General features: G+C 28.6%; 72 protein-coding genes (2 of these 72 only partly in view). 47 read left to right on the top strand and 25 right to left on the bottom strand.

What is annotated here, in order from left to right; genetic code table 11:
- The 21 genes from CXF68_RS18010 to CXF68_RS17915 form a co-directional block, all read right to left on the bottom strand.
- A protein-coding gene (locus tag CXF68_RS18010; RefSeq protein WP_198553853.1) for a SulP family inorganic anion transporter crosses the window boundary here: on the bottom strand, positions 1-1,297 show its 5' portion. Its footprint begins 416 nt before the window's first position; the window shows 1,297 of its 1,713 coding nt (coding positions 1-1,297); it begins with the start codon at positions 1,295-1,297; the stop codon falls past the left edge of the window.
- 145 nt (positions 1,298-1,442) lie between these two features.
- Entirely contained in the window at positions 1,443-1,772 is a 330-nt protein-coding gene (locus CXF68_RS18005) for a hypothetical protein (protein WP_101046484.1), read from the bottom strand.
- 206 nt (positions 1,773-1,978) lie between these two features.
- On the bottom strand, positions 1,979-2,959 hold the full coding sequence (locus CXF68_RS18000) for a Gfo/Idh/MocA family protein (RefSeq protein WP_101046483.1): 981 nt from the start codon (positions 2,957-2,959) through the stop codon (positions 1,979-1,981).
- A 71-nt stretch (positions 2,960-3,030) separates the two neighbouring features.
- On the bottom strand, positions 3,031-3,822 hold the full coding sequence (locus CXF68_RS17995; protein ID WP_101046482.1) for an AraC family transcriptional regulator: 792 nt from the start codon (positions 3,820-3,822) through the stop codon (positions 3,031-3,033).
- A 269-nt stretch (positions 3,823-4,091) separates the two neighbouring features.
- On the bottom strand, positions 4,092-4,388 hold the full coding sequence (locus CXF68_RS17990; protein WP_101046481.1) for a putative quinol monooxygenase: 297 nt from the start codon (positions 4,386-4,388) through the stop codon (positions 4,092-4,094).
- A gap of 75 nt (positions 4,389-4,463) precedes the next feature.
- Positions 4,464-5,039, bottom strand: coding sequence for a Crp/Fnr family transcriptional regulator (locus tag CXF68_RS17985; protein ID WP_101046480.1), 576 nt, complete (start codon positions 5,037-5,039; stop codon positions 4,464-4,466).
- A gap of 378 nt (positions 5,040-5,417) precedes the next feature.
- On the bottom strand, positions 5,418-5,921 hold the full coding sequence (locus CXF68_RS17980) for a retropepsin-like aspartic protease (protein WP_101046479.1): 504 nt from the start codon (positions 5,919-5,921) through the stop codon (positions 5,418-5,420).
- 32 nt (positions 5,922-5,953) lie between these two features.
- Positions 5,954-6,901, bottom strand: coding sequence for a ketopantoate reductase family protein (locus tag CXF68_RS17975; protein ID WP_101046478.1), 948 nt, complete (start codon positions 6,899-6,901; stop codon positions 5,954-5,956).
- Positions 6,902-6,963: 62 nt separating this feature from the next.
- The gene (locus tag CXF68_RS17970; protein WP_101046477.1) at positions 6,964-7,545 is read right to left on the bottom strand and encodes a Crp/Fnr family transcriptional regulator; all 582 of its coding nucleotides are present in this window, start codon (positions 7,543-7,545) and stop codon (positions 6,964-6,966) included.
- Positions 7,546-7,629: 84 nt separating this feature from the next.
- Complete coding sequence (locus tag CXF68_RS17965; protein WP_101046476.1) at positions 7,630-7,998, bottom strand: DUF2200 domain-containing protein; 369 nt, start codon at positions 7,996-7,998, stop codon at positions 7,630-7,632.
- A gap of 324 nt (positions 7,999-8,322) precedes the next feature.
- Positions 8,323-8,844 (bottom strand): hypothetical protein, encoded by a 522-nt coding sequence (locus tag CXF68_RS17960; protein WP_101046475.1) that lies wholly within the window; start codon positions 8,842-8,844, stop codon positions 8,323-8,325.
- Between the two features lie 5 nt (positions 8,845-8,849).
- Positions 8,850-8,990 carry a hypothetical protein gene (locus tag CXF68_RS20720; RefSeq protein WP_157821999.1) on the bottom strand — a complete coding sequence of 47 codons (141 nt, stop codon included), beginning with the start codon at positions 8,988-8,990 and terminating at the stop codon, positions 8,850-8,852.
- Positions 8,991-9,205: 215 nt separating this feature from the next.
- A complete protein-coding gene (locus CXF68_RS17955; RefSeq protein WP_101046474.1) occupies positions 9,206-9,673 on the bottom strand; it encodes a hypothetical protein in 468 nt (155 codons plus the stop codon).
- Between the two features lie 160 nt (positions 9,674-9,833).
- On the bottom strand, positions 9,834-10,814 hold the full coding sequence (locus CXF68_RS17950) for a hypothetical protein (RefSeq protein ID WP_101046473.1): 981 nt from the start codon (positions 10,812-10,814) through the stop codon (positions 9,834-9,836).
- A 193-nt stretch (positions 10,815-11,007) separates the two neighbouring features.
- Positions 11,008-11,406: a zinc ribbon domain-containing protein gene (locus tag CXF68_RS17945; RefSeq protein WP_101046472.1), complete on the bottom strand. Its 399-nt coding sequence runs from the start codon at positions 11,404-11,406 to the stop codon at positions 11,008-11,010.
- 279 nt (positions 11,407-11,685) lie between these two features.
- Positions 11,686-14,451, bottom strand: coding sequence for a DEAD/DEAH box helicase family protein (locus tag CXF68_RS17940; protein WP_198553852.1), 2,766 nt, complete (start codon positions 14,449-14,451; stop codon positions 11,686-11,688).
- A 31-nt stretch (positions 14,452-14,482) separates the two neighbouring features.
- Positions 14,483-16,126 carry a gliding motility-associated ABC transporter substrate-binding protein GldG gene (gene gldG, locus CXF68_RS17935; protein WP_101046471.1) on the bottom strand — a complete coding sequence of 548 codons (1,644 nt, stop codon included), beginning with the start codon at positions 16,124-16,126 and terminating at the stop codon, positions 14,483-14,485.
- Positions 16,119-16,829 carry a gliding motility-associated ABC transporter permease subunit GldF gene (gene gldF, locus CXF68_RS17930; RefSeq protein WP_101046470.1) on the bottom strand — a complete coding sequence of 237 codons (711 nt, stop codon included), beginning with the start codon at positions 16,827-16,829 and terminating at the stop codon, positions 16,119-16,121. The genes gldG and gldF overlap by 8 nt, the downstream gene beginning before the upstream one ends.
- Complete coding sequence (locus CXF68_RS17925; protein WP_101046469.1) at positions 16,829-17,353, bottom strand: GNAT family N-acetyltransferase; 525 nt, start codon at positions 17,351-17,353, stop codon at positions 16,829-16,831. The genes gldF and CXF68_RS17925 overlap by 1 nt, the downstream gene beginning before the upstream one ends.
- Complete coding sequence (locus CXF68_RS17920) at positions 17,353-17,649, bottom strand: putative quinol monooxygenase (protein WP_028888772.1); 297 nt, start codon at positions 17,647-17,649, stop codon at positions 17,353-17,355. Before CXF68_RS17920 ends, CXF68_RS17925 begins: the two co-directional genes overlap by 1 nt.
- Before the next feature lie 4 nt (positions 17,650-17,653).
- Positions 17,654-18,517 carry an S-adenosyl-l-methionine hydroxide adenosyltransferase family protein gene (locus tag CXF68_RS17915; RefSeq protein ID WP_101046468.1) on the bottom strand — a complete coding sequence of 288 codons (864 nt, stop codon included), beginning with the start codon at positions 18,515-18,517 and terminating at the stop codon, positions 17,654-17,656.
- Between the two features lie 119 nt (positions 18,518-18,636).
- Between CXF68_RS17915 and CXF68_RS17910 the strand changes: the two genes are divergently transcribed.
- The 13 genes from CXF68_RS17910 to CXF68_RS17855 all read left to right on the top strand — a co-directional run bounded on the left by CXF68_RS17910 (position 18,637) and on the right by CXF68_RS17855 (position 28,491).
- The gene (locus CXF68_RS17910) at positions 18,637-19,590 is read left to right on the top strand and encodes a PhoH family protein (protein WP_101046467.1); all 954 of its coding nucleotides are present in this window, start codon (positions 18,637-18,639) and stop codon (positions 19,588-19,590) included.
- A 79-nt stretch (positions 19,591-19,669) separates the two neighbouring features.
- Positions 19,670-20,872, top strand: a complete 1,203-nt coding sequence (locus CXF68_RS17905) for a site-specific integrase (RefSeq protein ID WP_101046466.1) — start codon at positions 19,670-19,672, stop codon at positions 20,870-20,872.
- A 162-nt stretch (positions 20,873-21,034) separates the two neighbouring features.
- Entirely contained in the window at positions 21,035-21,670 is a 636-nt protein-coding gene (locus CXF68_RS17900; RefSeq protein WP_101046465.1) for a WG repeat-containing protein, read from the top strand.
- Positions 21,671-21,875: 205 nt separating this feature from the next.
- Positions 21,876-22,271, top strand: a complete 396-nt coding sequence (locus CXF68_RS17895) for a DUF6678 family protein (RefSeq protein WP_101046464.1) — start codon at positions 21,876-21,878, stop codon at positions 22,269-22,271.
- Between the two features lie 486 nt (positions 22,272-22,757).
- Complete coding sequence (locus tag CXF68_RS17890; RefSeq protein ID WP_101046463.1) at positions 22,758-23,279, top strand: hypothetical protein; 522 nt, start codon at positions 22,758-22,760, stop codon at positions 23,277-23,279.
- 380 nt (positions 23,280-23,659) lie between these two features.
- Complete coding sequence (locus tag CXF68_RS17885) at positions 23,660-24,103, top strand: hypothetical protein (RefSeq protein ID WP_101046462.1); 444 nt, start codon at positions 23,660-23,662, stop codon at positions 24,101-24,103.
- Positions 24,104-24,327: 224 nt separating this feature from the next.
- Positions 24,328-24,819, top strand: coding sequence for a hypothetical protein (locus tag CXF68_RS17880; RefSeq protein WP_101046461.1), 492 nt, complete (start codon positions 24,328-24,330; stop codon positions 24,817-24,819).
- Positions 24,820-25,103: 284 nt separating this feature from the next.
- Entirely contained in the window at positions 25,104-25,538 is a 435-nt protein-coding gene (locus CXF68_RS17875) for a hypothetical protein (protein WP_101046460.1), read from the top strand.
- Between the two features lie 216 nt (positions 25,539-25,754).
- Positions 25,755-26,267: a hypothetical protein gene (locus CXF68_RS17870; RefSeq protein WP_101046459.1), complete on the top strand. Its 513-nt coding sequence runs from the start codon at positions 25,755-25,757 to the stop codon at positions 26,265-26,267.
- Between the two features lie 147 nt (positions 26,268-26,414).
- Entirely contained in the window at positions 26,415-27,167 is a 753-nt protein-coding gene (locus CXF68_RS17865) for a hypothetical protein (protein WP_101046458.1), read from the top strand.
- 399 nt (positions 27,168-27,566) lie between these two features.
- On the top strand, positions 27,567-27,716 hold the full coding sequence (locus CXF68_RS20715; RefSeq protein ID WP_157821998.1) for a hypothetical protein: 150 nt from the start codon (positions 27,567-27,569) through the stop codon (positions 27,714-27,716).
- 31 nt (positions 27,717-27,747) lie between these two features.
- Positions 27,748-28,206: a hypothetical protein gene (locus CXF68_RS17860; RefSeq protein ID WP_101046457.1), complete on the top strand. Its 459-nt coding sequence runs from the start codon at positions 27,748-27,750 to the stop codon at positions 28,204-28,206.
- 6 nt (positions 28,207-28,212) lie between these two features.
- A complete protein-coding gene (locus CXF68_RS17855) occupies positions 28,213-28,491 on the top strand; it encodes a hypothetical protein (protein WP_101046456.1) in 279 nt (92 codons plus the stop codon).
- Here the strand turns inward: CXF68_RS17855 and CXF68_RS17850 are convergent.
- Positions 28,477-28,899, bottom strand: coding sequence for a hypothetical protein (locus CXF68_RS17850; RefSeq protein WP_101046455.1), 423 nt, complete (start codon positions 28,897-28,899; stop codon positions 28,477-28,479). The genes CXF68_RS17855 and CXF68_RS17850 overlap by 15 nt on opposite strands.
- 295 nt (positions 28,900-29,194) lie before the next feature.
- Here CXF68_RS17850 and CXF68_RS17845 point away from each other — a divergent pair, with 295 nt between their 5' ends.
- The 13 genes from CXF68_RS17845 to CXF68_RS17775 all read left to right on the top strand — a co-directional run bounded on the left by CXF68_RS17845 (position 29,195) and on the right by CXF68_RS17775 (position 40,180).
- A complete protein-coding gene (locus CXF68_RS17845; RefSeq protein ID WP_157821997.1) occupies positions 29,195-29,443 on the top strand; it encodes a hypothetical protein in 249 nt (82 codons plus the stop codon).
- A 257-nt stretch (positions 29,444-29,700) separates the two neighbouring features.
- Complete coding sequence (locus CXF68_RS17840; protein ID WP_101046453.1) at positions 29,701-30,006, top strand: hypothetical protein; 306 nt, start codon at positions 29,701-29,703, stop codon at positions 30,004-30,006.
- A 109-nt stretch (positions 30,007-30,115) separates the two neighbouring features.
- Positions 30,116-32,008, top strand: a complete 1,893-nt coding sequence (locus tag CXF68_RS17835; RefSeq protein WP_101046452.1) for a hypothetical protein — start codon at positions 30,116-30,118, stop codon at positions 32,006-32,008.
- A 12-nt stretch (positions 32,009-32,020) separates the two neighbouring features.
- Positions 32,021-32,332, top strand: coding sequence for a hypothetical protein (locus CXF68_RS17830; protein WP_101046451.1), 312 nt, complete (start codon positions 32,021-32,023; stop codon positions 32,330-32,332).
- Between the two features lie 2 nt (positions 32,333-32,334).
- On the top strand, positions 32,335-32,673 hold the full coding sequence (locus CXF68_RS17825; RefSeq protein WP_101046450.1) for a hypothetical protein: 339 nt from the start codon (positions 32,335-32,337) through the stop codon (positions 32,671-32,673).
- A gap of 51 nt (positions 32,674-32,724) precedes the next feature.
- A complete protein-coding gene (locus CXF68_RS17820; protein ID WP_101046449.1) occupies positions 32,725-33,321 on the top strand; it encodes a hypothetical protein in 597 nt (198 codons plus the stop codon).
- A 606-nt stretch (positions 33,322-33,927) separates the two neighbouring features.
- Positions 33,928-34,329, top strand: coding sequence for a hypothetical protein (locus tag CXF68_RS17815; protein WP_198553850.1), 402 nt, complete (start codon positions 33,928-33,930; stop codon positions 34,327-34,329).
- Between the two features lie 572 nt (positions 34,330-34,901).
- On the top strand, positions 34,902-35,732 hold the full coding sequence (locus tag CXF68_RS17800; RefSeq protein WP_101046446.1) for a hypothetical protein: 831 nt from the start codon (positions 34,902-34,904) through the stop codon (positions 35,730-35,732).
- 245 nt (positions 35,733-35,977) lie between these two features.
- Positions 35,978-36,373 carry a hypothetical protein gene (locus tag CXF68_RS17795; protein WP_101046445.1) on the top strand — a complete coding sequence of 132 codons (396 nt, stop codon included), beginning with the start codon at positions 35,978-35,980 and terminating at the stop codon, positions 36,371-36,373.
- Positions 36,374-36,574: 201 nt separating this feature from the next.
- Positions 36,575-37,237 (top strand): DUF4145 domain-containing protein, encoded by a 663-nt coding sequence (locus CXF68_RS17790; RefSeq protein ID WP_101046444.1) that lies wholly within the window; start codon positions 36,575-36,577, stop codon positions 37,235-37,237.
- 162 nt (positions 37,238-37,399) lie between these two features.
- Positions 37,400-38,287: a hypothetical protein gene (locus CXF68_RS17785; protein ID WP_101046443.1), complete on the top strand. Its 888-nt coding sequence runs from the start codon at positions 37,400-37,402 to the stop codon at positions 38,285-38,287.
- 86 nt (positions 38,288-38,373) lie between these two features.
- Entirely contained in the window at positions 38,374-39,153 is a 780-nt protein-coding gene (locus tag CXF68_RS17780; protein ID WP_157821996.1) for a hypothetical protein, read from the top strand.
- A 439-nt stretch (positions 39,154-39,592) separates the two neighbouring features.
- Positions 39,593-40,180 (top strand): hypothetical protein, encoded by a 588-nt coding sequence (locus CXF68_RS17775; protein ID WP_101046441.1) that lies wholly within the window; start codon positions 39,593-39,595, stop codon positions 40,178-40,180.
- 223 nt (positions 40,181-40,403) lie between these two features.
- Here the strand turns inward: CXF68_RS17775 and CXF68_RS17770 are convergent, their stop codons facing one another.
- Positions 40,404-40,601 (bottom strand): hypothetical protein, encoded by a 198-nt coding sequence (locus CXF68_RS17770; RefSeq protein ID WP_157821995.1) that lies wholly within the window; start codon positions 40,599-40,601, stop codon positions 40,404-40,406.
- A gap of 62 nt (positions 40,602-40,663) precedes the next feature.
- Between CXF68_RS17770 and CXF68_RS17765 the strand changes: the two genes are divergently transcribed.
- Positions 40,664-41,065, top strand: coding sequence for a hypothetical protein (locus tag CXF68_RS17765; protein WP_198553782.1), 402 nt, complete (start codon positions 40,664-40,666; stop codon positions 41,063-41,065).
- A gap of 15 nt (positions 41,066-41,080) precedes the next feature.
- Positions 41,081-41,371: a DUF483 domain-containing protein gene (locus tag CXF68_RS17760; RefSeq protein ID WP_101046439.1), complete on the top strand. Its 291-nt coding sequence runs from the start codon at positions 41,081-41,083 to the stop codon at positions 41,369-41,371.
- A gap of 67 nt (positions 41,372-41,438) precedes the next feature.
- Here CXF68_RS17760 and CXF68_RS20710 read toward each other — a convergent pair whose 3' ends face one another.
- Positions 41,439-41,600, bottom strand: coding sequence for a hypothetical protein (locus CXF68_RS20710; protein WP_157821994.1), 162 nt, complete (start codon positions 41,598-41,600; stop codon positions 41,439-41,441).
- A gap of 557 nt (positions 41,601-42,157) precedes the next feature.
- Here CXF68_RS20710 and CXF68_RS20705 point away from each other — a divergent pair.
- The 5 genes from CXF68_RS20705 (at position 42,158) to CXF68_RS17740 (ending at position 44,665) form a co-directional block, all read left to right on the top strand.
- Complete coding sequence (locus CXF68_RS20705; protein WP_157821993.1) at positions 42,158-42,331, top strand: hypothetical protein; 174 nt, start codon at positions 42,158-42,160, stop codon at positions 42,329-42,331.
- A gap of 150 nt (positions 42,332-42,481) precedes the next feature.
- Positions 42,482-42,775 (top strand): hypothetical protein, encoded by a 294-nt coding sequence (locus CXF68_RS17755; protein ID WP_101046438.1) that lies wholly within the window; start codon positions 42,482-42,484, stop codon positions 42,773-42,775.
- Between the two features lie 19 nt (positions 42,776-42,794).
- Positions 42,795-43,337, top strand: a complete 543-nt coding sequence (locus CXF68_RS17750; protein ID WP_101046437.1) for a hypothetical protein — start codon at positions 42,795-42,797, stop codon at positions 43,335-43,337.
- A 162-nt stretch (positions 43,338-43,499) separates the two neighbouring features.
- Positions 43,500-43,910 carry a hypothetical protein gene (locus CXF68_RS17745; protein WP_101046436.1) on the top strand — a complete coding sequence of 137 codons (411 nt, stop codon included), beginning with the start codon at positions 43,500-43,502 and terminating at the stop codon, positions 43,908-43,910.
- A gap of 194 nt (positions 43,911-44,104) precedes the next feature.
- Entirely contained in the window at positions 44,105-44,665 is a 561-nt protein-coding gene (locus CXF68_RS17740; RefSeq protein ID WP_101046435.1) for a hypothetical protein, read from the top strand.
- Positions 44,666-44,942: 277 nt separating this feature from the next.
- On the opposite strand, the gene CXF68_RS21130 is transcribed toward CXF68_RS17740, so the two are convergent.
- Positions 44,943-45,077, bottom strand: a complete 135-nt coding sequence (locus CXF68_RS21130; RefSeq protein ID WP_255398698.1) for a hypothetical protein — start codon at positions 45,075-45,077, stop codon at positions 44,943-44,945.
- Positions 45,078-45,350: 273 nt separating this feature from the next.
- Here CXF68_RS21130 and CXF68_RS17735 point away from each other — a divergent pair, with 273 nt between their 5' ends.
- The 14 genes from CXF68_RS17735 to CXF68_RS17670 all read left to right on the top strand — a co-directional run.
- The gene (locus CXF68_RS17735; RefSeq protein WP_198553849.1) at positions 45,351-45,884 is read left to right on the top strand and encodes a hypothetical protein; all 534 of its coding nucleotides are present in this window, start codon (positions 45,351-45,353) and stop codon (positions 45,882-45,884) included.
- Between the two features lie 42 nt (positions 45,885-45,926).
- Entirely contained in the window at positions 45,927-46,547 is a 621-nt protein-coding gene (locus tag CXF68_RS17730) for a hypothetical protein (RefSeq protein WP_101046433.1), read from the top strand.
- Between the two features lie 168 nt (positions 46,548-46,715).
- Positions 46,716-46,919: a hypothetical protein gene (locus CXF68_RS17725; protein WP_101046432.1), complete on the top strand. Its 204-nt coding sequence runs from the start codon at positions 46,716-46,718 to the stop codon at positions 46,917-46,919.
- Between the two features lie 75 nt (positions 46,920-46,994).
- Complete coding sequence (locus CXF68_RS17720; RefSeq protein WP_232771681.1) at positions 46,995-47,300, top strand: hypothetical protein; 306 nt, start codon at positions 46,995-46,997, stop codon at positions 47,298-47,300.
- Positions 47,301-47,588: 288 nt separating this feature from the next.
- Positions 47,589-47,798: a hypothetical protein gene (locus CXF68_RS17715; RefSeq protein WP_101046430.1), complete on the top strand. Its 210-nt coding sequence runs from the start codon at positions 47,589-47,591 to the stop codon at positions 47,796-47,798.
- Positions 47,799-47,848: 50 nt separating this feature from the next.
- Positions 47,849-49,426: a zincin-like metallopeptidase domain-containing protein gene (locus CXF68_RS17710; RefSeq protein ID WP_101046429.1), complete on the top strand. Its 1,578-nt coding sequence runs from the start codon at positions 47,849-47,851 to the stop codon at positions 49,424-49,426.
- Positions 49,427-50,043: 617 nt separating this feature from the next.
- Positions 50,044-50,991, top strand: a complete 948-nt coding sequence (locus tag CXF68_RS17705; protein ID WP_101046428.1) for a phosphoribosylaminoimidazolesuccinocarboxamide synthase — start codon at positions 50,044-50,046, stop codon at positions 50,989-50,991.
- Positions 50,984-51,376 carry a glyoxalase gene (locus CXF68_RS17700; protein WP_101046427.1) on the top strand — a complete coding sequence of 131 codons (393 nt, stop codon included), beginning with the start codon at positions 50,984-50,986 and terminating at the stop codon, positions 51,374-51,376. Before CXF68_RS17705 ends, CXF68_RS17700 begins: the two co-directional genes overlap by 8 nt.
- A complete protein-coding gene (gene fabV, locus CXF68_RS17695) occupies positions 51,373-52,560 on the top strand; it encodes an enoyl-ACP reductase FabV (protein ID WP_101046426.1) in 1,188 nt (395 codons plus the stop codon). Before CXF68_RS17700 ends, fabV begins: the two co-directional genes overlap by 4 nt.
- Positions 52,561-52,639: 79 nt before the next feature.
- Positions 52,640-53,113 (top strand): hypothetical protein, encoded by a 474-nt coding sequence (locus CXF68_RS17690; protein WP_101046425.1) that lies wholly within the window; start codon positions 52,640-52,642, stop codon positions 53,111-53,113.
- A gap of 77 nt (positions 53,114-53,190) precedes the next feature.
- On the top strand, positions 53,191-53,652 hold the full coding sequence (locus CXF68_RS17685) for a (2Fe-2S)-binding protein (RefSeq protein ID WP_101046424.1): 462 nt from the start codon (positions 53,191-53,193) through the stop codon (positions 53,650-53,652).
- An 11-nt stretch (positions 53,653-53,663) separates the two neighbouring features.
- Complete coding sequence (locus CXF68_RS17680) at positions 53,664-55,868, top strand: xanthine dehydrogenase family protein molybdopterin-binding subunit (protein WP_101046423.1); 2,205 nt, start codon at positions 53,664-53,666, stop codon at positions 55,866-55,868.
- Positions 55,869-56,019: 151 nt separating this feature from the next.
- The gene (locus CXF68_RS17675) at positions 56,020-57,273 is read left to right on the top strand and encodes an aminotransferase class I/II-fold pyridoxal phosphate-dependent enzyme (RefSeq protein WP_101046422.1); all 1,254 of its coding nucleotides are present in this window, start codon (positions 56,020-56,022) and stop codon (positions 57,271-57,273) included.
- 98 nt (positions 57,274-57,371) lie between these two features.
- A protein-coding gene (locus CXF68_RS17670) for a DUF4294 domain-containing protein (RefSeq protein WP_101047587.1) crosses the window boundary here: on the top strand, positions 57,372-57,671 show its beginning. 438 nt of this gene lie beyond the right edge of the window; only the first 300 of its 738 coding nucleotides appear in the window; it begins with the start codon at positions 57,372-57,374; its stop codon lies beyond the right edge, outside the window.

Raw genomic sequence — 57,671 nt, 5'->3', positions numbered from 1 at the left:
CAAGAGCATCTTCATTATCTAGTTTAAAAATGGTCTTTTCGGTAAAAGAACTTTTAAACTGGTTCCAAACTTCTTGATTTGATTTACCTAATCTTCTCATAAAAATGAACTGAATAATAGCATGTGCAGTTAATACAATGAGTAAACCTTCGAAAATTCCTAGTTTAAAAACTAATAAACCGCAAACAGCTGCAAGAATCAAGGCGTATCTACCTTCTGCTCTTACGTGTGAAATATTAGCGACCATTTTCCAACCAGAGTAAACCATAATAATTCCTAATGCATATTCGGGTAAAGTTGTTATTACTATTGGAAAAAGAACTACTAAAAATAAAAAAGCTGCTGTAAATAAATTAGAGAGCTTTGTTACTGCCCCAGCTACTGTATTAGTTGTACTTTTTGCTAGACCATCTAAATTTGTCATTCCACCAAACAAAGTAGCTCCAAGATTCGCAATCCATATAGCCAATAAACTATTATTAGTGTCACATTTTCTCTCTAGAGGATCCATTTTTTCTATGGCTACGTTGCTCATTACTTGCTCTATAACATCTATTGTACCTAACATCATGGCAAAACCGATCATTTTAAGAAGCATTAAACTGCTTTCTGAACCGCTCATATCCATAAAATGGGGTAGTGGAAGTGATAATTGAAAAGGTATCGATTCTATAGATATTTTAGGTAAATCAATAAAAAATGAGATTCCTATACTTGTAGCCATAATAATGAAATAAGGCAATGCAGGCATTTTTTTCTTGTAGTATTTGTAAAGTAAGATAAATATAGCAAATGAAATAATAGATAGAATAGCTACTTTATCTCTGTTAAAATTTAACCAATCTATGTGTATCCAATCACTAAAATTGTGTAACTCTCCAGATTGTAACTCGAATAAAAAAGGCACAAATTTCAGTGCTATTTTAAGGCCAACACCAGCCAATAAGCCTTCTACCAAATAATGCGGAACAATTCGTAAAATGTATTTTTCTAATCTAAATTTCCAAACGATTATTTGAAAAACAGAAGTAAGTAATATTACAAAAGGCATATTCTCCATTCCGAAACTCATTACTCCTAAAGCCATTGCAGGAGCTAAACCTGCGGCAACTCCAGGCATTCCTGTATAGTTACCAGGTTTTATTAGGTAGGTGATAAAACTTACTATTCCTGCAAAAATTGCAGTATAAAGCCCTATCATAACAGGGTAGTCAGACATTAAACAAATTCCGACTGTTAATGGAACTGCCATAACTCCTGTTACAGTTCCTGCTAATGCATCTCTTTTGAGATACATAAAAATATTTTTTGTATTCATTTTTTGTTGACTCTAAATTGACTGTGTTAATGCACACTGAACAAACTATCAGTTTGCACTTATTAAAATGTTAATTTTTTAAAATGAGATTATCTTGTATTTTAGATAAATCGTTTATTAAAAATTAACAATCAATTTTAAGGCAACAATAAAGGATAAAAAGAGGGTGTTTTTGAGAGCGTTTTTTTGAGTTTAAAACTAACGAAGAAGTGTTATCAAAATATTGAGGATAAGGTGTTAGAAAAGCTAAAGTAGCAATTCTATTATTCCCTCCATCATCAGAATTAGAAACATCTACATCAGACGATAATTCATCAATCTCAGAAATAGATTCTTCAAGCTCAGTTTCAACAAAAGATTGATTAAAAATAGAAGAATCATTTACGCTAATAGTTAAGGAAATAATTCCTAGAACTAGTAATGAAAAAATAATATGCTTCTTGATGAATTTCATAAACGAATGCAAATGTAAAAATTGTTTTTTGAATTTTTCTTGTTTTTTAATTCAAGTTAACGTTAAATAGTAATTTTATGAAAAAATATAAGCTCAAAATACTGAAAGATATTACTTTTATCTTAGTATAGTATTGTATAAAATTAATGAAGAATTTGTTTAGTTTTTACCTCAGTTCTTTGTTGGTAATTGGCTTTTATAAGTCATTAATATTCTTGCAATTTTATCCAATTACCAGTGTCTTTTGAAGCTTCTGTAGCCAAACCAATAGTTTGTAATTTTGCAACTAAATCTGAATTAAAAAAACTGGGAATAAAATTTTCAATAGCATCTAAAAAATGTGTTATAGACTCTCGCATTCCGGGCCAATCTGCATAGGGTTGTTTTGCTGGAAAAAAGTTAATCATCTCTTCATTCATTAACCTTACCTTTAATTCTCCAGTTAAAATATCTATTAAAATTTCTCCTTCACTGCCAATTGCTTCAATGTTTATAACCAATTTATCTACACTATTAATATTAATTTTTAATTCACCCCAAATACCATCATAATCAAAAATACAACTACTTTGATTTTGTCTTCTTCCAATAACTCCATAACCATCTAAAAGTAGTACACGTTTTGGTGAAGCGTCCAATAAAATATTGATTATATGTACATACCAAAGCGATAAACGATTAATAACATTAGTGTCTTGGTTTGGTTCTGGTCCCCAATTAGATCGAAGCGATACTTTAATAGATTGAATATCGCCAATACGCTTTGCTTTTATCATTTCTGCTGCTCTAGAAATTACAGGTATCAGCCCTAATTCTAAATTGGCATGTGTAATTTGAGGTGCACTATGTAATTTTTTTAAAACTTCAGCAATTAAACTTCTAGTATGCCCTATAGGAGGTTCATAAAATAAAGGCTTACCAGATTGTATGGCCTCCATTATAATTTCTCCATGCATAGCATCTGGAACTGCTATCATAACTGCGTCAACATTATCAGAATATAATAAATCATTATAATTGCTATATACAGTTACCGAACAACCATATTCTTTTTTAATTGTTGCAATGGTGTCATCACTTTTTGCTGAAATAGCAACTATTTTGGCTCTACCATCATATTTTATTGCTGGTATATAGGAATCTTTAACCCAATTACCATAACCTATAATTCCTAATTTAGTTTTCATCTTATACTTAATTAAATGTAGGAGTAAATATAGAGACGATGAGAATTAGTAAATTGTATATTTTAAGCAGATTAAAATAATTTAAAATTATAATTGATTATTTTATCATTATCCTGTTTTATAAGAGATTGATAATTTGAAGGTGTAAGATTAGAGAACTTTTTAAATTCTCGAATAAAATGTGCTTGATCGAAATATCCAGAATTTAAGGCTATTGATGTCAGGTTCTCATTTGTGCCAATTAAGGAGCAAAGTGATTTTCGAAATTTTATAAGTCGTTCAAATTTTTTTGGAGAAACTCCAATTATTTTAACGAAATTACGATTAAGCGTTGAGTAATTCGTTTTCGTTTTTTTACAGTATTCTTTAATAGAAATGGAGTTATCATTCCATCTAAATTGTTTATAAAATGTTTTAATTTGTAGAATTTCTTTGCAAGATGTTTTAGAAAACAAATCATTTAGTAATTCATGAGTTTTATCAATTAGATTGATATTTGAATCAGTGTTTAAATATTGAATGTTTTTATTCGTTTTCTCTAATTCAAATGAAGTGTTAATAATATTTTTTCCTTGCACTTTTAAAAACGGAAACATCCCAAAAGCAAAAAACCTTACTCCAAGTAGTTTCGTTCCGACAGGATATGTTAAAACAGTATTCGTAGAAGAAATTCCTTCAATTTGTGGTGTCGTTATCCAAGTTTGATTCCGTTGGTATTTAGAATCGTTTAGAGGAATTATTAAGTTGACATATTGATTAGGAGGGATTATTATTTCTACTTCTTTTTCAATATTTTCAGCAATCCATATTCTCTCGATTAAATCGGTAAACGGTGACGTTTTATATTCATTTATATTTAGCAAAGTTTATTTTTTATTGATAATAATACTTAATCGTCTTCATCATTTATTCAAACTATTATACTGTAACATTCATTTATTCGATTTAATTTTAGTTTGTTGGAGCCCTATACTATACGAAAAGTTAACTATTTCTTCCGTTAAAAGATAAATATACAAAAAAGCACAAGCCTTAATGACTTGTACTTGTTCTTATGTTTTTTTGTAGACTTTGTTACCAACAGTATTTGTTGTTTTAAAATCATACAAACAGTAAGTGAAAAAATGAGATTTTATAGGTTTAGAGTATTCCAGTATCGAATGTTTGGGGGTGAGCTAAAAGTATTTCCTAAAGCATCCATTACGCCTGTATCTGTGCGCCATTTTAAATATGCTTCATAGTCTTGTGTAGTTTCCCATTCTTCATAAAAAACAAAAGTGTTATCAGCTAAGTTTTTATGAATTTTAATATCAATAAACCCTTTGTATTTTCTTGTCTCAGGTAAGTATTCTGACAATAAGTTTTGTAGTTCATTAATTTTTTCTTCTTTCACTTTCACTTCTAAAATTATTATAGTACTATTTTTCATTGTTTGTAGTTTAAAATTGAAGTTCAAAAGTACAATGAGAAATAAATTTCCTTCTTGACAAAAGGCAAGAAAAGATTAACTTGTTAAGATTTTACGCCTAACTCTACTTAAGGTACTATCTGTTATACCTAGAAATGAAGCTATATACTTTAAAGGTGTTTTTTGGATTAATTTTGGACGAGTTTTGAGTAATTGCTCATATCTTTCTTCAGCAGATAAGTGAATGTTAGATAAAATATATTTTTTCACATCTATTAATAAGTCTTCATTAATTAATTTGGTGTAAATATGCATTTCAGGTATTTTTTTATAAACCTCTTGAAAGTCTTGATATGATATATAACTAAATGTAGTTTCTTCAATACACTGTATATGTTCTAATGATGGTTCTTGACTTATAAAACTGAAGATTTCGGTTAATAATTCATTATCATTTGCTAACCAATTTGTTGTTTCAACACCTAAAGGGTTAATATTAAATACTCGTACTAAACCTTTATCAATATATCCAATCATTGAACAGGTTTGAGTCGGTTTTATAAAAAAATCGTTTTTTAAATATATTTTTGTTTTTATAACTGATGATAAATATTTTTCTTGACTTTTAGTTAAATCTATTTTTTCTTTTATCTTTTTTATAAATATGTTCACTTGATTTTATAGAATTGATTTGTATTGTTTGTTATTAACGGTTTTTTTCGTGTGAGAATTTTCCGTAGTGAAATCAAATATACCAAAACAGCAATAGACTTTGATTAAGTACTGGTTTAACAAATTCTTGTTCCTCTTTTACTTTCCTTAAATGGATTTATAAAGCTCTTCATTTAGGTCAATCCAAATAGTATTAATTTCAGTTTTCACAATTTTGTTTTTTTGCTTTCACATAACGCTTCAGCTAACAAATAGTTACATTATTTTTCCTTTTAGTTTATAAATATACCTAAACTTTTAATTTTTGAGTACTTATCTCAAATAGAAAATTCACAAGCAATTTTTTTAGATTTTGTTACAGATAGTTTAATTACTTCTTCATTTTATGAAAATATTTAAGTCATTATAGTCAATTATGGCATTAATTTCAGTTAAAATATCTGAACCTATAATTCCGTCAACGCTTTGGCCATTATAATCCATTATTGCTAAATTTACATGGTCAAGATTCATTACAATAAATTCTTTATTATCTAATAATAAAGAATTTATTTCTAATTTAACGTTTTTAGCTATCGCTATTGGTATATCTGTTCTTCCTGCTCCAGTTGCTACTATATCAGAAATAGCAGCGTTAATATTCAGTCTTTCTTTTTGATTTTCATCAATAACCGAATTAGAAGCTCCGGTATCAAAAACAAACCTTGCTTTTTTCTCATTAATTTTTACTGATAAAATAATATGACCTGTTGTTTCTTTTTCAATTGAAGTTTTTATAAAGCCAGTTTTGATTAATTCTTTTTCAAGTTTAAAAGGATACTTCGTGTTTTTTACACAACTAGTTATTATAAGAGCTAATAGAAAATAAATTGTTATTTTCATTAATTTTTCAGGTATTGTTGATTGTTATGCTTTTACATATTGCTTATTAAAGCCTTTATTTCTAGATATATCGTATCAGTAAAAGGTGTATCTACGTTTATTTCTTTTCCATAATTAATTATAGCACCCGCGAATAGTTCCAGTTCGTTATATTCTTTTCCTGAATTGACATCAAGTTGTAAGGATGTTGGTGTTTTTGATGGAAAAGTTGCGGCTTTTTCAAATGTTTTTTGAATAATATTATCTTCTAGGTAGATTCCTTTTCTATTTGCAATTAATTTTATTTCAATCATAATTTTTGTAGCCTCTTCTTTTTGTAATTTAACTGAGCAAACTTCACTAATAGATGAATTGTATTTAGCACTTACTAAACCAAAACTTGCAATAAAAATAAATTTTGTCCAAATATCAATTTGAGAATTCTCTTTAAAATTAAAATTGATGTTACTTTCTTTTATTAAGTTTATAACCCAATCAATGTTTCTAGAAATATGTTCTGGATCTTTACCAAAAATTAATTGACCTGCTTTTCCTTTGTGTTCAACGATTCCTTTTTCTTTTATATGAGATGCTACATAAACACAAGAAGGTAAGATTATATTATTCGATATTATTTTACGAATTCTATCATAAATATCAGCTCCATTCATCATTGGTAGTAAAACTGTATTTTTAGTAATTACTTTAGATAGTTGATTGCAAACATTCTCTAAATCATATTCTTTAACACAGATAAGTACCAAATCAGGGTTTTTAATTTCTGAAATATTCTGATAAATAGCATCAGGGTTTGTTGTGTTGTTTTTGTGTTCAGAAGAAAGTAATGTAAGTCCATCTTTCTTAACTACTTTATATGTATCAGTTCTAGCTATAAATGATATTTGATGTTGTTTATCTGTTTCGTTACTTTGACATATTTTAAACCCAAAATAACCACCAACACCTCCAAGACCTATAATAACAATATGTTTTTTATTCATTTTTTGTTTTTTACAAATATGAAAACTCTCGAATGAATAAGCACTTGATAAATGACAAGAAATTATGTTTTACTAATTTCTTTTCTAATTCTACTTAATGAACTGTCAGTGATACCTAAATAAGAAGCAATAATTTTTAGAGGAATATTTTGAAAAACGTGCGGTTGTTTTTCTATAAGGTTTAAATATCTTGTTTCTGCTTTTTTACTTGCCATTTCAATAACTCGGTCATTTAATTTAGAGTAATTTATAACAAATAATAGTCTGCTAAACTCTCTGAATTCAGAAATGTTATGAAAATTATCCTGCACATTTTCTAAGCTTGTTTCCCAGAATGAACAGTCGGTTATCGTTTGATATGTTTCTTTTGTCGGTTGTTTCTTGAAAAAAGATAAAAAATCATTTACAAAACAAGGAGCCGAATAAATGTTCGTAGTAATTTCTTCATTATCTTCATTTAGAATATATGAACGCATATATCCTTTCTCTAGAAAAAATGTTTTCGTACTAATAGAATCTTTATCAAGTAGTTTTACATTTTTATCTAATGTGAAATCAGAAAATGTTTCTGTGATTTTTTCAATAACTTCTTTTTGTATTGGAAATAAAGAATTGAAATAATTATTAAGTATTGATTTATCCATCAGTCTATTTTCCGTTACAAAATGTTTTGGTTAAATTATATTTTAATAGAGTTTGTGTTTCTTGAGTTCTAATTTCTACTTTTTTTATTTCCGTAAAATTTTCTCCATTTTACGACCTCTTGCCAATTCATCAATTAGTTTTTCCATACGCCTACATTGTTTATACAATTCAAATTCATCTTCTATTTCTTCAATTCGATAACCACAAACAACTCCTTTAATTAAGTGTGCGTTTGTATTTATTTTAGCTTTTTCAAAAAATGTTCTAAAAGTTACTTTTTCATCAATAAGTGCTTGTAAAGTATTTTTATCAAAACCAGTAAACCATTTAATTACCTGATCTAGTTCTTCTTTTGTTCTACTATTTTTCTCTAATCTATTTAGATAAAGTGGATAAATGGATGCGAATATCATATTAGCAACCTTTTCATCTTTTTCGGCTGTAACTTTCATTTTTATTTGATGTGATATAGTTTGTTACGTGTTTTAAGCAGTGAATTACTTATATGCTAAGTTAACACTTTAATAAAAAAGTTAAATTTAATACCTCTAAATTAGAAAGAATAAAAGATAGAATTAACTAGTATTTCAATAATTGGAATTAAATCGATTCTATTTTAGGCTTATAATTATCGATGTATTTACAAAGTTTGAAAACTCAAAAAAAGCTGTAGTTATGTTGATGTAATTTTTAAAATAGGTGAGTTAGGTAATAGTGTAAGAGAAAAGAGAAGGATAAAAAAAAGTTCTCCTTCTTCTTTTTGGCTAACGTTTTTATTATAACATTATTAATTCAGTTTTAATTTTACGTATAAATACTTTTCTAATTATCCAACTTATAACATAATATAAAATTGCGAAGGTAATTTCAATAAAAACGAACCACCAAAAAATATTTCCTTCCATAATTTTTCCATAAAATAAATTAATTATAAAAACAAAACCAGAAAGGATCGGTATTACACCAAATATTGAGAATAAAAAAAAGTTTATTATAAATCTAGATTTGTTTTTTGACGTACTTTTCTCATTTATTCCAAATATTAAAAAGGTAACCATAGGAATAGCTAGTAACATATTTAAAAAAAATACTCCAGGTAAAAAAGGATAAAGTAACCATTCGAAAAGGTGTTTTTTAGGATTGTAATTACTTTCAAAATTATCAATTTCAATTTGTTCGTCTAATTTTACATTTTGATTTTTTCTTGTTTTTTCTTTTTTGTTTAAAATTCTTAATATAAGACCAAATTCTGTGTTTTTTAGAAGTTTATAGGCATCTTGTAGCTCTATAAAGTCCATATGGGCTAATAGTTTTTTCCTTGGTCAATTTGTTTGTCAGGATGAATTTTTAAAGCAATAAAATTATATCGTTTTTTTAAATATTCATTTGTTGGTTTTACTAATTTAGGTATTTGAAAAATATTTATAGCTTTATATAAATCCATACACTAAATTAGATTTTTTATTTTATAAATTAGAGATTTTTCAAATGTTTTATAGAATTATTTAAAATATCAAAAGTTATTTTTAAGAGTTTTATTGATAATGTTTGCCAACAAAGGTGTACAGTCGATTTTAACTAAATGTCTATTATAAACGTATTAATATAATAAAACTTTAAGCGCTGTAAAATAATTAGTTAACAGGAATTTGGTGTGTTTTATTTCCAAACATTTATACGTTCAATCTTTTTTTCAAATTCAGAAGCAAGCGAATGTATTTTCGATTTAAGAAGTAATTTTCTACCCTCAATAGTTCTGGTGTAAACGAGTTTGCAGGCACCCACTAAATTTTCCCATTGCATTTCAAAATATTCGGCAGACTGTTTTTTTCTTCCAATATTTTCAGGGAGTGAATGATAGTCTTTTTGTGAAAATAGGTTTAAGAAAAAACTTTTTCTTATAATAAGATACCTTGGGTTATCAACAGTACTTAAAACTTCTTGTAACGATTTAATAAATACCGATTTTTCATAAGTAGTTCCGCCTTCAAGATGGCAATAAATAGTCCCCTGATTATTAACTTCAGAAAGAACAAAAAGCTTTGAATGATGTGTGTGTATGATTTTATTTTTTATTAAAGAAGTCGATAAAGCAAAGTTTGGTAATTGCAAAGTCAGGATTAGCATATAATGAAACATATGTTTCTATATTGCCAAAATAAGTAGTAATTATATGAAGAATATAAGCTCAAAATACTGAAAACATTACTTTGAGCTTAGTTTAATATTGACTAATATTAATGAATAATTTGTTTGTCTTTTACCTCAGTTCTTTGTTGGAAAATGTTTAGTAATACTCAATTTCTCTAATGGATGTTCTCCAATGTGAGCCAAAGCGTTCAGTTGTACATTTTACCCAGTTACCATATTTGTCATATTCAAATACATTTTTTAAAGTTCCTTTGAATTCGGTTTGACCATCTGTTTTATGTAAAATAACAAGATTATATTCGTTGTAAACATAAGTGTCTGTTTCATATATTTCTTCTTCTTCCCAATGTTTCCAAACACTTGGATAGGATTTTACTGAATCATCTATTGTTAAAGTCTCAATTATTTCAATAGTTTCGATGTCCTCTTTCTTTTCATTTTTTTTTGTTTCCTCCTTTTTCTCTCTAAAAAATATTTTTTTAATTACTTGTCCATTATCATTGTATTTGTACAGGTATTTTGATATGGTTACATTATTGCTAATATGAATTTCTTCTATCTTTCGTTTTAAATCATTATATTTAAATAGTTCATTTTTCCAAACTTCATTTTTTTTATTTAAATATCTTATTTCAATTAATAATTCATTTTTATAGACATAAAGTGCTCTATTTGTTATTTCACCAGAATTTGAAATTGTTTTTTTAGCAATAAGGAGGCCTTTTGAACTAAGAATCTTTTTCTTTTTAAAATTTGAATATGTTCTTTTTTGAATAATTTTATCGGCTTTATCGTAAATAGTTTCTTCTTCACTTGAAGGTAAAGTGTCATCAGCAATATTATATTCTCCTTCAGATATTAAAAACCCATTATTATTATATTCATATGAACGTCTCATTATTTGAGTGCTATCTCCTTCTAACATCTTAAAAGTTGTAAGTTTTTTACCCACATCATAAGTCTCATAAATTATTCTACATAAATTATTGTTTTGATTATACCAAAGATCTTTAGTTGATTTGATATTAGGTATAGTAATGTCAATGTTTTTTTGCCCAAATGAAATTGTCCAGATAAAAAGTAAAAAAAAAGTACTGATAATTTTATTGTATCTCATTTTAATATTTGCTAACGGTTTGTGTAAGAATAGTAAGGGATTTCGAAGGATTGAACTTTCAATTTATCACTTAGCCAAATTTACAATTTTCCCTTATTCAATAGATATGCAAAATTGTGAATTTTGCGGACTTTATAAAGTGTACTGAACTTTGGTTTAAGTACTAAAACCCTTTTTTTACACTTTGTAGGCTTTAGTTTATAAATTCGTGTCTGCAAAATCTACATATTTTCGCTTTTTCTTTTACCATTTCAGCACATTCTGGACATTCTTTTTCTTTCAATTTTTTAGTTTTATTTTCAACAATTTCTTTGTTTTCTTTTTTCAATTCATAAGTTACAGATAGTGTTCCGTCTGGTTTCACAATTAACATATAAATAAATACTAAAATACCGATTAAAATAAAACAAAGTAAAAGTGCTAAAATAAAAGAACCACATCCGTAAGAACCTGGACTCCAGTTCTGAATTGTTGGGTAATATCCTTTTTCAACCATTTTCAAAGAATCTCTTTTGAAATATCTTGCTGCATCTGATTGTGTCCCTTTGTAGTTTTTTACAATAACTTTCTGTTTTTTCTTTTCCGTTTTCACAATTTTATTAATTTTTCTATTTGGTAATAGGCAATTTTCACAAACTCCATTTACAAGATTATAAAATGCTTTAGATTTATTACACCTTTTACATTTTGGTATAGTTTAATAATTAATCTTTAATATGTATTTCAGATAATTTTTGGATTTTCGTGTGTAATTAAAGCCAATATATATATATCGTTAATATTAACTAATTAACTATATATATATTATGTTCACTAAGAGAATAAAATTAAACGCTATAAAATAATTAGTTATCAGGAATCTGGAGGTATATTATTTCCAAACATTTATACGTTCAATTCTGTTTTCAAACTCAGAAGCAAGCGAATGTATTTTCGATTTAAGAAGTAATTTTCTACCCTCAATAGTTCTGGTGTAAACGAGTTTGCAGGCACCCACTAAATTTTCCCATTGCATTTCAAAATATTCGGCAGACTGTTTTTTTCTTCCAATATTTTCAGGGAGTGAATGATAGTCCTTTTGTGAAAACAGGTTTAAGAAAAAGCTTTTTCTTATAATAAGATACCTTGGATTATCAACAGCACTTAAAATTTCTTGTAACGATTTAATAAATACCGATTTTTCATAAGTAGTTCCGCCTTCAAGATGGCAATAAATAGTACCCTGATTATTAACTTCGGAAAGAACAAAAAGCTTTGAATGATGTGTGTGTATGATTTTATTTTTTATTAAGGAAGCTAATAAAGCTTTACCAATTTGCCGAACATCTTTAGAAATATCTCTGTATTTAAAATAGATTCTTAAAGTTTTAAAAGTAAGTCTACCATATAGTAAAACACCGAGCCCTCCCATAAAAAGTATTAAATACGTAAAATGTTTTTCACTAATATTTGTGTACTTTTTAGTTCTATTTAACGCATCAAAAGCATCATACGAAAAACCAAGTACTCCAGAGCTAACCATACCTGTTAAATACTTTATAGTTCTATTAAAATAAAGCGACTTAATACTTTTATAATCTTGTTTTTCGCTAAAGGGAATTTTTATTTCTTCAACTAAAACAACGCCACCATGTAACGCATTATGCCAGTTTTGTTTTAACTGTTCTCGCATACCCGCATTTTTAAGCATGCGGTTATTTACCTCTTTAATATGTAGCTTTGTATGAATGTTTTCAGGTAGGTTTAGGCGTCCAATTCCATTTTCAATAGTAGTTTCTTTATCAAAAGAAATTCCTACAAAAGATTTAAACCTTCTTTTTAACAGCTGCATATCATCGCCTCCATTATTTACTGTAGGATCAACACATACTAAATGCCATATATTACCCGTTTTATGTATGTTTTTTGGTTCAGTACGAATAGCGCGACCTCTCATTTGGTTCGAAAGAACATAAGAACCTACAAAACTTGCAAGAATTAATGCGTTAATAGCAGGAGCGTCCCAACCTTCACCTAACAATGATTTAGTACCAACAAGAACCTCTATTTCTCCTTTTTGAAAAACTTGAGTTATTATAGTAACAATGTTGTTTTTAAGATGTTGATTAACATTTATAATTAAATAATTATTATCAAATTCAAGTGGAGTAGTACTAATTGTATCAACATTATAGGTAGCGGCTATTTCTTTAAAAGCAACGTATGCAGATAAAGGAATCATTACTAAAGAACCTGTTAAAACGCCAGTCTTTATACTTTTGGTATTGGTTCTTCTTAATTTTTCAAAAATTGGTAAAACGCCAATTTTATTTAATTCGAGTTCGTTTGTTTTATCTTGAATAAGAAATTCTTTTCGAATATAATCCGTAAGAATAACCATTCTTAAATTTTGTTTTAAATGGCTATGCTCAAAATCTACAATTTCTTTAATACTATCAAGCTTAGTCGTACTAGCGCTTAAAAATTTATTAACTCTTCGGTTATGACTAAAGTTTACAGTACGCCTTTCCATTGCGCCACCTCTTTTTAGCTTATTAATTAGCTTTTCTTGATGAAGTTCAAATTCTTTAAAACTTTCAGGGTTTTTATAAAGGTAAAAAGTTAAAAGTATTTCAATCCATTCATAATTTAACTCAGGGATAATAAACTCTTTATCTCCAATTACTTCTAAATGATTTATGCTAATGTTTTTTCCTATAGCATTAAGAAAAATTAAGGTTGCTGAATAATATTCGAGATTTGTGTAAATCCAATCCAGTTGCTCGTTAGGGTTTTGAAATATAGGATGCTTTTCTAATGCTTCAATTAATGTTTCATCCCTTGTTATAGCATCAAACAAGGCATTAATATCTTGGCGGTATTTAATTATTTTATGATGTTCTTTATCGGTAGGCAACGAAAAGAAAACATAATCTTGATGTGGGCAAAGATTTCCTTCAATAATTAATTCAGGAACCGAAATTTCGGTGTCAACTGGGCCATTTAACTCAATATAACGCTGCCATTCGGTATAAGAAACATCGTAAGGTGGCGTAGCTGTTAGACCAACAATTGTAGGAGATAAGGCATTTTTTATTTCAGATAATGATTTCCACCAAGCATTTTTAAGATGATGGGCTTCATCAACAACAATAGTTCCAATATTTTGAGCTTTTAAAATTTTAACTAGTGCTGCTGTTTTTTCTTTGGTAGTTTTACTCTCTTTGTTTTTTTCAGACTCTTCTTCATTAAGTTCTTCCTCTTCTTCTTGGGTACCAGAACAAGCTGCGTGCAAGCCTTGATAAGTAGATACAGTTAAAAACTGTGGTTTTTTTATATCTATTGAAATCCAATTAGGCGTTTCGTTTGTTTGTAAAAAAAGTTCACAAAACCGTTGTATCCATTGATTTCGTATAGCTATTGTTGGGGCAAAAATTAAGGTAGGTTTATTAAGTCTTAAAGCAACTTCTAGACCTAGTATTGTTTTACCAGAACCAGGTGGTGCAATAATATGTAAATGATTGTCATTAAGATGATCTTTTAATTCTTCAAGTACACGTTTTTGATATTTTCGCCAATCATATTTAAATTTTATGGCAGTAGGAAAATGTAGTAATGCTTCTTTCTCTTCTTTAAAAGGTACTGTTATCTTTTTCAAAACTGTAATTTAAGTAAACTTACATTAAATATTACTTAGAATATTTTCTCCTTCTTAAAAAATTAAAAACGAAACCAAAGAGCGCAAGTAATGCTAATGGAACACCAATATTTATAAATTGCCAAAAACTTTTTTCGGCATACGCTTTTTGTTTATCTAATAAATTTATGTTTACCGTTTTGTTACGTAGCTTAATTAAGCCAGAGTCATCCAATAAATAGTCAATAGTATTAATTAAAAATTCTTTATTACCAAATTGTTCTCCAGTCCATTTATCAAGCGATAAATCGTGTGGTTTTCCTTTTAAAATTTGATTCTTAGCAATGTCTCCATCAGCAATAACAACCATTTTATTAGTCTTGCTTTCTTGTTTAAAAAGCGAAGTATTAAAAGGTTTCGTTCTGTTTTTATAAGCAGAATTAAAAGTACCTTCTAACAATACACCTAAAAGTTGAGGGCCATTATTATACTCTTTTTCTTGTGGTTGCTTTGCAATACTTTGTAATTCAACAAAATTAGGCGTACCTACTTTTTTTGTTAATACAGAAGTAACTAACAAAGGCGTTTTTTTTATGTTTCCTTTTAAAGTATCAATTTGCGTGGTAAAACGAAAACGAACAGGCGCAAGGTTCTTGCTAATAGCATGATTAGGATTTCCATTTACCAACGGGTGGTAATACCAGTTTAAATGTTGAAACTGTGCTTGGTTGCCTACATTACCTGTTGCTAATGGAATTTTAGCAGCATATAAATCTTGAATTAATTTATTATTTATACGAACTTGGTAACTAAATAATAAATCGGTTAAATTTAAATCGCGAGGAAAAGCTAGCATTTTTCCTTCGTTATATAAACTATCGGTATCAGCATAATTAGTATCAACCATCCATAAACTTTTACCGCCATTTGTAATAAACTGATCTAAAGTAAATTTTTCTTGCTCAGTAAAACGTTCAGTAGGTTTTGCAATAATAGCTAAATCGAAGTTTGTTAACTCTTTTAATGTCTTTTCTGGATTACTAGCTACACTATCTAACGTAAATTTTGCTAAGCGATATTTTTTTCCAATTTCACTTAATAAACTATATAAATGAATATCCTCTAATTCACCATTACCAGAAATTACAGCTATTTTTTGTTGCTTGTCGTTGGTAATATTATTTAAGGCATTAGCAAAAGAGTATTCTAATTTTTCAATAGCATTTTGTAATTGACTTTCTTGTGTTTTAGCAATTGAGTTAGGTAATAAAGAAACTAACTCGGTTTTTTTACCAACAACAATTTCTGCCCAAGGAAAAATAATAGCTTCCGATAATTTTCCATCCTCTTCAACAGTTAGTTGACTAGGAATCATCCCTCGTTTAATTAAACGTTTACGAATAACAGAAGGGTTTATAAAACGAAACTGAATAGTAGGCTTTATAGCTTTTAATTCTTCTAAAAACTGAAGCGTTTCTGTTTGTAAACGCTTAAACTCAGCAGGAAATTCACCTTCTAAATACACGTTAATAAAAACGTTATTATCTATTTTATCTAATATAGTAGCGCTAACATTAGAAATGGTATAGCGTTTATCTTGCGTTAAATCAAAACGTTTGTAAACAGCATTAGAAAGGTAATTTATAAATAATACTCCTATAAATGCGAAAGCAATATGTTGTAGTTTCTTATTCATTTTTTAATTGTTGTTTGGTGATGAATAAAAAGAAAAAAATAACACTACAAAAGTAAATGACATCGCGGGTGTCAACAACACCACGACTAATACTTTTAAAATGCTCGTTAATTCCTAATTGTTGTATCGTATTACCTAAAGTGCTACTTACCGCGTCAAAACCGTAGAATAATATAAAAGTGATAAAAACGCTTAAAATAAAAGCTACAATTTGATTCTTAGAAAGCGTAGATGTAAATAAACCAATACTTGTATAAGTAGCGGCTAAAAAAAGTAAGCCTAAATAGGAACCAACAGTACTACCAATATCTAAATTACCTATTGGGTTTCCGAGTACATAAACGGTGTATACATAAGTTAAAGTAGGTGTTAAAGCAATACATACCAAAAGTAAAGAAGCAAAGAATTTGGCTAATACGATTTGCCAATCTGTTACGGGTTTCGTTTTTAAGAGCTCTATAGTTCCACTATTTAGCTCATCAGCAAAACTTTTCATGGTAATTGCAGGAATTAAAAACAAAAACAACCAAGGTGTTAAATAAAAAAAAGAATTTAAATCTGCAAAACCAGCGTTTAAAACATTAAAGTTGTCTTTAAAAACCCATAAAAATAATCCGTTTACAAGTAAAAACACTCCAATAACCAAATAGGCTATTGGAGAAGAGAAAAATGAATTAACTTCTTTTTTTAGTATTGAATACATTATTCTTGGTTTATATTGAGACTAAAAACACGATTGTCTCCAAATAAATCATCATCGCCTAAAATAAACTGATGTTTTTCTAATAACGTAATAGAATCGTTATTGTCTTTATGTGTAAAAGCTTCAATAGTTTTTAAATTCAACGTGTTTTTTCCAAACGCTAAAACAGCTTCTGTTGCTTCAGTCATAAAACCTTCTTTTTGATAATCAGGATTTAGCTCGTAACCAATTTCGGCATAACTGCTTGCTACATTCATATTATGAAAAACAATTGTTCCAATCATTTGATAGGTTTCCTTTTGCTCTATTGCCCAAAAAATACGGTTTCCCTTTTCAAACTCATCTAAACAAGTCTGAATAAAAGCATCGGCATCATTTAGGTTTTTAGGAGTTTCTCTTGTAATTAATTTGTTAACCTCTTTGTTAGCACGTAATTTAAAAATGTCTCTTTTATCTTTAAAAGATAATTGACGCAATGTTAATCTTTCACTAGAAAGCTCTGGGAATGTAGTAGGATAATTCATTATTGTAAACTTATGGTTTTGTCAACACTCCAAGCTAATGGTTTGTCATTAAATAAAATTTTTGTTTGTGCCCAAACACCTTTAAATAAATCGGAGTTTCGGTAATTTTCTAAATCTTGTTCGGTTTCCCAGTAACTATAGGTAAAAAAGATATCAGAATTTGTTTTATCTCTATACAATTCTAATAAACGGCAACCAGGTGAGTTTCGTATAAACTCTTTTTTAGTATTAAAATTAGCTAAAAATTCTTCAATTTTTTCTGAATGAAAGCTCATTTTTACAATTCGTACAAACATATATTTAATTTATAGTGGTAAATTCAGGGGTTTCAGCGGTTTCAAATTCAATCGTAATGGTATCTCTATAGGCTAAACCTAATAAAGTAGAAGCGCCACCAACGGTATTTAAGTTGCTTCTATAAATAGCAATTTCTAAAAAACCAGCCGAATTAAAAATGGCTAATTTTCCACCGTCATAACTTCTTTTTTCTTTAGGAACCGAATAATCTACAATTTCGTTATAACGATTGTAAATTTTCTTAAAAGTATAGCGTCTTGCAACAATAGTAAAATCGCGCCCTTTACCAATAGTGTTAAAAAGCTTTCTGTTAATGTTTGTAATTACATTACCATAATTATCTATATAAATAATTCCGCCAATAATAACAGTCTGCAATTTGTTAACTTTCGGGCGTATTTCAATACTATCTTTATAGGATGTTATTTCTTTTCCAATAACATTTAAACTACCACCTCGAGCAATATGCGATGCTACTTGTACAAATACATCTAATACAGGAAAACTAGTTTCAATATGATTATGAATATTAATTTCAACAATTTTAGTAGGCTTTATTTCAGCAGCAATCATAGCTATTAATCCATTATCTGGACAAATAAAATAATGATTATCTAACTCAATAGCAATATGCTTGTTATCTACACTTAATTCAGAATCTACACCTACTATATGTATCGTTTTATCAGGAAAACTTTTATAAGTGTTTTTTAAAATATAAGCAGTTTCAGTAATGTTAAAAGGAGTTATGTGATGTGTAATGTCAACAATCTTAGCATCAGGTAGTTCACTGTAAATAGCTCCTTTTACAGCCCCTACAAAGTGGTCTTTTGTTCCAAAATCAGTAGTTAATGTAATAAAAGACATTACTTTAAAGGCTTGTTAGTTAATTGATATAAATTTAAGCTAAAATTTACTGCGAAATTACATAATTCAATAAAAATAATCATTATTTTTATTGTGAATAATATTAAAACATTTATCATTTGAACGAACGTATCATTGAAATAACAGAAATCGACCCAAATGATTTCTTTGGAGCACAGAATAGTACAATTACTCAGTTGAAAAAATATTTCCCAAAAGTTAAAATTGTAGCTAGAGGAAATCAACTTAAAATCTATGGAGAATCAGAAATTCTAGATGAGTTTGAGAAACGTATAGAAATGCTAATAAAATACTATAACAAGTATAATAAATTAGATGAAAATAGTATCGAACGTGTTTTAACATCAACCGGAAAAGAAGAAGAAATTCGTAAGTCAGGTAAGATTGAAGGGGTTTTGGTTCATGGAGTTAATGGTAAATTAATAAAACCACAAACAGCCAATCAGCGTAAAATGGTTGATTTAATGGGGAAAAATGATATGCTTTTTGCAGTAGGTCCAGCAGGAACAGGTAAAACCTATACCGCAGTTGCTTTAGCAGTTAAAGCATTAAAGGAAAAAGAGGTTCGAAGAATAATATTAACTCGACCCGCTGTTGAATCTGGAGAAAATTTAGGTTTTTTACCAGGAGATTTAAAAGAAAAATTAGATCCGTATATGCAACCTTTATATGATGCGTTAAGAGATATGATACCGCATGAAAAATTAGAGTCACATTTAGAAAAAGGAATCATACAAATAGCACCTTTAGCATTTATGCGTGGTCGTACCTTAGATAACGCTTTTGTTATTTTAGATGAAGCCCAGAATACAACGCATAATCAAATGAAAATGTTTTTAACCAGAATGGGAATGCACGCTAAGTTTATTATTACTGGAGACCCTGGTCAAATAGATTTACCGCGTAAACAAGTTTCTGGGTTAAAAGAATCATTACTAGCTTTAAAAGATATTAAAGGAATTGCAATGGTTTATTTAGATGATAAAGATGTAGTTCGTCACCGATTGATAAAAAGTATCATTAAAGCCTATAAGAGTATAGAGACAGAGTAGTAAAACCTATAGCTTCTTATTTTTCATATCTATTTGTAATTATATATATTTGTTCTAATAATGAACCAATAGTGAACCAATGAATTTTTCGTTACAATTAAGAAGTTATAAGAAGCTAAATAACACCCAAGCAATTCGGTTACGTCTTTCTACATCCTCTAAAGATTCGCAATACATAGATACTAAAATATCTGTTATGAAAAATCAATGGGATCATAAAAAGCAAAAAATAAAAAGACACCCTTTAGAAGATAAATTTAATGCAATATTAAATGCATTACAAATTGAAATTCAATCTATTTATTTTAAAAATAAAGGTGTTTCAGCTAAAAGACTTCTACAAGTTTACATTGGCTTGAAAGGAATTGACCAAGAATCTTTTTTAGATTTTTATCAAACAAAAATTGATGAAATGAAATTAAAGAATAAAATTAGATCGGCTAAAACTTATCAGAATTATTACAATCAGTTAAAAAAATACTCATCTTCTCTTTCTTTCTCTGATGTAGATCATAATTTTATGCATTCCTACGATATTCATATGTTAAAAAAAGGAAATAGTGTAAATACAGTATCAAACAATTTAAGGGCAATAATTACAGTAGGTAATAGAGCGAAAGAAGCAGGTTTAATTGAAGTGAATAAAGCTAGTGGGTATAAATTAAATTATAAAAATGTTGAAAAAGAAACGTTAACGTTAGAAGAGATTCAAAAAATTATTGATTTAGAGTTAGAGGATAGGTATAAATCACTGATTATATCTAAAGATTTATTTCTTTTTTGTTTTTATACAGCAGGGATGCGTTTTTCTGATATGAGTAAATTAAAATGGAATAATATTGTTGAGAATGAAATTGTTTATACAATGAGTAAATCTAAAGAGCGTGTTGGTGCAGTTCGTAGAATACCATTAAATCCTAAATCAATTGCAATTTTAGAAAAATATAAAAATAAAAACTCAACATTTGTTTTTCCTGTTTTATACGGTTTTGATAACAAAAAACCAGAAGAAATTGAAAATAGAATAATGACAAAAAATAACAATTATAATGTAGCAATAAAAAATGTAGCTAAACGGTGTGGTATTGATAAAAAGATATCTATGCATGTAGGGAAACATTCATTTGCTGATTATGCAGTAAAACAAGATGTTAATTTGTTAATTATTTCAAAGTTATTAGGGCATAGTAGATTAACAACTACTCAACATTATTTAAAAGATTTTTATCAAAAAGAAGAGGGTGATGCTATCAATAAATTGTTTGGAGGGTCTTTAACTTAGATAAAATAATTGTAGTTATTAGCACTACTAAAAAGTAAAAAAATTCATTGACATAGTTGTGGTAAGTAAAAAAAGATATAATTTTAAGCACCTTTAGTACGCATATACCTTCATTTGGTACTTATATAAACAAGTTGTAGTGCATTTAAACAAACGAATCGATTGAAAATTTACAAAGAGAATAAAAAATTCGGATTAAGACTAGACAACAACATCATTTTAGAACCCAAGTTTGACTATATTTATTATATAAATCATCTTAAACTTTATCTTGTCTTTATCGGAAAATACAAATGGGATTGGAGTGAGGAGTCTTATGATTTTTTTGATGACAACAAACCCTGGGTTGATAGATTTGGAGATGATGATTTCATAGGCGAATTAAAAAACGGAAAATTTGGTATTGTAGATAAAAATGGGAAAGAAGTTTTATCTCCAAATTTAACCTATATCAACTATCCAATACAAGAAATTGGAGAAAACCTATTTACAGTAAATAAAGGAGCAAGATTATTTAAATACGATGCTATTTCGATAAAAGAGAAACATCGTATTTGTATTGGTGGAAAATGGGGTGTATTAACTACCAAATCAAAAATAATTGTTCCCATAGAATATGATGAAATTACAATTCTTCGCGATGATCGAAAGTATATATTCGCTCAAAATAATAATAAAGGTGTATTTGATGCTAATCTTGAATATGATGTGTATAATTTTAATGGAAAACTATTATTAGAGGATAAACCAAATTACTTAGAACATTTAAAAACGCACTACAACAATGGCTATAATTAATACGAGTTTTGGTACTTAACCCAAAGTTTAGAGCTTTTAACTAAGTCCGCCAAATCTTTTGATTTCGCTTTAGAACAAAAAAGATAAAACAAAATAAAAAGTTTTGGCTAAGTGCTTAATCGGAAATTCAGTCATTTTAATTCCCGTACTAACCATAGCCGAGACGTTGTATGTCATTAAACAAGAACCATACTAAAAATTGATTTTGACGGAAAAAACTAAAATTGATAAGATAATTCAGGAAAATAATTTCTCTTCATTTATGAATGAATCTAAATGGGAAAAACTATTTGAAAATTTGATTGAGGAATTTGACTCTATTATAATTAGATATAAGTTAATTGGTCTTGATAAGATTACAGAAATGGAATATGATATTGTTGATTTCAGACCTTTTTTCATCGAACCTGTTTTTTATAAGGAAATCGAGTGGATTGAATTCCCTCAGAAGATGCAAATAATAATTAATAAACGTGTTTCAAGACAAATGGTTTCCGAACTCAAGCAGGATGTTATTAAAATTGAAAAGACTATTAACAAAATTGGAGTTTTTGATATGGAAAAAGAGAATGGAACATTGAGACTTTATGGTTATAAATAACGAACATACAACACCATATATAGCAAATAGGGCTGGTTATTGTTTAATCAAAAGGTTGCTGTCTATTTGCGAGGTCGCCAAATATTTTGATTTGGCTTTAGTAAGAAAAAGGTAAATCAAAATGCAAAAGTTTGGCTTAGTGCTTAACCGAAAATAACCGTTTATTTTCCGCCCTAAATGCCATATATTTAACGTTAGCAAAAAGAATATTATTTACCACAGAACAACACTCACAAGGTGTTGTTTTTTTATGTCTGAAATTTAAGTAACAAATATTAAAATAACAGTAGTTATTAGCACTACTAAAAAGCAAAAAAGTTCATTGACATAATTGTGGTAAGTAAAAAAAGATGTAATTTTAAGCACCTTTAGTACGCATATACCTCCATTTGGTTTGTATATAAGTACTAAAGGTGCTTATATAAACAAGTTAGCATACATTAAAAACCGAACATAAACGATAACCAAGATTGAAATAAGAATAAAGTGGAAAAAGATAAAATCAGAATTGCTTTTAATGATATTAAGGAGTTTCTTGAAAAACATTTTCCTGACAATTATAGCGAATCAGAAGAATATGAGGAATGTTATCATATTAGTGTATACTCTCAGGAAAGTGAAAGTTCAGTAGTTTGGTTTGAATTTGATATTGGAAACTCGGAATTAATTGTCGGATGTGGGTTTAGTCATATTCATTATGGAAAACAATATGGTGTAGAAATAAAAGAAGGAATAAATCGTCTTATCGACTTCTTTAGCGTAAAAATGAGAAGAACTGATTATTACAAAGGAGAAACTATTTTTAAGAATGTTTATGAAATTAAAAAAGAAAATCGAGAGTATGAATATTCCGGAACAAGTTCTATGTTTTTGCTTTATCCATTTTGGAAAAGAGCATTTTGGGGAGAAACGACTGAAAAAGTGACTGAATTTTCGGGATTAATAAAAGACAAAAATATTAAAGCGGAACTTGAAAAAATAAGAGAACAAATAAATAACGTATGCTAACACCGTGTATAATTAACTGCTTGCTTCTGTTCTACTTTGGAAATTCCTTCGGAATTTCCGATGGTCAGTTTATATTTATTAAATTAGGTACTTAAACCACGCAACTAATCATACACAAATACGTTAGCAAAAAGAATATTATTTACCACAGAACAACACTCACAAGGTGTTGTTTTTTTATGTCTGAAATTTAAGTAACAAATATTAAAATAACAGTAGTTATTAGCACTACTAAAAAGCAAAAAAGTTCATTAACATAATTGTGGTAAGTAAAAAAAGATGTAATTTTAAGCACCTTTAGTACGCATATACCTCCATTTGGTTTGTATATAAGTACTAAAGGTACTTATATAAACAAGTTGTAAAACATTTGACGAAAATTGGATTCCAAACTAAGAAACATAATAATTGAAAAATCTAAGGAATATGAATTTCCTCTTCTTGGCGCAAAGCTATACTCACAATTAACGGAATCTGAAAAAATAAAAGTAGATTCTATTACAGATAATATTGGAATTGAAAACGCTGAATTAATTTATAATCCAGAAAATGAATCTCAAGTTATAATTACTCAAAATCACCTTATTACAAAGGAGAATAAAACACTTCTTTCTCAAATAGAAAACATTAAAACTAATAAATCTGAACAAAAAAGTGTAAAAGAAAATTTTGACCGAATGGTTTATAAATTTGAACTGACTAAATGGGTAATTGGATTGCGAGATGGAACAAGTATTGAAATCGAATTAGAAAAAGGAAAGGCATACTATAGCCTTTATCATATTTTACAAAAATTACTACGAACAAAAGGTTATTGGAATTAAAACAGCATAAAAACGTTTTACAACAACGTGTATAATTCATTGCTTTGTTCTCGCCTACTTGGAAATTCCTACGGATTTTCCTCTGGTTCGTTCAATTTTACTAACTTAGTTATAGCCAACGCAACTAATCATACACGAATACGTTACCTGTAATTATGAAAAACATCCTCCTAGCCATAATATTATTACCACTTTTGACTTATTGCCAGTCATCTAAAACTTATTTGGAATTAGTTGACGACGTAAAAACGAAGAAAAGTGCGGAAAAAATTGAAAAGCTGATTATTGGAACGTGGGAATTTCAAAAATTGACCGATAAGAACGGAAAAACAATTGCAGAAGCAAAACATTTCGTGAATGACACAATTACAGCGACTGAATTTATTTCTCGACCGAATATGCGAATTGAAAAAGACAAAACGTATGAACTATTTCGTTGTGAAAATACGGAAAACTGTGAAAGCGGAATTTGGGAATATGACTCAAAAGCAAAGATTTTTAGAATGACTTTTGACAAACCAAAATATAATGTGCCGATTGACAAACTTGCACCTGGGCTTTTGGAACAATTAAAAAAATCTGGTTCTTTAATTGAGTTTACGAAAAACGAAATAGAAATAGCGGAAATCACTCAAACGGAATTGAAAGTATTTGAATTTTTAGAAAGTGATGGAACCGAATTTAAGTATAATTTAAAAGTGTATAGAAAAAAATAACTACAGGTAACACCGTATATAATTTATTGCTAGTCCTAGCCTACTTACGAAAATCCTCTCGGATTTTCTATTCAGTTTTTATTTGCTAACTTTAGTACTTAAACCACGCAACAAACCATATACAAACACGTTAGGGGTAACTAAACAATACGAACAAATAAAAGAAAATTATTTTGAAAACTACATTTTGTATCTTAACATTACTTTTATGTTTTTTAAGTAGTAACGCTAGAAGTATACACGATATTGAAAATAATACCATATATCCAATTCTTAAAAAAAGAATGATCCATGATCTACCAGTGGTTCAGGTAAACATTGAATTTAGGTATGCATCTTTTAAGAGCACTGATGAAATTTTGGTGAGAATCACTCTAACTAATAATAATACTCAAGAACAAAATATTCTATTTGACAAACCTAGAGTTTCTACTGGTGGACCTTGGGGTACAATAGCAAAAGTAGTTAGCTTGAAAACCAATGAGTCTGTTTTGAAACACGAAAATAAGGCAATATTGTCTTCCCAATTTTATAAAGAGGAAGAATTAAAACATTATTATTACAATTTAAAACCTAATGAATCAATTACTCGAGAATTTAAACTACGAGACATTGTTGTATTTGACACAAACGATTATAATCTACCTAAAGGGAGGTATGAAATTCAACTATCCTACTATACTAATACCTCAAATAGCTTGATATTAATTATTGAATAGTAAAAACTACCCCTAACAAAACCTATAAATATTACGGGTTTTGGGCTTTAATCTGAATAGTAATTTTATCTTTACTTTATCGCCAAATCTTTTAATTTGGCTTTTTTAAAACGACAAACTAAAAACAAAATCTAAAAGCTTATGGCTTGTGTCGACACGAAAATCCGCGGATTTTCTGCCCCATACTATTCATAGCTAAACGTTAGCTGTAATTAAATGATTGAACGAAATAAAATTTTATTAATATTATTAATTGCCTTTTTTACTTTTGTGAAAAGCTTTGGGCAACAAACTCCGAAACAATTTAGTGAGCAATTTTTGAAAATTATTAGTTCAAAAGATACTATTGAGATGAAGAGAATTGTGCCGAATATTGAAACTCTAACTGAATTTAGCAAAAGTATCGGTATTGAAAAAAATGAAAATGAAATTTCGGAGATTTCAAAAGAATATCATTCATTACTTGAAAGCTATTATAATGGAATTGCTTTATTGAGAGAAAATGGCAAGATGTTAGGAATTAATTGGAATTTTATAAAGCTAAAAAAAGTTGAAGTAAAATCAATTGAACAAAAAATAGAAAAAGATAATAAATCAATAACTTTAACTAAGTTCAATATAAAAATTATTTCGAAAAATAATTTTTATACAATTTATATTAATCACCTATTTGAATATAAAGGAAAATGGTATTATGCAGGAAATAACCCTCAAATAGAAAAACATTGAAAAACTACAGCTAACACCGTGTATAATTAATTGCTGATTTTAGCCAATTTACGAAAGTCCTCGCGGACTTTCTTGGTCGGTAATTATTTACTAAATTAAGTGCTTAAAACACGCAACAAACCATATACAACAACGTTGGCAATAATTATGAAAAAGAGAATCTTAGCAATTATTATTTTACCTTTTTTCTTCTCTTGTAAAAAGGAAAATATAAAATCTGATTTTATTGGAAATTGGAGTTCTACATCTGATATGAATATTGAAATTGATATTAAGTTTTTTAAAGACTCAATGGTTGTTGATAATTCTATTATGTATGATACATATTCAGATAATTGGAAAATTAGAGACTCAAAAATTGAACTAACACTTTTACGTGGTGACACATCTATATTTAACAATAAACACATCATTGATTATGAATTTAATCTAACGAAAGACACCCTATTAATAAAATCTGAAAATGATTCTATATTTAGGCTTAAATTAAAGAAAATAAAAAACAACTTTGAATATATTGAAAATAAAGTTGGTTTGGACTTAAAATTACCTGAAACATCTGAAAAACTAACTGAATTTAGAAATAAAGAATTTGCCTTTAATATTTACATTGGAAAAAAAAATGACTCTTTAATAGCGAGGACAGATAACTCACATAATTTAAATAGACTTAAATACGAAGTTTTTCCTTTTTATTATTCTAAAAAAGAGAAAAATATTGACAGTCTTAATTTTATTCTTTTTACTGACAATTCAGTTCATCAAAATGAATTAGATTCTATAAAAACAATTTTGAAAAAACTACCAATTAAAAGTTTTTTCAGAATTTATAATAGTGAGAAATATGTGAAAAATGACTGGAAAGCTGAAATTAAATTGTTAGGTAAATATGAAAATTAACTATTGCCAACACCGTGTATAATTAATTGCTGATTTTAGCCAATTTACGAAAGTCCTCGCGGACTTTCTTGGTCGGTAATTATTTACTAAATTAGTTGCTTAAAACACGCAACAAACCATATATAACAACGTTAACTCAGTATATTTACCTACCAAAAAACACCTCGTTAGAGGTGTTTTTTTATGTTTAACATTTATTAAGCGGCTCGCTAAATGTTAAAATAATGTTAAAGAAAATAGGGGTAACCCTATTTAACATAGGGTTGTTGGGTATTGTAAATTAAAGTAAAAGTATGTTTATTTGCTTAAAATTAAAATGAAAAATCTTCGACTGATGAATGCTTAATATAAAATACCATTATTTTTACTTTTTTAATATTAATTTTAAACAAAGCAAAAATGAAAAAAGTATTTATTGTATTAGTAATGTTTAGTGTAGTATTTTTATCTAGCTGTACAGATAACACTGAGGAAATTTTAGTAGAAAAAGAAAGACGAAATGAACTTATTGACAAAGATAAAGTGGAGACCCCTACTACAAAAGGGTAATAAATCATTCAAGTATTTAACTTTTGAAACATTGGGTAATGTTCTAATCTATATTAGTGGAATATTACCTTTTATTCATGTCCTTTTTCCTGACGATAAATTAGAAGAGAAATTTTTTGGATACTCCAGTATTCATAGATTTTTATATAGTGCAGGAACTCATGCTAGTTTACTTTTTTTAGTTTTTGGGCTTTTAATTTTAATACCAATATTATCAAAGGATAATATTGAATTTTATAAAATAAATTTAAAATACTCTTTATTATCTCCTTTTATATGTGGGGTGTTTTTTATGTCCTGGGTTTTTATTCCTGGTGTAGATTTTAATATCTTAGCATATCTTTTTATTGGATTATGTATTTCTGCTATATCTGTTTTTCTAATTTTAAAATTAATGAATTACATAAAATTAATTAAAATCTCTTTTCAGTACAAAGAAAGATTATTAGAAAAAGGTTTAGATTTTATTAATTCAGAAATAAAGAAATAGTACTGAATGAACAATAGAAAAAAAATAAAAGATTATAAAAAGAAATTACAAAACTTAGAAACACTTTCTTTTGAACACAAAGAAGGAACAATATTGTCTGGAGATTACAAAAAACATTTAACTGATCAAATAGAATTTGTAAAATCGAACAATATAAAAAATATTGAATATAATATTAATAAAGATTTAAAGGAAATAAAAATTCTTAAAGAAATAAAGTTTAAATTAAAGAACAATCTAAATTTAAATGATTTTGAAAAGAGCTATATTTTAGTCAATATCTGATTTTAACATTTTAATTGCGATTTCTGTAGCTCTCTTTTCAATAAAAACACTCAGTGCCTTATTCTTTAATAACCGTTCTTTATTATTTATAATATACAAAGACAGTTCATCATCTGATATATTTTCGAATTTAATTTCAGATGACTCTGGTAAATTAATATTATTCAACATTTCCCCTTTACCTAAAAGAAACCATGTTGGATTAATCTCTGGAATTTCACTTAAAACTTCAGTAATAATATCTTGAGAAATTGTAGGGTATTTTTTTGTTCTTGAATCTAAATTGAAAAGTCTATTCAATTTTTGTTGAGAAATCCCTTTTAATTTTTTAGAAAAATCACTCACATTACCATTACTACAAAAATCTATTATATCCTTTAGTCTATCATTAATCTCTGGTAAATTCATTCTACTTAAATGCTTGTTTTTGACGTGAATTAAATCATTTTTCAGTTAAAAATACTGAAATACTTGTATTTTACTGAAATGTTTGTATATTTGTATTCAATAAAAACAAATATAACAATTAACTTGTTATAACAGGGCTAATACAAATACAAGTGATTATACAAAACAAGATAATAAGAGAAAGAAAATACTTAGGTAAATTAAATACCGTACAAAGTATTTTGTTTTTATATGTTGTTACTATATGGCCATTTACGCAAAAAGCGCAAGGAAACGCAAATTATTAACGATAGAGATGGAAGCTATAAAACCTTTAAACATATCTGGTAAAATTTTCTGTAAAACAATAGGTATAACCTATAACGGGCAAATATTACAATCGTTAAGAGATTTAAATTTAGTAACCTTTTTTAAAGTAGGTAAAAAGTATATGTATTCTTTCGAAGAAACTATTATGATATCTAATAAGTTAAGAAAAGGTGAAATATCCATAAAAACAAACGGAGGTTATTATATAACCTTAAATGATAATAAAGCAATTTAATTTGCTTTTAACTAACTGATAAAAGGGCATTAATCAGTTTAAAAATACCAAAGGGATAAGTAATAAATCTTATCTAACAGTAACTCACAACACCGTTACTTAGTAACATTCTTAAAAGTTAGCCCTTTTTCTAAAAGTTGTGAGTTACTTTCTTTAAAAGATCATTAACATATTGGCAGATTAAGAGAGTTTTATATAGTCCGTAGTTTAGTTTTTAATAGTAAGTATTCTTAGTCTGCCATTTTAATATTAAAACAATGAAAAAAGGGCAAATTACCAAACAAAATTGCGCAATTAAACCGCAAAACATTATTCAAGTTTTTTTCTCAGAAAAGCTACAAGTTTTTTACGTAAAAGGAAAAGGCAACCACTTACCAAACAGTAATTTTAAATCATTAATTACTTGTGAAAACAGTGTTTTTAACGAGTTTTTAAAATTCTTAGAAAAATTTAAATCTTCAGAATGTTTAGCATCCTATAAACTCTTTGAGCTAAAAGATAAATTAAATGAGTTTTTAATTAATAGAGCAGGTAATTGTAAAATAATAAATAAAGTAGCATAATAAAAATAAAGAAAGTGGTTAGAAATTTCGACCCTCTACCACTTTCTACCAAAGGAATAAGTATGATAAAACCAATCTTAAAAAAGAAAGACATAACACGTTATTTCCTATGAACAAAAGTACAAATAATAACGCAAACAAAACGCAAAAACGCAAAGTATTATTTAGCACTATTGGTGTTTATAACCAAGAGGTTAAAGATTGTTTAAGCACTCGCAAACTTGATGCGATACTTCAGCACACTATTAAAAATTTTATTGATAATGCGTATCGAAATAAACTAACAAATACGCAGTATAATAAAGCTGTAGAAGAATTTAATACCGCACATGGTTTATTGCTCCTTAAAAGGGGAAATGAGCATGAAAATGAGCAAAAGCAGTATACGTATATAAATTATCCGTATTTAGATCGACAAGCTGTTAAAGGTACCATGGATAAATACAGACAGTATGTGTTTACCTACAACGAAAAAACGGATGTAGAGAATGACGAAATTAGAAAATACAACAATACTATTGTTAAGAATCATTTTCAGCTTTCAGAAACGCAAAAAAAGCGCAAGGCAGTATTTCAAAAGCAAAACAAAAAGGAGTTTTCTAGAAATTACAATGAACTAGTTATTGAAGAGAATAAAGAAAACGCAATAATTCAAAAGAAAGCTATCCAAAAAATAAAATATTCTAGTGAATTGGTTTTTCATGTTTTGGTAGGTTTTTACGTGTCGCAATTAAGAACACGTAATGCCTACCTATTAGAAATGAATAAAAGCACCAGTACCTTAAAAAATTCGCTACCAAAACTAAAAATAGATCACAGGAAATTAGCGACTCATACAATAGCCGATATACCAAGGCTTTCTATTTGTAAGAAGACCGCACAAAACCATATTAAAAGACTTCGTGAGGCTAATATTTTAATAAACTACCTACGAATAAATCAAAATAAACCAATTTCTGTAAATTTTAATTCTCAGATAATAGAAGTTTTAGAAGGGAATCCTCCAAAATCGCAACTCATTCAAAATAAATCGTTTAACTCATTAATCGAGAAGAGTTTGCACGATAATAATGATACTACTAGAACTAAAATATTAAAAGAAAAAGAAATAAAAGACTGTGCAAATAGCACAGCCTTGAATAAATGCGGTTCGATGCTGGTAAATGAAAACGAAAGCAACACCGAACGCCTTGCAGGCGGCTACAAGAACACCAAAGGGATAAGTAATGAAAAACAAAATTCTTTCGGCGGCGAAAAAAAAATAAAACTGCCCGATTTTTTAAATAAAACTCCAAAACCAATAAAAACAACGAATCAATTAACCAATAATTTTTTAAATAAGTTGAAAGATGATCAAACGTTGGCTAAAAAATTAGCTGCTGGCGAATATGACCATTACAAAGGCGAACGATATGATTATTTATTGAAAATTGTACAATACGGTTTGCTTTCTACAGAAGATTTTAAGCAAGTAATACTACAAGATTTTATTAAATCGTCTGCTAAAATTTGGAAGAAACACAATGTATACGTCGGAGATTGGAAAAACACCATTAACCGATTAAAGGACCAGATGTTTGTGAATATGGTAAATAAAGAGACGGTGATAAATAAGCTAAAAGAGTATCGTTGGAAATTGGAATTTGCAAGAAACTGGTTTCTAAAGAAAGAAGAGGTTAATGCATTATTTCCTTTTGCATACTTCGATAAAACAAGAACAAAGTCGAATGAACTCGGGTTTTACGGACTGCATTCTGTTTGGAAAAGTCATTTAAAATACAAGGAGCAGAAAAACACAGATAAAAAACAAGAGCAACAGGATTCTAATGCAAGAAAACGAAGATTATCAGCTCAAAAGAAACTTACCAGGGCAATTAGTAAATACGAATTAGGTACATATAACCAGGAACAATTATTCAATTATGTACAAGATAATTTACCGCATGAGTATTTGCTTTTATTACCCAATTTAATAAAAAACCAAAACACAAATTTAGCATAAAAACAAAAAAACATGAGCCAAGAAAACGAATTAAAAAAATGTACTTGTGGAGCAGAAAATAAAATTACTTGCCCAAACTGTAGCGAATTAAAAATGGTGATCCTTTTAAAACATGGAAATAATGATTTGAAAATTGCGGGAAATGGTGGGAGAAAATTTAACCCAGTTTGGTATAATCATTTAAGTAAAAATAGGAAAAACGCAAACATATTGGTAAACGCAATGTTTCGAAGATTTGAGCAATCAATATATGCAAACGTTGCCAATAAGGTTAATTTTTATAGTAATACAACAGGCGATTTAGTAACAAGTATAAAAGTTTAGTCATGAAAAAGAAATTGAATTTACAAATAAACGAATTAATCTCTCTTCACAAAATCACAAACAAGCTCTATGATTTAAACTTCTCTTTACTTGAGAAAGAAGAAAAAATAGCAGTTTCAATAGGTTTGATATTGGCAGACAAGTTTGATAAAAAATATAAAACCATTCAAAAGAAACTAGATCTATTTGAAGCAAAAAAAGCAATCAAATTTACTTTAGATTTTTATGAAGCATGGGCATTAAAGAAATTATGTATCGAATTATACGGTATTGGAGATACTGATTTTGAAAAGTTAGGTATTCAGAACGTAATAAATAAACTAGATCGTGATGGCTGTTAAACATCTTATAGAAAACAATATTCAAAAACTAAAAAACAAAACAGGGTTAAAATGAATTATACACTAGAAGACAAAATGACCAGTTTAAGAGCGGTTTCGATTGCTGTTTTATTTTACATTTTCGGTTATGCTTTAAAGCTTTCTGTTTTACTATTTGAAATACTAACACCAATAATTTCGAGTACTATATTTAGGTTAATCGCAGCGGGTGTTACAGGTACAGCATTATCAAGCGGATTATTAATTGTTTCATTGAGTGGCTCAAATAAACTGACTCCTTATGCTATTGCGTTTATGGATGGTTTAATGCTTTTAATGGTATTCGATGTTTTCAATTCTCAATTATTAAGCGATGCTATAAAATCAGGTTTCATTAGTTTTTTTATGGCTTTTATAGGCTACCAATTAATAACCGTTTTTGCAGCGAAGTACGAGCAAAGTAAAAGCGGAATTAAGCAAACGGTTAGCGAAATAAATATTGAGTATAGCGAGAAGCAGCAAATACTTAGCGACTTGAAGCAAGAACTTAGCGAAGTAAAACAAACTACTTGCGGATTTTGCGAAAAAGAGTATTCCAGTAAAAATGCTTTAAACGCTCACGTTAGTAGATGTAAAGAAAATCCTAAAAACAAAAAAGTAGCAGCATGATAAAAGATATATTAAATGAATGTTTATTGTTTAGAACAAAAGACAAAGTGATAAGAGTAATCGGAGCCATGATGTGGGTAAGTATTGGCTTAATCGTAATAGCATTAAATCTGTAGAATGAGGAACAAAAAAGCCATACTACACTACAAGCATGGCTAATTAAAAACTAATTCAAATCTCTTTTGATGATTATTAAATGCTTGACAAAATTAGAAATGAAAAAATGTTTTGGAGTAAAATAAAAGTTAAACAAACATTAATTAACCTGTAGATAATAGATTAGTGGATTTGCCATAGAACACCCAGTATTAATAAGATCGGTAAAATTAATGAAGCAATGATGCCAAATAAATTTAAGATTAAACCAAATGTGTAATTAGTTCTGTAAGATTTGATTGTATTTGTAAGTGAAATAATCAAAAAGATAACACAAAAAATCAATACTAAGAACTTATAGTGAAATATGTAAAGATTAAAATTTTCAAAACCTAAACTAAGGAAGGTTATAGTATTTAGGCATATTAAAAAAAGAGGGTAACAGATGAGGAATAACTTTTTCATATACCAAAATTAGTAAAAACAAAATAAAACAGTAATTAAAAGAATATGAAAAACAAAACATTACATCTTAATCTAAAAAAAGAATGGTTTTTTAAGATTCTAAACGGTATCAAGAAAGAAGAATACAGGACTTTAAAGCCTTATTATTTCAAAAGGTTATTCAATAATTTTGAAGAAAATGATTGTATTGAGCCTATAGATTATCAAGACTTTAAAGACTATGACACTATTACATTTTCTAACGGATTTTCTAAAACAAGACCTCAATTTGTTATTGAATTTGATAGCATTCATATAAGTCTTGGCTTGAAAGAATGGGGAGCTAGTGAAGAATATTGTTTTTGTATTGGACTTGGTGAAATATTATCAATTGGGAGGCAAGGTTTTCAATTCAAAAGAAACAGAGATCTTTCTAATGATGAAATTAGAAAAATATTAGAATATTAAAATAAGTGTAGATAATTATAAATAAGGAAAAAAATGAATTCCAAAACAATCGTAAGTATAATAATCATAAATATTATGGATATACTCAAAACTAGGAATAATTTCAACTAAGGAAGTGGAAGTAAAAGTTAATGCTAATAAAACAGAAATGAGCTTAACAAAAAGAGAAGCTTTTTTTGTTTCTAGAAATTCTGTATTAAGTTGATCATAACTTTTTATCATAAATCAAAAATAGTAAAAACAAAATAAACCTGTAGTTATGGCAATAATTGAAAACACAACCGTCAATATCAATTAGGGAAACATTAGAGCTATCTACTGATAAAATTAATGTTAGTGAGTGGTCTGAACATTTACATGCTGAAATCCATTTAAAAACCGATAAGAAAAAGTTAAAAATTAGGCTTGGTCATGATGATGTCCTGGACATATATAATCAAGCTAAAAAATATTAAAAAAGTAGTTATTAGCACTACTAAAAAGCAAAAAAGTTCATTGACATAATTGTGGTAAGTAAAAAAAGATGTAATTTTAAGCACCTTTAGTACTTATATAAACAAGTTCCCAGACATATGAAAAAAATCAAATTCCTATTAATTTTATTAATTTTAAGTAGTTGTTCAAACCTACGATATTTAGATGCTTTTGATGGATTTAAAAACTCTCCAAAAGAAATTAAGTTAACGACATTTAGAGTGAAATACATTGATAGCATGCCTCATGAAGAAATTAGTACAATAGATATTTATTATTATGACACTAAAGGACGTAAAATTAAAAATTTAGAATTTGATTCTAATGGATTGCCTATTTTTGGTGGAGCTAATTATTCTTATGATAGATATGGTAACCAAATACAATATATTTTTTACAATAATGACGGTACAATAGATGTCCAATATAATTACAAATACAATAAATTTGGGCAACTTATTGAAAAAGAACACATAAGCGAAAGTGAAAAAAGTATTACTAAATATGAAATTGACAGAGAAAATAAATTGCGTAAAATGATAAGTAGAAATAATGATGGTTCTATTTCTGAAAAATCATTACTCAAATATGATGAAAAATGGAGAGATTCTGTATTGATATTTTATGACCTTTCTGGGAAAATGAAATCTAAAATTGAAACTTCATATGACAAAAATGGAAATGAGATTTTATCAAAATGGTTTAATTCTGAAAATAAGCCTTATGAGATTTCTGAAAAAAAATATGATTTAAATAATAATAGGACACAAGTAAAAAAATTTCAAATACTTAGTGGAGAGAAGAAACTAATAAGCTATACAGAATTCGAGTATAAATATGACCAATATGGAAATTCTATTGAACAAAAATTAATATTTGACGGAAAAACATCTTGGATAATACGAGGTGAATTTAAATACGTGTGGTAACACCGTATAACATTAATTGCTAATGCAAGCCTACTTACGAAAATCCTCGCGGATTTTCTATTCGGTTTGTATTTGCTAAATTAGAGGCTTAAACAACGCAACTAATCTTATACGAACACGTTAGTAAAAAAAATATTACTTACCACTGAACAACACTCACAAGGTGTTGTTTTTTTATGTCTAAAATTTAAGTAACAAATATTAAAATAACAGTAGCTATTCCGCTACGCAATAAAACGCAAAAAATGAATTATACCCCGAATGAAAAAAAATTAGGATTGAACAATAATTCAAATCTTAAAGTAATGTTTAACGAAGAACTTTCTCTCTTACCAATATATCAGGAAAGTTTAATTTCTATGATACAATCTTCGTTAGTTATGGAAGAAAATGATTCTTATTTTAAAAATGCCCATGCTATAAATTGTTTAGATATTTTAAAGGGGTTGATGATTGGTAGAAATGAATATGTTCAGTTAAGTAAGCAACAAAAGCATGAAGACAGGCAGCGTAAAAAAAATCTAAAAAGAAAAATAAAAGAAATGGAAGAGGAAATAAAAGAACAAAAAAAGATAATTGCAGAATCATTAAAGACTGTTGAAAATAATGTAACTGAATTTGTAACTGAACTAGTAGCATAACTTTAAGTGATTAAATACATAAATAAATAGTAGGTTTTTAGGTCCTAAAAACTGAAAAGTTCATTGACATAATTGTGGTAAGTAAAAAAAGATGTAATTTTAAGCACCTTTAGTACGCATATACCTCCATTTGATTTGTATATAAGTACTAAAGGTACTTATATAAACAAGTTAGCACCAATTTGAACAGAACACTGAAATATGAAATATACTATACCTGAATTAAATAAAAAGTCCTTTCATTGTCCACATTGTGGTGTTCTATCCGAACAGACTTGGTCATCAAGAGGAGTTGTTGGAAATTACATTCAAAATCAACCAAATGGAAAGAATGTAGTAAGTTCATATCCGTTAGAAAATACTATGGTTGCAAAATGCAAACATTGTAATTTATTTTCACTGTGGCATAATGGAAAAATGGTCTATCCATTGACGGGAAATGTTGAAATGGCAAACGTTGATTTACCTGATGACATAAAGAATGATTATAATGAAGCAAAAGATATTGTTAATATTTCGCCTCGAGGTGCAGCAGCTTTATTAAGACTTGCAATACAAAAGCTATGTATCCATTTGGGAGAAAAGGGAAAAAATATTAATGATGATATTGCAAGTTTGGTAAAAAAAGGATTACCTCAAACTATGCAGCAAGCTTTAGATAGTGTTAGAGTTGTTGGAAATAATGCTGTACATCCTGGAACAATTGATTTAAATGATAAAAAGGACATTGCACACGCTTTGTTCGGATTTGTAAATATAATATGCGAAGTACTGATAAGTCAGCCGAAAAAAATTCAGGAATTTTATGAAAAAAATGTTCCTGAAGGAGCCAAAAACGGAATTGAGAGAAGAGATGGAAAATAAAAACTGGTGCTAACATCGTATAAAAATAATTGCGGTTTAGTGCTTAATCAAAGGTCGTTGCGTGTTTGTAACGTCTGAATTTCCTTCGGAAACTCCTCGCATACAAACCCGCAACTATTCTTATACAACAACGTTACCTATAATTAAGAGAAACATCAATCTATGAAAAAAATATATTGTCTGATTTTACTAATCTTCACATCAATTTATACATATTCCCAAATTGAAATAAGTGATTCTGATTTAAATAAACTAATTGAAATTGGAGAATACTACTCTAAAAATGTAATGCTGACTGAAAAGTCTGCTTTTGAAGATTTAGAGAAATTTAGAACCGAAAAACTAAATAATATAATAGATGTACTTCAAACTCGATCAAAACAGAGTATTGAGATTTTAGATGAAAAATATTTGAACAGACCGAATTATGATGATTTAGTAATGTGGTATGTAATAAGAGAAGTTCATTACAATTTGACAGATAAGGAAAACGAACCGAGAATTAGTATCGAAGTTGCTAAAGAGTTCGTGAATAAAAAAATTGACGAAAGATGGCTTTTAGATAATTATTATTTCAGACTTTATGGTGCTGTTGCAAGAATTTTTAATAAAACAGATTTGAGTAAATATAATATTGAACTTGATAATTATGGATTAAAATCTAATACTGAAAAAGCTATTGTATATTTAAATTTAATGGATGCTCTTGGCACAAGGTTTAAAGTACTTCAAATGGTGAAGAATAATAAAAAATTAATTGAGTTTGCATCAAGAATGCCCAAATTCAATGGTAAGGAATATTTTTATTATTCAGATTTCCAATACGAAGATTTTGAATGGATTGGACATAGAAAAAAAGAAATGTTTAATGAAAGACACATTGGACTTCTTTATGAAATTATTTTAGCACATATGAACGCTGAATCAGAGATTAATGGTAGGAAAGAAACTGTAGAAATATATCAAAATTCTATAATGACTAAACCAGAGTATTTTAAATATTCAAGTCTTAAATCTGAATTGAAAAAATTATACAAAAAGAGTAAATAACTATAGGTAACAGTTTGTATAGTTCATTTGCACCCTTCGGGATGCAAACGCACCATACACTAAACGTTATATGCAATAAAATTAATATGGAGAATTGTTATGTTTTAACATTTAAGATTGATGCTGAAATCATTCCTAATGAATTGATTAAAAGTTTGACTACTTATTTTGGGTATAGAAATATTCAACATATAGGAAACATAAATTATGACAATTTTTTCTTGACAAAATTTCAAGAAAACACTTTCAGGATTACCATAGAATCCAATTTGAACTTTGGTTACGTAATGAGGATATTGACTGACTTTAAAACACACGCTCAAGCTGTTTATCAAGGATTTATCCTTTTAATAAAGGACATGTTAATGAATAGTTTAAAAGTCACATACAATAACATAGAATTCTTTGAAGAAGTAAATTTTAACATCATTAATGAACGATTTAAAGATAGGATGATTTCTAGAAAGTCCATGTGTACATTTCTTGAAAAGAATTCTCCAAAAGCCCTTTCCGTTGAAATGGAAATAAAAGATATAGGAAATGTAAAATTGACAAAGGGTAAATTACAAATATTAAATAATACATCTTTCGAACAAGCTTGGTATTCATTTTCTAAAAAGTTAGAGTATGACGCTTGGGACATGTCTTCCGCAGAGTTTTTACCATTAACTTTAGAAGAGTACAAAAACGAAATTAACGAATTCACAAATTATTGGAAAGAATTAAACAATGGCGATTTTGAATTGTTTCTTAAAGAGTCTTTAATTTCAATTATTAGAGCTTCCAAAGGTTGGGACTATAATGAATATATAATAAAATACGAGAACTATTACCAATATATTGGAACTGATATATACACTGGATAAAAAGCATATAACACGGTATAAAAAACATAGAGCAATTGTGCTAAATCAAAGTTCTGTGGATATTAATAAAGTCCGCCAAATCTTTTGATTTGGCTTTAATATTGAAAAAGGAAAAACAAAATAAAAAAAATAGGCTAAGTAATAACCGAAAGTTTACTACTTTTAAATCCCGTACTAACAATAGCTAAAACGTTAGCAAAAAGAATATTACTTACCAAAGAACAACACTCATAAGGTGTTGTTTTTTTATGTCTAAAATTTAAGTAACAAATATTAAAATAACAGTAGTTATTAGCACTACTAAAAAGCAAAAAAGTTCATTGACATAATTGTGGTAAGTAAAAAAAGATGTAATTTTAAGCACCTTTAGTACGCATATACCTCCATTTGGTTTGTATATAAGTACTAAAGGTGCTTATATAAACAAGTTGCCATTAATTTGAGAGAAACGAACTACAAACCAATATTTAAAGCATTTATTCCTATCGGAATTATTCTTTTTTTAATTCTAAATTCTGAATTAAGAACTGAAGGTTCTTTTGGTGGATTAGTTGACTTATTTAAATATTTGTTCTTTTTAGTTTTTGGAGTTACAGTGTTTATTTACACTTCTGTTAAACAAGGGAAAAAGATTCAGAAAAAAAATGAAATTAAAGAAGCAAAAATTATTTTGACTTTACTCTTAACTTCTACTTTTATAGCAATTAGTTCATTTTGGTTTCCAAAAGATTTTTTTGATAAAGAATCCGAATTTATCGCAAATGACATTTTTGGAAATGAGTTAAGATTATTCGAAAATGGAAAATATATGTTACGAACGAGAGATTATGAATGGACAACTATTGACAGAGGAATTTACAAAATAAATGACAATGTTATTCTTTTAGACGAGGAAGTAAAGGAAAAAATATGGGGGAAAAGAGCCAAAAAATATCTGATTAAAAACAAAAATCTGATTCCAATTTATTCAAGCGGAATTGAAACAGATTCGATTGAATTTTTGACAATCAAACTGAATAAAAACTAATGGCAACACCGTGTATAATTAATTGCTTGGTTCTTGTCTACTTACGAAAATCCTCGAGGATTTTCTACTTAGTTTGTATTTACTAAATTAGGTGTTGTATAAACGCAAAAAATCATACACAAACACGTTAGCAAAAAGAATATTACTTACCACAGAACAACACTCACAAGGTGTTGTTTTTTTATGTCTAAAATTTAAGTAACAAATATTAAAATAACAGTAGTTAAATAACTTTTAATAGCCATTGAATGAAAGTATATAAAGAACTAAGAGAAAAAAGGAAACTTAAAGAAAACATACCTTGATTTTTTGATTGCCAAAGTTTTCTTTTCGGGGTTTTAGATAAATAAAGATAATAAGCTAAGTATTCAATTATAAAAAAAGTAGCAATTAAAATAACACCTGCAATGTATGGATTCATAACAATTATTTTTAAGCAAATGTATAAATTTAGAATAACATCAAAACAGTAATTAAAAGAATATGAAAAACAAAACATTACATCTTAATCTAAAAAAAGAATGGTTTTTTAAGATTCTAAACGGTTTTAAGAAAGAAGAATACAGGACTTTAAAGCCTTATTATTTCAAAAGGTTATTCAATAATTTTGATGAAAATGGTTGTATTGAACCTATAGATTATCAAGTCTTTAAAGACTATGACACTATTACATTTTCTAACGGATTTTCTAAAACAAGACCTCAATTTGTTATTGAATTTGATAGCATTCATATAAGTCTTGGCTTGAAAGAATGGGGAGCTAGTGAAGAATATTGTTTTTGTATTGGACTTGGTGAAATATTATCAATTGGGAGGCAAGGTTTTCAATTCAAAAGAAACAGAGATCTTTCTAATGATGAAATTAGAAAAATATTAGAATATTAAAATAACAGTAGAATTATGAATAAAGAAAATTTAATAAAAGTATGGACTTTAGAAAATGAACCTTTCGGTAAAGCACTTGGTTATCCTGATTGTTGCATTAAAGAGTTTTGTGAGCAACCTCCTCAACTAATGAAAGGTAATCCAACAAAGGATGATAAAAGAAGATATAAAGCAGCTTGTGTAAATGGTGTGTTTAGTGGTTTTATACCTTGTAAAAAACACGCAAAAGAAATTACAACAGGGAAATTAAAAATAGAAAGTTTAATCAAAAATAGAGAAGTGGAAATTCCTTTTCCATTCGCTTAATACTGTAGAATAAATGATAATCAAAATTTTAAAAAAAAGCGAACACAAGCTCGCTTTTAAACTAATGTTAACAGTTATTGTTATCCATTAGTACACCACAGAGGTAGCAAAATCCATTAATTCTGCTTGGTAGATTACTACAAGGTAAAGGGCGACCATTTCCTCCATTGATAGATTGTTGTTCTGATTTGTTTAAGGATGTCCCTAAGTTTGAAATGTTCTTTAACATAATTTGAGTTTTTAATTTCTCAAATATAAGTTGTAAAAAATAAGATTAATAAGAAAAAACCGTAAAAAAAGTAAGGGGTAACCTTACTTAACTAAAATTAACAAAATATAAAATAAGTGTAGTTATTAGCACTACTAAAAAGCAAAAAAGTTCATTGACATAATTGTGGTAAGTAAAAAAAGATGTAATTTTAAGCACCTTTAGTACGCATATACCTCCATTTGGTTTGTCTATAAGTACTAAAGGTGCTTATATAAACAAGTTACCATTAATTTAAAATGACCGTCATCAAAACAATATTCACAACATCATTAAGTTTAATTTTCTTATTCATTAATCTGAATAGCGAAATCAAAACGTCTGAAATTCAAAACGTAAATCTGACTAAAAAAAATGATTGCGGAATTGAAAACGTGACTCTGAAAACTGAACGGACTGAAAAGAAACGAAAGTTTTTATTTTGGACTTTAAGGCATAAAAAAGTCATTGTGACTGACCGAATTATTGACCAAAGTGGAAATTAGGTTTTTGAAAAAAAATCAGTTTTCATAAGCTCAATGGACGCTTCTGATACTAGAAAATTTAATCGGATAAAAATTGTTGAAAATGAAATTTGGATTTTTAGTCACGGTAAAAATGTGGAAAAACTAAGCCCAATAAAACGATACGACTTTTGCGGAAATTTTCTAGGAACTAGATTATGGAAAGACGGAGGTTATTATAAAATATAAAAAACTAATGGTAACACCGTATATAAAAAATTGCTATTTTTAGCTTAACCAAAGTTAATTGCTTTGTTTGCTAGCTTCTGATTTTCCTTCGGAAAATCCTCGCACACAAACCCGCAAATTTCCATATACAAGCCCGTTGGTAAACATTTAATGAAAGCGAAAAATCAAATATTTGAAATAATAAATACCTTAAAAGTCAAAGAGAAAACATTCCATTTTCTCGGTGAATTAATTAAAAATAATCCTACAATTGATAATCGAGAAACAGATAAATTAAAATATGAATTTAGCGGAATTGAGATTAAAATACCTAATGATTTTAATGGCAGAATAGTTATTATTGGAAAGGTTAATATTTTTGAAAAAAATAAAATTGGATTTTACGAATATCACTTAAATATTTCTGGAGAATTTTTAGATGAATTTTATGTGTTTTCCGAATAAAAAAATGAATATAAACTAAATGGGATTTGGATTTAATCTTGGAATGATTTTCATAATTCTTCCTTTAACTTTAATACTTTTTTTATTGGGAGCATTCAGTAAAAAAGAAGGGTTTTTTAAAGCAATTGGTTGTATTTGGATACCAATTTTTTGTCTGATTGGACTATCCTTAATTGCGAGCTTATTTCCTGATACAAGTTTTCTTGAAAAGGACGATTATTATGGAGAATATACAATCGACCGAAACTTTTTCAAAGGAAAACAAGCTGATTGGCAATACAACCATTTTAAAATGGAAATAACTGAAAACGATTCTATTTTTCTTTATACAATGGAAAACGAAAAAATAATTTCAATAAATAAAGGAACAATATCAACTGTAAAACCATATAGTTCTGAAAGACTCGTTCTGAAAATGAATGAACCTAATCACCATATTACTGAAACTAATCCGACAACTTATCGAAAAAGTTGGTGGAATTTTTATTTAGTTTTTAAATCTAAAAAGTTTCATAATATGTATTTTAGAAAAGGAAAGTGGGAAAAAATAAAAACAGAATAAAAACGATTTGCCAACACCGTGTAAAATTAATTGCTGGTTTTAGCCAATTTACGAAAGTCCAAACGGACTTTCTTGGTTCGTGTTTTATTTACTAAATTCACTGCTTAAAACACGCAACTAATCTTACACAACAACGTTGTGCTTAATGTGAAAAAACTGATAATGGAAGAACTGAAAAGTAAAATAAAAGAACTAATTATCAGATTTGAAAACGGAACAGAATCCGCTGAAAAGACAGTAGAAAACATTAATGAATTATCGTCTTTAAAAATAGACGTAGACTTTTTGAAAAACTATTGGAGAAGTTCTGACTTGGTAAGTTTTGTTGAATTAATATCAACACCAGAAATCGAAAACTGGACGGAAATTGATGATGAATATGCGGAAAAATTAATTGTGGAAATTCTGAATAATTTGGATAACGATGCTTTGATTAACAGAAACTCAACAGCATTGGAAAAACGATTCAAAAAGTCGACTGGAACAATATCAGATTGGATTTTTTATGATAATATTACTGACCGAATAAAAATTTTGGAATTGTTAAAAACGAATACGACAATTCAACTCTAAAACTGACTGAATTGATTATAAAAAATAAAAACACTAAGCACAACAATGTATAAAAACAATTGCGGTTTAGTGCTTAATCAAAGGTAGTTGCGTGTTTGCTACGTCTGATTTTCCTTCGGAAAATCCTCGCACACAAACCCGCAACTATTCTTATACGAGACCGTTAGGCAACATTAAAAACATATTCAATTATTATGAGAAAAGTAACTAAAATATTTTTAGTATTATTAATAACACTAATTATAAGTTGTAGTGGAGATGATGGGACGGATGGTATTGATGGATTAAACAGTTTAATTGTCACTCTAATCGAGCAACCTGGTGGAAATTGTTCCAATGGTGGTTTTCAAATTCAAAGTGGTATTGATTTGAACTCCAATAATCAACTTGAACTAACAGAAGTTGACAACACTAAATTTATTTGCAATGGACAAAATGCAAATCTAGGGTTTAATAGATATGTATCATTAATTAGTCAATCAGGTGCAACTAATCCAACATCTGCAATTTTGGAAAACACATTGGGATTGGATATTAGCTGGATAAGGGAATCACAGGGGAAGTACCTAGGAACTCTTGACACCTCCATTGACATTAATAATTCCGTCATTTTTTATAACACTCCAAGCACTCATACTGGTGTTAGAGGAGAAATTGTTAGTAGTTCTCAAATCAGATTAGAATTAGAGGCGGGAATAAATGCATTTCGAGATAATTTTTCAAACTTATCATTTGAATTACGAGAATATGAATAAGAAAACATTGCCTAACACAGTGTATAGTTTATTGCTATAAATTGCTAAACCAAAGGTAAGTAATTCTTTGTGAAGTTAGTCGTTTAACCAAAAATGAGTACATTTAAATACGCAACAAACCATACACCAACCGTTAGCAAAAAGAATATAACTTACCACAGAACAACACTCACAAGGTGTTGTTTTTTTATGTCTAAAATTTAAGTAACAAATATTAAAATAACAGTAGAATGAAGAATATTGACAAAAGAAAAGCGAACCGAAGTTCGCTTATAAATCAATCATCAGTTGGGATTTTAGGATCGCAGCAGTTGTTAACTAACAACATACAGCAATGTATATTACCACCATTAATTAATTGTTGTTCAGTTTTATTTAATACTGAACCTAAGTTTGAAATGTTCTTTAACATAATTTGAGTTTTAAAGTTTCTCAAATCTAAATAGTATAAAATAAAATTGATGATAAAAAACCGTAAAAAAAGTAAGGCTGAACCTTACTTAACTAAAATTAACAAATAATATAAATAGTGTAGGTTTTCAGAGCCATTAAAACTGAAAAAAGTTCATTGACATAATTGTGGTAAGAAAAAAGAATTATAAATTATATTGTTTTATACATTTACATTTTAATATAAATTATTTGATAATAGATGCAGTTAAATGTAAATCGATTTTTTTATTTGATGTTGTTATTTTTTATTAGTTGTAATAATACTAAACAAAAAGTTAATTTTCAAGAATCAGATAAAACGAAAATTTTTTTTGAGAAAGATATTTTAGCAGAACAGCTTTTAGTTAATATTGAAATTAAAAACAATAAATTTGAAAAGGTTGTTGATAAAAAATCTGAAGAAATTACATACAAATACGAATCAGAACTATGGAAAAAAAATAAACTTATAGGTTCATTTGCTAGTAGTTATTATGTTTACCCATTTTCTAATATTGACGAAATGGAAATTTATTTTTTGGCTTATATAGTTGGTCATAAATATGGAGAGGTTACTACACCTAATTTTAGATATGAAAGAAATAATAGGTTTAAATTACCGTATAAAGAATACCAAGTCTATGAAATTATTGTAAATGATTCAATTAGTTTTGGTTATAACTTTAATATTTTAAAAGACAATAAAATAATTTTTATATCTATAATTATAAAAGATAAATTCAAAATAGAGATAGATAAAATAACTAAAAGAATAGATGAAATTTAATTAGAGATACTTATATAAACAAGTTGTATACAATTAAAAAAAATGAAAATATTATCCATCCTTAAATTTTTAATATTATGCTTTTTTGTTTCTTCTTGTACAAATAGCAAAAAAAACAAATGGAAAGACATCAATGTAAAACATTCTAAAAATGATTCAATAGTATTTGAGAAAAAAGTATCTGTGAATACAAATTATGATTATGTTTTTTCAAAAGATGATTTTAAAAAAATAATTAAAAGTCAAAAAACTTTTGAACAAATTCACGGTGAATATTCTATTGGGTTTATTGAAAAAGAGGACCCTTTTAATAAGGCATTCGGATTTGTAGATTCAGATACACTAAAAATGCCGAATCTCGAGAATGAAAATTCACTTTATGATTTTTGCTTATTAGAAGAAATTAAAAAAGAACAAAAGCAAAATTCAGAAATTAAATGTATTTTAAGTGAATATTTCAATGCTACATTTGGTGAGAATTTCGGAAAATATTTAAATTTCATTTTCACTGATGAAAAGTCAGATACTATTGGTATTCAGAACAGTTACTATGTAAATATTAGAGGTAAAATGACAACAATACACATACTAACGAGAACTAATAAAAAAACCCTTGAGTTACAAAAATTGATGGATGATTTTGGAAATAAGGCTAAAAGGTAAAACTGTATACAACAATTTGTATAATGCATATACACCCTTCGGGATGTAAACGCACCATACAAGAAACGTTAGCAAAAAGAATATTACTTACCACAGAACAATACTCACAAGGTGTTGTTTTTTTATGTCTAGAATTTAAGTAACAAATATTAAAATAACAATAGAATAATGGATGATATAAATCAACAAATAGTAAAGTTACTGTCATTGGGAATGACTCAAAAAGATGTTTCAAATCATTTAAAGGAAAAAGGAGTTACGCCCTGTAGTCTTTCAATCATTGAAAAAAGATTGAAGCTAATGAAAAAAGAATATAAAGCTAAAACATTATTTCATTTAGCGATAATTCTTAAAAAGAAAAAAATCATTTAAACAGTAGTAATGAATAAGATTAATTTCATAGAGCAGCCATATCATTCACAAAAGTGTGGACAAACATGTCTTTCGATGATTACAGGAAAATCCATTGACAAAATATGTAAATATTTGGGTAAAGATTGGCTAACGAGTATTGAGTCAGATTTGCAAAATTTCTTAAACCGAAATGGTTACAAAACAAGACTAATAAGTGGTAAAAACTTAGCATTTAAAGAAGTTACTAATAATAGTATTGTAAGAGTCTGTTATCCTAATGGTAGTGGTCATTTTGTTTTAAAAACAGACAATAAAATATTTGATCCGTCAGTGGGTATAATCTTTAAAATGCTTGCATACGTTAAAATCACGCATTATTTAACCTTTGAAAAGCTATAAAATAAAAAACCCACTTCTTAGAGAGGTGGGAAAATTGCTATGAAAAAGAAATGTCGAAATGAGACTCCGACAGCGTCAAATATAAAAATTAATGCAGACCTAAGCAATAAAAAAAGGTAATACTGTTGCAACAAAATTAACTTTTGTTGCAACAGTGCGTAAATGCTTTAGGTAACAGATAAACCTAGTATTAATAAAGGTTTTAGATAAGTAAATAAACAAAACAGCAACAAGGTTACAACAAAAGAGCAACAGAAAATCAACTTAACTGCAACAAATAATTAAACAATGGAGTCTCAAATAAACTACCCGAAATTAATGGGGACAAAAAAGGAATTAGCAAATCATTATTGGAAACTTTCTAGTCGATTTTTCCGTAATACTATTAATAGAATAATTTCAGAATCTAGGAATATACCATTAGGAGAAGCGAAACGATTAAAAACAATAACACCAAGAGAATTTAAAAAATTTGTAGCAGAAATTGATGGGATTTAGGAAGTTCCTTTATTTATAAATCGACAGTCCCTTTATTAAGATACTACTGTGTGTTTAACGGGTCAGATATTGAAGGAATAGATTTTAAATTAGATGAGTACCGAAAAGAATTTGCCAAAACAGCTAAAGAGAAAATTACAACAGCTGAAGCAATTGTAAAAGCGTATCCAAAACCAAATCCACCGTTAAGACATGGTGGAGATAATGCCTATTACACCCCTACGAAGGACTTTGTGCAAATGCCTAAGCTGAATGACTTTGATACTAAGGAAGATTACTATAGAACGTTGTTTCATGAGTTTATTCATAGTACAGGCCATAAAAAAAGATTAGATCGTATTGTACCTGGTGCAAGTTTTGGAAATGCAGCTTATGCAAAAGAAGAATTAGTGGCAGAATTTGGTGCTATTTTTTTAAGTGCAGAAGCGGGTATTATGTGGCGTAATAATTCTAACCATGCAGAATATATAAAGAATTGGGAAAGTGCTTTAAAATACTTAAAAGACGATAATAAATTATTATTTAGAGCAAGCTCACAAGCGCAAAAGGCAACGGACTTTATTTTGCAACGCGATGAAAATGGCGTTCCAAAGTATTTACATGGATTATTAAAAACAGTCAAAAAGAAAGTTACAAGACAAAAAGAAGTTGTGGGAATGAACGCACCCGAAATAATTCTTGATTTACCACCAATTAAAGAAATGATTCTTAGGTTACCACCAAAGCAAGAATTACTTATTGCAACAAGTAGCAGCAAAATTGCAACAAAACTGCAACAAGAAGAATTTAAAGAAGGAACTGTACAAGCCCCTGTAAATACAGTGCTTCCTGAAGTTGTTGCCGAAAACAAAACACCTTTGTTGCAACAAAACAACAACGTTGCAACAAAACCGCAACAAGAATCAACAAAACCGCAACAAGTGTTGCATGAATCTAAAAGAGGAACAACAAAGCAACACAAAAACGTTTTGTCTACTTCAGATATTAATAATATGACTTTTGATACGTTGCCTTTTACAGGGGAGTGGGCTAGTTTTATGCAGGAACCTGCAAAAACAATGAAATTAGCAATTTGGGGGAAACCTAAAAATGGTAAAACAGCAGGAGCAACAAAACTGGCAAATTACTTGACTAATTTTGGAAGTATACTTTATAATTTTGCAGACCAGGGAATAAATAAAAGTACGCAAGACTTATGGAAGTTATCAGGGTTACATGAAAAAGAGAATGCTTTTCTTTCTGAAGCAAGAGAAATAAAAGACCTTGAAAAATTATGTGCTAGTGGCGATTATGATTTTGTTTTTATCGATATGATAAATACGTACATTCATAGAACAGGTATGAAACCTCACGAGTTTGAAGATCGCTTTATAAAGAAGTTTCCTAATATTTCGTTCATTTTAATTTTTGAAGTAACGAAGTCTGGAAATTTTAAAGGAGACCAAGGATGGACGCATTTACCAGATGCACTAATAACTGTTGATAGTTTTGTGATGCATAACCAAGGACGTTATGGAGTAGGTGAGTATGTTGTTTGGGAAGAAGGTTTAAGAAAAGTAAATCCGAAGAAATACAAAGAGTATTTCGGTGAAGAAGAGGACGAAAAAGAAATCGTTATAGATTTATAAATTCTACTACACTATTTATTTTTTATGATAAAAAACCCACTCAGTTTTTGAGTGGGTTTTTTGTTGCAACAACTTTAAATTCTGTTGTAGTTTTGTTGCAATTTTGTTGTTGCTTGTTGCAACAGGGTGTTTAATTTTCTATAATATTTTTTAAAAGTACTGTGTTTATTGGTGTTGCAGTGTTGTAAGCGTGCTGCAACAATAATTCGCTTTTGTTGCAACAAAACTGCAACAAACTAATTTATACTATAGTATAAATAGTCACACATATTTATCTGAATTAAAGTATAGCCCATACGACCAAAATTTGTTAACTAAGAAGGAAAAAAAATAAAAATAATAAGCAGATAATTATATTTTGAAGCTTTTTTTATTCGAAGTTTGTATATTATTGACTTGCAAAATCGTTTTTAATGAACCAATAATGAACCAAAGTTAAATTATTTCTTTAAAATCTCTTGTTTAATGGGTGTTTTTGAATGTGTAATGATAACGATGTAGTTCGTCATCGATTGATAAAAAGTATCATTAAAGCTTATAAAAGTATAGAGACTGAGTAGTGCGAAAAAGAAGAATAAAAAACATATTTTTGCAATTAACAACACAACAAAGATATAATGAATACAATTAACGAGACTAACTTTCTATTTCCAAAACAAAAGTCAGTTTATAAAGGTAAAGTAAGAGAAGTCTATAATATAAATGATGAGTTATTAGTAATGATAGCTTCTGACAGATTATCAGCCTTCGATGTAGTTTTACCGCGTCAAATACCTTTTAAAGGGCAAATATTAAATCAAATTGCAACCAAAATGATGAATGACACAGCTGATGTTGTTCCGAATTGGTTACATGCAACTCCAGATGAAAACGTTGCAATAGGGCATTTATGCGAACCTTTTAAGGTCGAAATGGTAATTCGAGGTTATATGTCTGGTCATGCAGCACGTGAATATAAAGCAGGTAAAAGAGTTTTATGTGGAGTAAGAATGGCTGAAGGAATGAAAGAAAACGATAAGTTTCCTACACCAATAATTACACCTTCAACAAAAGCTGAAAATGGTGATCATGATGAGGATATTACTCGTGAAGAAATCCTTTCTAAAAATGTAGTTTCTGAAGAAGATTATATCATTCTAGAAAATTATACAAGAACCTTATTTCAAAGAGGAACTGAAATAGCTGCATCTCGCGGACTTATTTTAGTAGATACTAAATATGAATTCGGAAAAACAAAAGACGGAAAAATTGTTTTAATTGATGAAATTCATACACCAGATTCTTCTCGTTATTTTTATGAAGAAGGGTATGCAGTCCGTCAAGAAAAAGGAGAAACTCAAAAACAATTGTCAAAAGAGTTTGTGCGTCAATGGTTAATTGAAAATGATTTCCAAGGAAAAGAAGGGCAACAAATCCCTGAAATGTCAGACGAAAAAGTTATTGAAATATCAAATAGATATATTGAGTTGTACGAGCAAATAACAGGAGAAAAATTTATAAAAGCAAATACAGAAAATGTATTAAGTCGTATAAACGAAAATGTTGTAAATTTCTTAAATGGATAGTAAAAAATTAAGTATTCGACCAGTCTTAAATTTATCATCTGAAATTCCTATTGAAGATTTTCAGAATAAAACTGTGCGTCCAATTTTAAAATTACAGCACGATTTACTTTTACAGTTCTTCATTTTTTTCTGCAATAAGCAAAAAGTGGATATTTTAAATGTAGAAAAAGAAAAATTTAATAAAGCGGTGAATAACATCACTAAAAAAAATATAAATTTAAAAAATCAGTTTTTAGGTTTAATTATAGGTCAGTTTACTGTTAGTGAATTTGAATTTTATAAAGATAACAATGCTGATATTAATAAAAGAATTTTAATGATGATTGGCCAACGAATTAAAGATAGTCAATTAGAAATTAAAGATTTTAAAACAAACAATAAATGATAATAGAACCAAGAACTAGAGGGTTTATTTGTTTAACATCTCACCCAACAGGATGTGAACAAAATGTAAAAGATCAAATAGCATACGTACAATCTAAAGGGAAAATTGAAGGAGCTAAAAAAGTATTAGTAATAGGTTCATCAACAGGTTTTGGATTAGCATCAAGAATTTCAAGTGCTTTCGGATCAGATGCATCAACAATTGGTGTTTTTTTTGATAAGCCAGCAGCAGAAGGCAAACCAGGATCGCCAGGTTTTTATAACACAGCAGCTTTTGAACAAGAAGCTGAAAAAGCAGGGTTATACGCAAAAAGTATAAACGGAGACGCATTTTCAAACGAAATAAAAGAACAAGTTGTTAAGCTAATTAAAGAAGACTTAGGTCAGGTAGACTTAGTAATTTATAGTTTAGCATCACCAGTAAGAACACATCCAGAATCAGGTAAACGCTTTAAGTCGGTTTTAAAACCAATAGGAGAGATTTTTACAAATAAAACAGTAGATTTTCATACAGGAAAAGTATCAGAGATATCTATAAAACCTGCCGAAGGAGAAGATGTTGCTAATACAGTAACAGTTATGGGAGGAGAAGATTGGAAAATGTGGATGGACGCTTTACAATCGGAAAACTTATTATCTAAAGGAGCTACCGCAGTGGCTTATTCTTATATAGGCCCTGAAGTAACAAGACCCGTATACAGAAACGGAACAATTGGTGCCGCTAAAGATGATTTAGAAGCAACAGCTTTTAAAATTACTGAAGATTTAAAATCAATTGGAGGAAAAGCATATGTTTCGGTGAATAAAGCATTGGTAACACAAGCTAGTTCTGCAATACCAGTAATTCCGTTATATATTTCTTTATTATATAAAATAATGAAAGAAAAAGGAATTCACGAAGGTTGTATTGAGCAAATTCAACGTTTATATAGTGAGCGTTTATTTGGAGGAGATTTAGATTTAGATGCTAAAGGAAGAATTCGAATTGACGATTTGGAAATGAGAGAAGATGTACAAGCTGAAATTTCTGAATTGTGGAAAAAAGCAGATACTGAGAGTTTAGCTGAAATAGGTGACTTAGAAGGATATAGTAATGAATTTTTTAAGCTATTTGGATTTAAAGTTGATGGAGTAGACTATAAAGCAGATGTAAACGAGTTTGTTAAAATACCAAGTATTCAGTAAATCAAAAAAATAAATTGAAAACCTCATAGATATAAAGTCTATGAGGTTTTTTAGTTATATTTAATTTTTAAATTAAAGTATGAAAACAGCTACCGTTAAAATATTAAAAGACGAACTAAAGCATAAGAACACTAATGAATTATTAGAATTATGTTTAAAATTAGCTCGATTCAAAAAAGAAAATAAAGAATTATTAACCTATTTGTTGTTTGAATCACATGATGAAGAGAGTTACATCTTGGGAGTAAAAAATGAGATAGATACTTTATTTGAAGGAATTAGTACCAAAAGCTATTTTTTTATAAGAAAAAGTGTACGTAAAATATTAACAAGCACTAAAAAATATATTCGTTTCTCAAAGAAAAAAGAAACAGAAGTAGAACTGCTCTTATATTTTTGTTTGAAGTTAAAAAATTTCAAACCCTCAATTAAAAAAAGTCCACGATTGCAAAACATATTAGTTACTCAAGTAAAATTAATAGAAAAAATACTAATTACACTACATGAAGATTTGCAATATGATTATCGCTTAGAATTAGATAAATTAGAATAATTACCATTTAAGTTTTCTTTAAGAAAAGTTATTTAATTTTTTCGTAGCTTAATCCAGCAAAAACAAAAACTACAAAAATGTTAAATTATACTTTAAAAATTAACGGAAAATCTATGTCTTTTTCTGCAGATGAAGACACTCCTTTATTATGGGTTTTACGAGATGAACTTAATCTAGTTGGAACTAAGTTTGGTTGTGGAATATCAGAATGTGGTGCTTGTACAGTTCATGTAAATGGAATCGCAATGAGAAGCTGTCAATTAAAAGTAGCGATGTTAGATAGTGAAGAGATTACAACAATAGAAGGATTGTCAGAAAATGGTGATCATCCATTACAGGAAGCCTGGAAAGAAGTAGACGTTCCGCAATGTGGATACTGTCAAGCTGGGCAAATAATGACAGCAGCTTCGTTTTTAAAGCAAAACTCAAAGCCATCAACAGAAGAGATTCGTGAAGCTATGCAAGGAAATCTATGTAGATGTGCTTCCTATAATCGAATAGAAAAAGCAGTAGGGATAGCAGCTGAAAAAATGTCTTAAAAAATTGAACTATGAGCACAACAGAAAATAATTTTACGTTTAGCAGAAGAAATTTTTTAAAAACATCAGCATTAGCAAGTGGAGGAATCATGATAGGGTTTAACTTGTTTACCGCATGTAAACCCAATGTAGTACCATCAATAGATCTAGAAAACTTAAACTACAACGATTTTAATGCATTTATTAAAATTTCAGAAGAAGGATATGTAACCATATATTCACCAAATCCTGAAATAGGCCAAGGAGTAAAAACCTCTATGCCAATGATTATTGCAGAAGAATTAGATATTGAATGGAGTAAAGTACATGTTGCACAAGCGTTACTAGATACTAAAAACTATAAACGACAATTGGCAGGCGGAAGCCAATCAATACGTAGAGGGTGGCAAGCATTGCGACAAACAGGGGCAACAACCAAACAAATGTTGATAAACGCCGCTGCATCCAAATGGAAAGTAGATCCAATAACATGTAAAGCATCAAAAGGAATTATAACTAACGCTAAAGGAGAAACTTTAGGATATGGAGAAGTTGTTAAAATAGCAGCAACATTAGAAATTCCAGAAAAAGTAGCATTAAAAAAGCCTTCAGAATTTAATATTATAGGTAAAAATGCAACTAATGTTGATTTAGAAAAAATAATAACGGGTAAACCATTATTCGGATTGGATTATAAAGAGCCAGGTATGTTATACGCCACTGTATTGCGGCCACCAGCATTCGGACAAACCTTAAAATCATTCGACGCATCTGAAGCAAAAAAGGTGAAAGGAGTAATAAAGGTTATTACTATTGGTGAAAAAGCAAGAAAATATATAGATGCAGGTAAATTTGATTGGACTTTTAAATTATCAAAAACAGATAAAGTAGTTGTAGTAGCAGAAAATACATGGGCAGCTATAAAAGGAAAAAAAGCAATAAAAGCGGTTTGGGAATCAGAAAAAAAAGAATTAGAAAGTACAGATGATCATAATCAGGAGCTTACTAAAATTTTAGACGCAAAAGAATTCGATACCCGTAGAGAAGATGGAGATGTAGAAAAAGCATTTAAAGAAGCTGATAAAATAATTGAGAGAACCTATCACTCACCTTTTTTGCCTCATAATTGCTTAGAACCGATGAACTTTTTTGCAAATGTAACCCCAGAAAAAGTTCACTTAGTAGGTCCAGTACAAACCCCAGAATACGCTGCAATTGTTGTTGCAGATTTGTTAGAACGAGATATTAACCAAATTCAGGTGAATATGACAAGAATGGGAGGTGGGTTTGGTCGCCGATTATATGGTGACTTTGTTTATGAAGCAGCCGAAATATCAGAAGCAATTAAAAAACCAGTAAAAGTGGTTTCAACAAGAGAAGACGATATGACTACAGGAATATATCGACCAGCAATAAAATATAGAATAGCAGCATCAATAAAAGATAAAAAAATAACAGGATACCACTTAAAGGAAGCAGCTGTAGATCAAAACATGTACGCAGGACAAGCACACTTTTTTCCAGCAGGATGCATACCTAATTATAAAGTATCAACCAAAAGTATAAAGAGTAATATTACTACAGGAGCTTGGAGAGCTCCTTACACAAATTTTTTAGGATATGCCGAAGAAAGTTTTCTTGACGAGTTAGCGGAAGAGTTGAGCATTGATGCAGTGCAATTAAGAATTGATTTATTGCAAAATGTAAAACAAACAGAAGATAAGTCCATTCAATATTCAGGAAAACGAATGGAAGATACGATAAAATTAGCTGTAGAAAAAGGAGGTTGGGGAAAAGTAGAAGAAGGAGTCTATCAAGGTTTTTCAGCCTACTATAGCCATAATACCCATGTGGCAGAAATAGCAGAAGTTGTTTTAAAAGAAGGTTTACCAATAATAAGGAAAATTGTAGCGGCCGTAGATTGTGGAATCGTAGTAAATCCAACAGGAGCAATTAATCAAGTTCAGGGAGGGGTTATTGATGGGATAGGACACGCGATGTATGGTAACTTAACTTTTGATAACGGAAAACCATCTAATAAAAATTTCGATGCATATCGTTTAATCAGAATCAATGAAACACCACAAGTAGAGGTGCATTTTGTGAAAAACGAACTATCACCAACAGGATTAGGGGAACCTGGTTTACCGCCAGCAGGAGGAGCTGTAGCTAATGCAATATACAAAGCTATGGGGAAACGTTTGTATAAACAGCCATTTATCAATGAGTTAACCTAGGACGTTAACAGGTAAATTTGTGAAAATATAAATAAAAAAGATGCTTATATAAACATCTTTTTTATTTATAAACAATGAAGTGGTTCTCAATTTTGAAAATCTATTAAAAAAGCATTAATTTCGCAACATATTAAAATTACAAAAAGTAACAATGACTAAAGATTTATTTGAAAGAATTAAAGATGATAAAGGACCATTAGGAAAATGGGCAGATAAAGCAGAGGGATACTTTGTATTCCCTAAATTAGAAGGGCCAATATCTAACAGAATGTCTTTTAATGGAAAAGAAGTAGTTACTTGGAGTATTAATGATTATTTAGGATTAGCAAATCACCCAGAAGTCTTAAAAGTAGATGGAGAATCTGCTGCAACAGACGGTTTAGCATACCCAATGGGAGCTCGTATGATGTCTGGGCACACAAGTTATCATGAGCAATTAGAGGAAGAATGTGCTGAATTTGTTGATAAAGAAGCAGCTTATCTAGTGAATTTCGGATATCAAGGAATGGTTTCTGCGATTGATGCGCTAGTTAATAAAGAAGATGTTATTGTTTATGATATGGATACACATGCATGTATTATTGACGGAGTCCGTTTACATGCTGGTAAACGTTTCGTATATAGACATAACGATATCGAAAGTTGTGAGAAGAATTTAAAGAGAGCGGCAAGAATCGCTGAAAAGACTGGAGGAGGAATTCTATTAGTTTCAGAAGGAGTCTTCGGTATGAGAGGAGAACAAGGGAGATTAAAAGAAATCATAGCATTAAAAGAAAAATATAATTTTAGAATCTTAGTTGACGATGCCCATGGTTTTGGTACACTAGGAGAAGGAGGTAAAGGAACTGGTTTTGAACAAGGAGTTCAAGACGGTATAGATGTGTATTTTGCTACATTTGCAAAATCAATGGCAGGTATCGGTGCTTTTTTTGCAGGAGATAAAGATGTAGTTCAGTATTTACAATACAATATGAGATCTCAAATGTTTGCGAAATCATTACCAATGCCAATGGTAAAAGGAGCATTAAAGCGTTTGGATATGATGCGTACAATGCCTGAGTTAAAAGAAAACCTATGGGAAATAACAAATGCTTTACAATCAGGTTTACGAAATGCAGGTTTTGATTTAGGAACAACACAAACATGTATAACTCCAGTATTCTTAAAAGGAGAGATTCCTGAAGCAATGGCAATGGTTCAAGATTTACGTGAAAATCATGCAGTTTTCTGTTCAATAGTTGTGTATCCAGTAATTCCTAAAGGATTAATTATTTTAAGACTAATTCCGACAGCAAGGCATACACAGGAAGATGTAGATGAAACAATTGTAGCATTTTCGGCAATAAGACAAAAGTTAGAAAATGGAACATATAAGGAAATAGCCGAAACAATTATGGCTCAATAACAATTTGAAGATTAAAATAAAAAACTCATGAAATATTTCATGAGTTTTTTTGTTTTAAAAAGAAACCAATAGATTTGATAGACTTTTTACCAAAAAAAATGAAAAAATATTTTATAATATACATACTATTCTTTAGTGCCATTTCAATAGGACAAATAAAAGATACATTACCTAACTTTAGTGAGGACTATCATTTAATAAAAGATGGAGACAGTTTAATGATTGCTCTTAATGAAATAACCATTTTACCAAAACTTAAATATAAGGATAAGTCAGATATACATTACTATTTTTGGTTACGACGTAAAGTTTTTAAATCTTACCCGTATGCTGTGTTAGCAGCAAAAAGAATAGATAGCGTAAATACTCATTTATTAAGAATAAAGTCAAAGAAGAAA

This window comes from Tenacibaculum sp. Bg11-29 (assembly GCF_002836595.1).
In the GTDB taxonomy this organism is placed as follows: Bacteria; Bacteroidota; Bacteroidia; order Flavobacteriales; family Flavobacteriaceae; genus Polaribacter.
Note: the sequence above shows the minus strand (reverse complement) of the source record. Positions and strands in the feature narration are given on the sequence as shown.

Coding starts and splice junctions, on each gene's coding strand:
- CXF68_RS17725 (WP_101046432.1), top strand. CDS start 46,716: ATGGATGATATAAATCAACAAATAGTAAAGTTACTGTCATTGGGAATG.
- CXF68_RS18005 (WP_101046484.1), bottom strand. CDS start 1,772: ATGAAATTCATCAAGAAGCATATTATTTTTTCATTACTAGTTCTAGGA.
- CXF68_RS17950 (WP_101046473.1), bottom strand. CDS start 10,814: ATGAGATACAATAAAATTATCAGTACTTTTTTTTTACTTTTTATCTGG.
- gldG (WP_101046471.1), bottom strand. CDS start 16,126: ATGAATAAGAAACTACAACATATTGCTTTCGCATTTATAGGAGTATTA.
- CXF68_RS17700 (WP_101046427.1), top strand. CDS start 50,984: ATGGATAGTAAAAAATTAAGTATTCGACCAGTCTTAAATTTATCATCT.
- CXF68_RS17800 (WP_101046446.1), top strand. CDS start 34,902: ATGAAAAAAATCAAATTCCTATTAATTTTATTAATTTTAAGTAGTTGT.
- CXF68_RS17820 (WP_101046449.1), top strand. CDS start 32,725: ATGAATTATACACTAGAAGACAAAATGACCAGTTTAAGAGCGGTTTCG.
- CXF68_RS17875 (WP_101046460.1), top strand. CDS start 25,104: ATGATCCATGATCTACCAGTGGTTCAGGTAAACATTGAATTTAGGTAT.
- CXF68_RS20710 (WP_157821994.1), bottom strand. CDS start 41,600: ATGTTAAAGAACATTTCAAACTTAGGGACATCCTTAAACAAATCAGAA.
- CXF68_RS17845 (WP_157821997.1), top strand. CDS start 29,195: ATGGAAGCTATAAAACCTTTAAACATATCTGGTAAAATTTTCTGTAAA.
- CXF68_RS20715 (WP_157821998.1), top strand. CDS start 27,567: ATGAAAAAAGTATTTATTGTATTAGTAATGTTTAGTGTAGTATTTTTA.
- CXF68_RS17975 (WP_101046478.1), bottom strand. CDS start 6,901: ATGAATAAAAAACATATTGTTATTATAGGTCTTGGAGGTGTTGGTGGT.
- CXF68_RS17870 (WP_101046459.1), top strand. CDS start 25,755: ATGATTGAACGAAATAAAATTTTATTAATATTATTAATTGCCTTTTTT.
- CXF68_RS17705 (WP_101046428.1), top strand. CDS start 50,044: ATGAATACAATTAACGAGACTAACTTTCTATTTCCAAAACAAAAGTCA.
- CXF68_RS17715 (WP_101046430.1), top strand. CDS start 47,589: ATGGAGTCTCAAATAAACTACCCGAAATTAATGGGGACAAAAAAGGAA.
- CXF68_RS17735 (WP_198553849.1), top strand. CDS start 45,351: ATGTTGTTATTTTTTATTAGTTGTAATAATACTAAACAAAAAGTTAAT.
- CXF68_RS17685 (WP_101046424.1), top strand. CDS start 53,191: ATGTTAAATTATACTTTAAAAATTAACGGAAAATCTATGTCTTTTTCT.
- CXF68_RS17790 (WP_101046444.1), top strand. CDS start 36,575: ATGAAATATACTATACCTGAATTAAATAAAAAGTCCTTTCATTGTCCA.
- CXF68_RS17675 (WP_101046422.1), top strand. CDS start 56,020: ATGACTAAAGATTTATTTGAAAGAATTAAAGATGATAAAGGACCATTA.
- CXF68_RS20720 (WP_157821999.1), bottom strand. CDS start 8,990: ATGGATTTATATAAAGCTATAAATATTTTTCAAATACCTAAATTAGTA.
- CXF68_RS17760 (WP_101046439.1), top strand. CDS start 41,081: ATGAATAAAGAAAATTTAATAAAAGTATGGACTTTAGAAAATGAACCT.
- CXF68_RS17955 (WP_101046474.1), bottom strand. CDS start 9,673: ATGCTAATCCTGACTTTGCAATTACCAAACTTTGCTTTATCGACTTCT.
- CXF68_RS17915 (WP_101046468.1), bottom strand. CDS start 18,517: ATGTCTTTTATTACATTAACTACTGATTTTGGAACAAAAGACCACTTT.
- CXF68_RS17830 (WP_101046451.1), top strand. CDS start 32,021: ATGAGCCAAGAAAACGAATTAAAAAAATGTACTTGTGGAGCAGAAAAT.
- CXF68_RS17905 (WP_101046466.1), top strand. CDS start 19,670: ATGAATTTTTCGTTACAATTAAGAAGTTATAAGAAGCTAAATAACACC.
- CXF68_RS17990 (WP_101046481.1), bottom strand. CDS start 4,388: ATGAAAAATAGTACTATAATAATTTTAGAAGTGAAAGTGAAAGAAGAA.
- CXF68_RS17825 (WP_101046450.1), top strand. CDS start 32,335: ATGAAAAAGAAATTGAATTTACAAATAAACGAATTAATCTCTCTTCAC.
- CXF68_RS17765 (WP_198553782.1), top strand. CDS start 40,664: ATGAAAAACAAAACATTACATCTTAATCTAAAAAAAGAATGGTTTTTT.
- CXF68_RS17965 (WP_101046476.1), bottom strand. CDS start 7,998: ATGAAAGTTACAGCCGAAAAAGATGAAAAGGTTGCTAATATGATATTC.
- CXF68_RS18000 (WP_101046483.1), bottom strand. CDS start 2,959: ATGAAAACTAAATTAGGAATTATAGGTTATGGTAATTGGGTTAAAGAT.
- CXF68_RS17755 (WP_101046438.1), top strand. CDS start 42,482: ATGAAAGCGAAAAATCAAATATTTGAAATAATAAATACCTTAAAAGTC.
- CXF68_RS17865 (WP_101046458.1), top strand. CDS start 26,415: ATGAAAAAGAGAATCTTAGCAATTATTATTTTACCTTTTTTCTTCTCT.
- CXF68_RS17780 (WP_157821996.1), top strand. CDS start 38,374: ATGGAGAATTGTTATGTTTTAACATTTAAGATTGATGCTGAAATCATT.
- CXF68_RS17835 (WP_101046452.1), top strand. CDS start 30,116: ATGAACAAAAGTACAAATAATAACGCAAACAAAACGCAAAAACGCAAA.
- CXF68_RS17770 (WP_157821995.1), bottom strand. CDS start 40,601: ATGAATCCATACATTGCAGGTGTTATTTTAATTGCTACTTTTTTTATA.
- CXF68_RS17795 (WP_101046445.1), top strand. CDS start 35,978: ATGAATTATACCCCGAATGAAAAAAAATTAGGATTGAACAATAATTCA.
- CXF68_RS17785 (WP_101046443.1), top strand. CDS start 37,400: ATGAAAAAAATATATTGTCTGATTTTACTAATCTTCACATCAATTTAT.
- fabV (WP_101046426.1), top strand. CDS start 51,373: ATGATAATAGAACCAAGAACTAGAGGGTTTATTTGTTTAACATCTCAC.
- CXF68_RS17690 (WP_101046425.1), top strand. CDS start 52,640: ATGAAAACAGCTACCGTTAAAATATTAAAAGACGAACTAAAGCATAAG.
- CXF68_RS17720 (WP_232771681.1), top strand. CDS start 46,995: ATGATTACAGGAAAATCCATTGACAAAATATGTAAATATTTGGGTAAA.
- CXF68_RS17850 (WP_101046455.1), bottom strand. CDS start 28,899: ATGAATTTACCAGAGATTAATGATAGACTAAAGGATATAATAGATTTT.
- CXF68_RS21130 (WP_255398698.1), bottom strand. CDS start 45,077: ATGTTAAAGAACATTTCAAACTTAGGTTCAGTATTAAATAAAACTGAA.
- CXF68_RS17925 (WP_101046469.1), bottom strand. CDS start 17,353: ATGAATTATCCTACTACATTCCCAGAGCTTTCTAGTGAAAGATTAACA.
- CXF68_RS17730 (WP_101046433.1), top strand. CDS start 45,927: ATGAAAATATTATCCATCCTTAAATTTTTAATATTATGCTTTTTTGTT.
- CXF68_RS20705 (WP_157821993.1), top strand. CDS start 42,158: ATGGACGCTTCTGATACTAGAAAATTTAATCGGATAAAAATTGTTGAA.
- CXF68_RS17740 (WP_101046435.1), top strand. CDS start 44,105: ATGAGAAAAGTAACTAAAATATTTTTAGTATTATTAATAACACTAATT.
- CXF68_RS17920 (WP_028888772.1), bottom strand. CDS start 17,649: ATGTTTGTACGAATTGTAAAAATGAGCTTTCATTCAGAAAAAATTGAA.
- CXF68_RS17680 (WP_101046423.1), top strand. CDS start 53,664: ATGAGCACAACAGAAAATAATTTTACGTTTAGCAGAAGAAATTTTTTA.
- CXF68_RS17840 (WP_101046453.1), top strand. CDS start 29,701: ATGAAAAAAGGGCAAATTACCAAACAAAATTGCGCAATTAAACCGCAA.
- CXF68_RS17750 (WP_101046437.1), top strand. CDS start 42,795: ATGGGATTTGGATTTAATCTTGGAATGATTTTCATAATTCTTCCTTTA.
- gldF (WP_101046470.1), bottom strand. CDS start 16,829: ATGTATTCAATACTAAAAAAAGAAGTTAATTCATTTTTCTCTTCTCCA.
- CXF68_RS17745 (WP_101046436.1), top strand. CDS start 43,500: ATGGAAGAACTGAAAAGTAAAATAAAAGAACTAATTATCAGATTTGAA.
- CXF68_RS17855 (WP_101046456.1), top strand. CDS start 28,213: ATGAACAATAGAAAAAAAATAAAAGATTATAAAAAGAAATTACAAAAC.
- CXF68_RS17815 (WP_198553850.1), top strand. CDS start 33,928: ATGAAAAACAAAACATTACATCTTAATCTAAAAAAAGAATGGTTTTTT.
- CXF68_RS17980 (WP_101046479.1), bottom strand. CDS start 5,921: ATGAAAATAACAATTTATTTTCTATTAGCTCTTATAATAACTAGTTGT.
- CXF68_RS17970 (WP_101046477.1), bottom strand. CDS start 7,545: ATGGATAAATCAATACTTAATAATTATTTCAATTCTTTATTTCCAATA.
- CXF68_RS17960 (WP_101046475.1), bottom strand. CDS start 8,844: ATGGACTTTATAGAGCTACAAGATGCCTATAAACTTCTAAAAAACACA.